Here is a 57331-nt window from a genome sequence, read left to right as displayed (position 1 = left end):
GCTTCAGGCTCGGGGCGCGACGCTCTTTCGGCGCGGACGCGGCGCGGGCCCGGCGAGCCTCGATGGTCGGGGCGGGCGGCGGCGGGGGAGCGGCCGGCTTGTGCACCTCGCAGTAGAAGCGGACGAAGCCGCCGTGGTGCTTGGGGTGGCGGTGCTTGACCGCCCACAGCTCGGTGCGCTCGTACAGCGGACCGTCGGTGCCGCAGGCGACGCAGCGGGTGGCTTCGCCCGGAACGACCTCGGACACGAGCACGGGAGCATCGAAGCGGATGGCATCTCGCCAGTCCTGCGACGAAACGATCTTCATGGGGGACCCTTCTGGGGCGGTTCGGGCCGCCCACCTTCAACGGTACGCTCCTGGCCGCCCCGAAGGGGACGCAATCGTGCGCCGAGGGGGTGGACACCGCCCGAGGGCCCCCGGATAGGTTGGAAGGAATTCCCCCGTATCGCGGTCTGCGGTACCCGTCGAAGGAGAAGTATGGAACTCGCCGCTCTCGGAGCCGTCGGCGTCATCGCCGCCATCGCCGTGGTGATCGCGATCGTCGTGGTGATCGTGCTCAGCCTGATCATCCGCGGGTGGTACCGCGTCGCGAAGGCCGACGAAGCGCTGGTCATCGTCGGAAAGCGGCAGAAGAGCGCCGATGGCGAATCGTCCCGCATCACGGTGATCACCGGGGGCGGAGCGATCGTCAACCCGCTCACCCAGCGCGGAGAGATGATCTCGCTGCGCGCTCGCCAGATCAAGATGGAGCCGACCGCGCAGTCGTCGAACGGCGTGACCGTGAACGTCAGCGGTGTCGCGCTGGTGAAGATCGGATCCGATCCCGAATCGGTGCGCCGAGCGGCCGAGCGCTTCGCCTCGCAGGACAAGGCGATCGAGCAGTTCACCACCGAGCAGCTCGAGGGTGCGCTGCGCGGTGTCGTCGCGACGCTGACGGTCGAGGAGCTCATGCGCGACCGCCAGCGCCTGTCGGACCAGATCGCCGAGGGCATCAAGGCCGACCTGTCGTCGCAGGGCCTCATCCTCGACTCGTTCCAGATCCAGGGCGTCACCGACACCAACGGCTACATCTCCGCTCTGGGCGCCACCGAGGTGGAGCGCGTCAAGCGCGAGGCCGAGGTCGCCCGCATCAACGCCGTTCGCGAGATCCGCGCCCGCCAGATCGCCACCGACGAGGCGAACCTGATCGAGCAGACGAAGCTCGACAAGAACAGCGCCGCGGCCAAGGCCGAGGTCGGTCGCGCCAACGCCGAGGCCGAGCAGGCCGAGGCTCTGACCCGCGCCGAGCGTCGCCAGGCCGTTCTGCAGCAGGAGGCGCAGAACACGCAGGCGCGCCTGGAGTCCGAGGTCTCGCGCGTCGCCGACGCCGACCTGTATCAGCGTCAGAAGGACGCCGATGCCGAGGCCTACGCGCAGATCAAGGCGGCCCAGGCCCGTGCCGAGATCGCCGAGCAGGAAGCCGCTGCCGTGCGCGTGCGCGCCGAGGCCGACGCGCAGGCCGTGCGCCTGGCCGGTGAGGCCCGCGCCGAGGCGATCCGCGCCGAGGCCGAGGCCCTGTCGCACAACCAGGAGGCGCTGCTCGCGCAGCGCGCGCTCGAGGCGCTCGTGCCGATGATGGCCGAGTTCGCCAAGGGCTACGACCGCGTCGGCAACATCACGGTGCTCGGCGGCGAGGGCGCGAGCGGTCACCTCGCGGCGGAGTCGGCCACGGGCCTGCGCTCGTCGTTCGAGGCCGTGCGTGCGGCGACCGGCATCGACCTGACCCAGATCATCCAGGGACGTGTCGTGGCCGACGCCTTCGCCGGCGCCCAACAGTCGGGCGAGGCCGCGTCGACCCGCTCGTACGCGGCGCCGACCACGCCCCCGGCGGCGACCACGCCCCCGGCGTCGGCTACGCCCCCGGCGTCGACGGAGTCCTGAGAGCGGTGGCCCGTGCCTGAGGCACCCGAGGTCGAGGCGCTCGCGCTGTTCCTGCGCGAGTGCCTCATCGGTCGCGAGGTCACAGGCGTCGAGCTCGTCGAGGGGCGGGCGCTCAAGACCCGCACGCGTCCGCTCGACGAGATCGTGGGCCGGACGGTGACGGCCGTCACGCGCTACGGCAAGCACATCGACGTCGACCTCGAGGGCGTGCACCTGGGTCTCGGCTTCGGCCGGGCGGGGTGGGCGACGTGGGACGCCCCGACCACGGACGACGACGCCTCCCCGGGTGCGGCCGTGATCGCGCGGATCGCGTTCGAGCAGGGCATCCTGGGCATCACCGATGCCGGCGAATGGCTCTCGGTGCAGCTGCACGTCGTCGATGCGGCCGACGAGGTGCCCGCGGTTGCGAAACTGGGCCCGGATGCCGCCGACCCCGGCTACTCGCGCGAGATGCTCGCCGAGGCGCTCGGGCGTCGGCGCAAGCAGCTGAAGGCGTTGCTGCAAGAGCAGGAGACCCTCGCGGGGATCGGGAACGCGTACTCGGACGAGATCCTCTTCGCCGCGCGCCTGTCGCCGATGGCGCACGCGGCGGCGCTGAGCGACGACGACGTCACGCGCCTCCACCACGCGCTGCACGACACCCTGACGGCCGCGGTGATCGCGCGGCGCGGCGTGCCGATCGCGGAGCAGAAGGCGGCGAAGGTCGCATCGATGCGCGTGCACGGACGCACGGGGGAGCCGTGCCCCGACTGCCGCGGCGTGATCGAGGACATCCCCGGCACGAAGGGCGGCGGGCAGTGGTGCCCGTCGTGCCAGACGCTGCCCGGCGCCCAACCCGCGTGAGGGGTCGAAAAGTGTCGCCTACGTCGGCGCTCGGCGACACCTTTCGACCCCTCACGCACCGGGGACGACGAAAGGGCCCCGCACCGGAGTGCGGGGCCCCATCGTGAGGAACGCTCAGGCGGTCTGACCGGAGTGCTTTCCCTCGGCGACCTCTTCGATGAGCTTGGCGTTGAACGCGGGCAGATCGTCGGGGTTGCGGCTCGAAACGAGGCCCTGGTCGACGTGCACCTCTTCGTCGACCCACGTCGCACCCGCGTTGCGCAGGTCGGTCTGCAGCGTCGGGTAGCTGGTGAGGGTGCGGCCCTTCAGCACGTCGGCCTCGGTGAGGATCCATCCGCCGTGGCAGATGACGGCGACCGGCTTGTGCTGGTCGAAGAAGTCGCGGGCGAACGACACGGCGTCCTTGACGATGCGGATGTCGTCGGCGTTCTGGACGCCGCCGGGGAGCACGAGGGCGTCGAAGTCGCCCGCCGAGGCGCTCGAGACGGAGAGGTCGACCTTCTGCTCGTGACCCTTCTCGCCGGTGATGCTGCCGTCGCTCGGCGAGACCAGAACGGCCTCGGCGCCGGCGGAGGTCACGGCATCCCACGGGCTGGTGAGCTCGGAGTCCTCGAAGCCGTCGGTGAGCAGGAATGCGATGCGCTTGCCGCTGAGATCGGTCATGGAAAGCCCTTCTTTCTCGATCGGGGTGTTTCCACGCTAGGAAGGCGCAGCGACCGCGGGACGGGGGTTGCGGATACCGCGGCACGGCGTTAGCGAGGGTGCCGGCCCTCGCGCTCGCGCGCAGGCGTAGCATGGAGCGCATGTCCGGTGACACCACGTCTGACACGACCCCCGCGTCCAAGCCGCTGATCGCGCTGCTCGACGCCCCCGCTGTCGAGAACGAGAACGACCAGAAGCCGTCCGCGTCGCAGTGCTGCGGCGGCGGTTCCTGCTCCCTCTGATTCACGCCGTCGCCCGTCTGCGCGCGGCGCCGCAGGTGACGCAGAGGTGTCGAAGCCGCCGTGACGCCTGCTCACCCCTCCGGGGTCGGAGCCGCCGTCGCCCGCAGAACCGGCGAGCGGCAGCCCCGCCCGGGACGGCGGTCAGTGCGCGACGGCGGGCAGGTCGGCCTCTTCGGTCTCGGCCGGCTTACGGACGAAGCACGCGAGCACGACCGCTGCGGTGGCGATGACCGCTCCGACCAGGAACGACGCGTGCACGCCTGACGCGACGGCGGCGGTCTGATCGGCACCGCCGGCCAGAGCAGCGCTGGAGAACACGGTCATGATCGCCACGAAACCGGCCGTGCCCGCTGCGCCGGCCACCTGCTGGGCGGTGCCCACCACCGCACTGCCGTGCGAGTACAACCGGCGGGGGAGCGAGCCGAGCGCGGAGGTCATCAGCGGCGTGAAGACGAGACCCAGCCCGAGGTTGAGGGCGAGGTAAACCGTCACGATCCACCAGATGGGCGTGTCCTGACCGAAGGTCAGCGCCATCGTCCACAGCACCGCGGCCGCGATGAGCATCCCGGGGATGACGAGCGGGGTCGGTCCGAAGCGGTCGAAGAGGCGGCCGACGATCGGCGCCATGACGCCCATGAGCACGCCACCGGGAAGCAGCATGAGACCCACCGTGAGACTGCTCAGGCCGAGTGCCTGCTGAAGGAAGATCGGCAGCAGGATGAGCGAGCCGAAGAGCGCCGCCATCACGATCGCGACCATGGGCACCGCGAGACGGAACGACGAGCTCTGGAACACGCGGAGGTCGAGCAGGGCCGAGTCCGACCGCTGCAGACGGAGCTGACGGATGACGAACACGGTGACGAAGACCGCGCCGACCGCGAGAGGAATCCACACCGGAACGGAGGAGTGGCCGGATGCCGATTCGCCGATGGCGCTGAGGCCGTAGACGAGTCCGCCGAAGCCGATCGCCGACAGGACCACGGAGAGAACGTCGAATCGTGCGTCGGGGCGGGTCTGAGTGACGTTGCGGACCCAGCGCGCTCCGAGCGCGATGGCCACGAGCGCGATCGGCAGGATGAGCCAGAAGATGGCGTGCCAGGTGAGAGCCGACAGGATGAGGCCGGACACCGTCGGACCCACCGCGGGTGCGACGGCGATGACGATGGTGACGACGCCCATCACGCGGCCGCGCTTGTTGGCGGGGACGAGGTTCAACACGGTGGTGAACAACAGGGGCATCATCACGCCCGTGCCCATCGCCTGGATGATGCGACCCGCGAGCAGGACGCCGAAGAGGGGCGCGATCGCGGCCACGAGCGTGCCCACCGCGAACACCCCCATCGCGCTGAAGAACACGACGCGGATGGGGAAGCGCTCGAGCAGGAAGCCGGTCAGGGGGATCACGACGGCCATCGTCAACAGGAACGCCGAGGTGAGCCACTGTCCGGTGGCGGCGCTCACGCCGAAGTCGGCCATGATCGCCGGGAGCGCCACCGACATGGTGGTCTCGTTGAGGATGACGACGAACGCGGCGACGACGAGCAGGGCGATGACGGGGCCGGTGCGGGGCGACGACGCCGCGGGCGTGGAGGCGGTATGCGGTCGGGAGACGGGAACGGTGCCGGTGGCGGCCATGACGAGGTCCTTTTCGTGCGGGGGGCTTCGTGGCGCCACGGAGGGCGACTGCGTGGGTCGGAACGGAAATGCGGCCCGGGTTATTCCGAGGTGGGCGCCGCGGATCGTCGAGGATCCGCTCGCGACCCTATCGGGTGCCTCCGACATCGCCGGGGCGGGCGCCGGTGTCGGAGGTCGGACGTAGGCTGACGATCATGAGCATGGGTATGGGCGGAAGCATGTTCCGCGGCGTCGACGCGGACGTGCAGCGTCGCCGCAACGCCCAGGCCCCGCGCGTGCCGAACCTCGGACGCCGGGTCGTCGAGCTCTTCCGGCCCTACCGCGGTCGGATCGCCGTCACGGCGCTGCTGGTCGTCGTGGGCGCGGCCGTCGCGGTCATCCCGCCGCTGCTCGTGCAGCGCATCTTCGACGACGCGCTCTTCCCGGTCGACGGGTCGAGCCCCGACCTGCAGCTTCTCGCCCTCCTCGTGAGCGTGATGATCGGACTCTTCCTCGTCTCGGCGGCGCTCAATGTGGGCCAGACCTGGCTCACCGCCACCGTGGGCAATCGCGTGACGGGCGATTTGCGTACGCGCCTGTTCGACCACCTCCAGAACATGGAGCTGGGCTTCTTCACCCGCACGAAGACGGGCGTCATCCAGTCGCGTCTGCAGAACGACGTGGGCGGCGTCTCGGGAGTACTGACGAACACGGTCACGAGCATCCTCGGCAACGCCGTGACCGTGATCGCGTCGCTCGTGGCGATGATCCTCATCGACTGGCGGCTGACCCTGATCGCCGTCGCCCTCATGCCGTTCCTGCTCTTCGTGCAGCGGCGCGTGGGGCAGGTTCGCGCGCGGATCGCCGGCGAGACGCAGGAGTCTCTGTCGGAGCTGTCGGCGATCACGCAAGAGACGCTGAGCGTTTCCGGCATCCTGTTGTCGAAGTCGTTCAATCGCCAGCGCACCGAATCCGCGCGGTTCGATGCCGAGAACGACAACCAGGTCCACCTGCAGGTGCGCCGGGCCATGAGCGGTCAGGGTTTCTTCGCGGTCGTGCAGGTCATCATGTCGAGCGTGCCCGCTGTCATCTACTTCGTCGCCGGATACCTCATCGGCGGGGGCGCCGGGGCCATCACGGCCGGTACGATCGTGGCCTTCACGACGGTGCAGGCCCGGTTGCTCATGCCGCTGATGGGGCTCATGCGCGTGGCCCTCGACGTGCAGACCTCGTCGGCGCTGTTCGCGCGCATCTTCGAGTACCTCGACCTGCGTCCGGCGATCGTCGACGCACCGGACGCGCTGCCCGTCTCGGCCGCGCCGGGTCCGGTGGGACGGATCGAGTTCCGCGATGTCGAGTTCCGCTACCCCGACGCCCCCGAGCAGGCGCGGCCGACCCTCGACGGCGTCTCGTTCACCGTCGAGCCGGGCCAGCACGTGGCCTTCGTCGGTCCCTCGGGAGCGGGCAAGACGACGATCCTGTACCTCACCCCGCGCATGTACGAGGCGACCGGGGGTGCGGTGATGTTCTCGGGCGCCGACGTGCGCACCCTCGAGCGCGCCTCGATCATCGACGAGATCGGGATCGTCTCTCAAGAGACGTACCTCTTCCACGCGACGGTGCGCGAGAACCTGCGGTACGCCCGGCCCGATGCCACCGACGACGAGATCGAGGCCGCGTGCCGCGCGGCGAACATCCATCACGTCATCGCCTCGTTCGAGGCGGGGTACGACACGGTCGTGGGTGAGCGCGGGTACCGACTGTCGGGCGGTGAGAAGCAGCGCATCGCGATCGCGCGCGTGCTGCTGAAAGACCCGCCGGTCCTGCTGCTCGACGAGGCGACGAGCGCCCTCGACACCGTGTCGGAGCGCATCGTGCAAGAAGCCCTCGAGACCGCCTCGCACGGACGCACGACCCTCTCGATCGCGCACCGCCTGTCGACGGTCATCGGCGCGGATCGGATTCACGTGGTGGATGCCGGCCGCATCGTCGAATCCGGAACCCACAGCGAACTGCTCGCCGCGGGTGGCCTGTACTCCAGCCTCGCCGCCGAGCAGCTCGCCGCCTCGTTCGTCCTGGCCGAGGAGCAGCACGACGCCGCGGGCCTCGCGCGCGCCGCGCTGCCCGCCCGCCGCGCCGACGAGGCGCCCGCCTGACGAGCGCTCACCCCGCGTCGCGGGGTCCGGGCCCGGGGGCATGCCCGTGTCGCGCCGCGCCCCGCGCCCCGTGTCGCGTCGCGCCCCGTGCAACGCAGAGCCGTCCCGTGCCATCCCGCGCCGCGGCCCGGCGACGGCTCAGCCGGGCAGCGACTCGACGAACGCGTCCAGCGCGATGCGGTACGCGGGGTCGGGGTGCGTCTCGGCGATGCGCAGCAACGGCGGCAGGTCGAGCGTGCGGATCAACGCACCCCGCTCGCGTACGGCGGCGTCGGCCCCTGCCTCGCGTAGCACCGCGATCCCCTCACCGAGGGCCTCGAGGTAGTCGCGCAGCACGCCCAGCTCGCCGAGCCGCTGGGTGATCGACCCGCCCTCGCGGCGCTGCCGCCACTCGACGATCACGTCGGGGATCACATCGAACGCCGTCGCGGCTGTGTACATGCGCTGCGTGAGCACCTGGTCTTCGTAGTACCGCCCCTCCGGGAAGCGCAGGCCATGCGCGTCCCAGAAGGCCGCGCGGCTCATCTTCGACCACGCCACGATGTTCCCCGAGGCCGCGGGATGCTCCGCGATCGTGGTCCTTTCCCGAGCGGGGGACGTGGATGCCAGGACCCAGGGCTGCACCTCTCCCGCGGTGTAGCGGGGGGTGTCGGCATCCGGTCGCAGGCGAACGTACGCGCCGACGGCGAAGTCGCTGCCGGTGCGATCGAGGGTGTCGGCCAGGCGCGAGAGGGCGTCGGGGCGGAAACGGTCGTCGGCGTCGAGGAACGCGATGTACGGGGTGTCGACGAGCGACAGTCCGGTGTTTCGGGCGGCCCCCAGGCCGCGCTGCGCGGTGTGGCGCTCGAGCCGGAAACGGGGGTCGGCGGAGGCGGCGTCGGCGAAGATCCGGGCGGTGTCGTCGCTGGAGGCGTCGTCGACGAGGACGGCGGTCCATCGCTGGTGCGTCTGCGCGCGGAGCGAATCGAGGGCCTCTTCCGCGAAGGCGGCGACGTCGAATCCGGGGACGATGACGGTGACGGGGGTGGAGCTCACCCGCGCGAGCCTACGGCGCTGACGGCGTCGGCGACGGCATCTGCGACGGCGTCGAGGGAATGACGCAGCCCGTGGGGGAGGGTGAAGCGCACGGCGGTGCGGGCGTCGTCGTGCGCGAGCCCCACGGTCAGCAGGACGTGGGAGGCCTCGTCGCTCCCGGCGGCGCACGCGGAGCCGCTCGACGACACGATGCCCCGGCGCTCCAGCTCGAGCAGGACGGTCTCGCCGTTGGTTCCGGGGAAGACGAAGCTCGCGGTGCCCGGCAGGCGCCGGTGCGGGTGACCGGTGAGGCGGGCACCGGGCACCACGGCGAGCACGCGCGCGATGAACGCATCGCGCAGGGCCGCGACGCGGGCGGCGTCTTCGGCCCGCTCGGTCTCGGCGATCGTCAACGCCGTGGCGATCCCCACGGCCCCCGCGACGTCGGGCGTTCCCGAGCGGCGCCCGCGCTCCTGCCCGCCCCCGTGCAGCAGGGGCTCGAACGGCAGGCGCCCGCGTACGGCCAGGATTCCCGTACCCTTCGGGGCGCCGAGCTTGTGTCCGGCGATGGTCACGGCATCCGCCCCCGTCCCCGAAAGCGGCAGCCACCCCGCCGCCTGCACGGCGTCGAGGTGCAGGGGCACTCCGCGAGCGTGCGCGACGGCGGCGAGAGCGGCGGCATCCTGGACCGTTCCGATCTCGTTGTTGGCGTAGCCGACCGACACCAGGGCCGTGTCGTCGCGCAGCACCGCGGCGAGGGCGTCGGGCGTCAGCGTGCCGGTGTCGTCGACGGGCGCGTGGGTGACCTCGGCGCCGTGCAGGCGGTGTAGGTAGTCGGCCGAGGCGAGCACCGACTCGTGCTCGATCGCGGTGGTGACGAGGTGCTTCCGCCCCGACCCGAGAACGATCCCCTTGATCGCGGCGTTGTTCGACTCGGTGCCGCCCGAGGTGAACAGCACGTCTCCGGGGCGCATGCCCAGCACGGCGGCGACGCGACGACGGGCGTCGTCGAGAGCGGATGCCGCGGCCTCACCCACCTCGTGGTGGCTCGACGGGTTGCCGAAGACGCGCGTGAGGTACGGCGTCATCGCCTCGAGCACCTCGGGGCGCACGGGGGTGGTGGCGGCGTTGTCGAGGTAGAGGCTCACGCCGTCTCGATGCGGATGTCGAGCCCGAGGTCGAGGGCGGATGCCGAGTGCGTGAGCGCTCCGACCGAGATGACGTCGACGCCGGTCTCGGCGATCGCGCGGACGGTCTCAAGAGTCACGCCGCCGGACGCCTCGACCTGCGCGGCGCCGGCGATGCGGGCGACACCGGTGCGCAGGTCGTCGAGCGAGAAATTGTCGAGCATGATCGTGCCGACCCCCGCCGCGAGCACCGCGTCGATCTGGTCGAGCCGGTCGACCTCGACCTCGACGTGCGTCGTGTGCGGGAGTCGCGCGATCGCGCTCTCGAGTGCCTGGGTCACCGACAGACCCTGCGCGGTCAGCACGGCGAGGTGGTTGTCCTTGGCCATAACGGCATCCGACAGCGAGAACCGGTGGTTGTGTCCGCCGCCGTCGCGCACGGCCTGCCGCTCGATCGCGCGCAGGCCGGGCGTGGTCTTGCGCGTGTCGACGATGCGCGCCCCGGTGTGGGCGACCTCGGCGACGTAGCGGGCGGTGAGGGTCGCGATGCCCGACATGCGCTGCACGAAGTTCAGGCCGATGCGCTCGGCGGTCAGCACCGCGCGTGCGGGGCCGGTGACCACGGCGAGCGTGTCTCCGGGGGAGAACCGCTCGCCGTCGGCAACCCGCTGCTCGACCGTGATCGAGGGATCGGTCAGGGTGAAGGCCGCGGCGAACACCGCAGCCCCGCTGAACACCCCGTCGACCCGCGCGACCAGCTCGGCGCGCGCGACCGCGGTCTCGGGGATGAGTGTCTCGCTCGTGAGATCGCCCCACGGGGCGTCTTCTTCGAGAGCGGCGGAGACGACACGGTCGATGGCGGAGCGGGTCAGCATGCGAGCACCTTCGAAGAGGGGGAGGAAGGGACGGATGCCGCGGCGGCGGGCACGCGGGCGGGTGCGGCGACGCGCGGGTCGGCGTCGGTCGCGGCGGCATCGACCGCAACGACGGAGGCGGGGACGCGAGTGTCGGCGCCGGCCGCCGGGGCAGTGACCGAACCGATCTCCGCATCGGAGCGGAAGTGCGCGCCGACGGATGCCGTGCGCCGCAGCGCCGAATCGACCACGTGCGACGCGACGAGCAGGAGATTGGCGTCCTCCACCGACTGGGGATCGGGGTCCGCGCGCCATGCGGCGAGGACCCCGGCCGCCCGGGTGAGGCCCGACGCGTCGCGCATGAGCCCCGCGTCGGCCCACATCAGCTCCTGCAGCGCGGCGCGCGTGAAGCGCGGGGCCGTGGCATCCGGAACCTCCGCGAGAGCGGCACACACACCGGCGGCGACGGGCCAGACCGTGTCGCGGGCGACGGCGTCACCCGCGCGCGCCCCGAAGACCGCGCCCTCGAGGAGGGAGTTGGATGCCAGACGGTTGGCGCCGTGCACGCCCGTGCGGGCGGTCTCGCCCACCGCGTACAGCCCGGGAATCGTCGTGCGTCCGTCGAGATCGGTGACGACCCCGCCCATCAGGTAGTGCGCCGCGGGGGTCACCGGGATCGGCTCGCGGCCCCAGTCGAGACCCCGTTCCCGCACGGCGGCGTCGATCGTGGGGAAACGCTGCGCGAGGCGCTCGCCGCCGATCGCGGTGGCGTCGAGGCGCACGGGGTGACCGCCCTGCGCGGCCATCGCGCGGGCGTTCGCGCGGGCCACGACGTCGCGCGGGGCGAGATCACCGTCGGGGTGGGCGTCGAAGACGAAGCGGCGGCCGGTGTCGTCGATGAGGGTCGCGCCCTCTCCACGCACCGCTTCCGACACGAGGAACGGCGCTCCCACGGCGAGGGCGGTCGGGTGGAACTGCACGAACTCCAGATCGGCCACGGCGGCGCCCGCGCGGATCGCCGCGGCAATGCCGTCTGCGGTCGCGCCCCGCGGGTTCGTGGTGTGGGCGTAGAGCTGCCCCGCCCCGCCCGTGGCCAGGATCACGGCATCGGCCATCAGGCGCTCGCCGCCGTCGAGCTCGACCCCAATGACCCGGCCGTCCGTGAGCACCAGATCGCGCAGCAGCGCGTGCTCGCGCACCCCGATGCCCGCGGCGCGGACGGCGGCGCCGAGAGCAGCCTGGATCGCCGCCCCCGTCGCATCCCCGCCGGCGTGCAGCACGCGCGCCACGGCGTGGGCCGCCTCGAGCCCGCGCGAGAAGTCGCCGTCGGCGGCACGGTCGAACGCCACCCCCCGCTCGACGAGCTCGGCGATGCGGGCCGGGCCCTCGCCGACGAGCACGTCCACGGCATCCGGATCATTCAGGCCCGCGCCGGCGGTCAGCGTGTCGGCGGCGTGCGAGGCGACGGTGTCGGCGGCGGAGGTCACCGCGGCGATCCCACCCTGCGCCCACCGCGTGTTCGTCTGGTCGAGGGACCCCTTCGTGACGACGATCACCCGGCATCCGGAATCCGTCGCGTGCAGCGCCGCCGTGAGACCGGCGATGCCGCTGCCCACCACGACGACGGTGGTCACTTCACCGCGCCGTTCGGCTTGGCCGCGAGCATGCGCTCGAGAGCGACGGTCGCGGGCTCGGCGACGTCGGCCGGGACCGTGATGCGGTTGACGACCTCGCCCGCGACGAGCGACTCGAGCACCCAGGCGAGGTAGCCGGGGTGGATGCGGTACATCGTCGAGCAGGGGCAGACGACCGGGTCGAGGCAGAAGATCTCGTGCTGCGGGTACTGGGCGGCCAGGCGCTGCACGAGGTTGATCTCGGTGCCGATCGCGAAGGTCGTGGGCTCGGTCGCGGCGGCGATCGCCTTGCGGATGATGTCGGTCGAGCCCGCCTCGTCGGCGGCGTCGACCACGTCCATCGGGCACTCGGGGTGCACGATCACGCGGACGCCCGGGTGCTCGGCGCGGGCCTTGTCGATCTGCTCGACGGTGAAGCGGCGGTGCACCGAACAGAAGCCGTGCCAGAGGATCACGCGGCTGTCTTCGAGCTGTTCCGCCGTCGAGCCGCCGAGCGCCTTGCGCGGGTTCCACATCGGCATCTGCTCGAGCGGCACGCCCATCGCCTTCGCCGTGTTGCGGCCCAGGTGCTGGTCGGGGAAGAACAGCACGCGGCGGCCGCGCGCGAACGCCCACTCGAGCACCGTGCGGGCGTTCGACGAGGTGCAGACGATGCCGCCGTGACGGCCGACGAAGCCCTTGATGGCCGCGCTGGAGTTCATGTACGTCACCGGGATCACGGGGACCAGGCCCTCGGCATCCGGGGTCTCGAGGTCTCCGAGCACGTCTTCGAGCTGCTCCCAGCACTCCTCGACCTGGTCGATGTCGGCCATGTCGGCCATCGAGCAGCCCGCCGCGAGGTTCGGCAGGATCACGGCCTGGTCGGGGCGAGAGAGCAGGTCGGCGGTCTCGGCCATGAAGTGCACGCCGCAGAACACGATCGCCTCGGCCTCGGGGCGTTCCTTCGCGGCGTTCGCGAGCTGGAACGAGTCGCCCACGTAGTCGGCGTGACGCACGACCTCTTCGCGCTGGTAGAAGTGCCCGAGCACGACGACCCGGTCGCCGAGGGTCTCTTTCGCGGCGCGGATGCGCGCGTCGAGCTCGTCGTCGGAGGCGTCGCGGTACTCCTGCGGCAGCTGGCCCTGGCGCGGCGCGCCGGTGGGGATGACGTCGCCCATCGACGAGCCAGGGCCGTAACCGGGGCGCGTGTCGAAGTCCCAGGGGCCGACGGCGAGGTCGGTGGTGCAGGTCGCATCGGTCGAGGCGCCCGACACGATCGCCTGGATCGCGTGGTCGACACTGGGGTCGATCGCGGGGCGGGGCTGCAGGGTGAGGGGTGTGGCGGACATGGGCGTTCCGATCAGTGACGGGACGGGAGCGGGCCGCGGTCGGCGAGCTCCACATCGCGGTTGTAGCGGTACAGGCGGGCGGGGCGGTGGCTTCCGGTGCGGAAGCGCTCGGTCGGGATGAGGGTGTCGCTCGTGTCGACCTGGCGGCGGAAGTTCGCGGGGTCGAGGCGCTTGCCGAGGATCGTCTCGTTCACCTCACGGAGGTCCGCGAGCGTGAACTCGTCGGGCAGCAGGCCGTGCGCGATGCGGCTGTAGCCGACCTTGTTGCGCAGGCGCCACAGCGTGTACTCGACGATGTCGTTGTGGTCGAAGGCCAGGGCCGGCAGGTCGGTCGCGTCGAACCACTCGACGTTCTCGGGGGCGTCGCCCTCGCGGGCATGAGCGGCGACCTGCGCGTCGACCTCGTCGGAGCGCAGCAGCGCCCAGTACACGATCGACACCACGCGAGTGGGGGAGCGGTCCACGGCTCCGAACGCGTACAGCTGCTCGAGGTAGCTGGGGGTGAGGCCGGTCGTTTCGGCGAGGGTTCGGGATGCCGCGGCATCCAGGCCCTCGCTCGCGTCGAGCCACCCGCCGGGGAGCGCCCACCGCCCGTCGAAGGGGTCGCGCGTGCGGCGAACCAGGGGGAGCGAGAGGACGGGTTCGTCGTCGGCGTCGCGGCGCACGCTGAAGATCACGGTCGACACCGCGACGCGCACGTCGGCGTCGCGGGGCTCGGGTTCAGGGGTTCGTGTCATGGTGACCATATCTCCGGGACCGATCTTAGTGTCATTCCGACTCGAAGGGCGAATCCGCGGTGGCGGTTGCGGGGTGGGCGCGCGGCGTGGCCCTGGGGCCACGTTGGACGCCCCGGGGCCATGGATGGCCGGGCCCGCGGACGGCCCCGCGCGTAGAAAGCGTTCTCCCAGACGCGCGGCCTAGCCTCGATGCGAACACAGGAGGTCGGATGCCGATCGTCGACATCGCCCTGATCGCCCTTCTGGCGATCGCTCTCGCCGTGGGCCTCTCGCGGGGCTTCCTCGCCACCATCGGCTTCTTCGCGGGCCTCGCACTCGGCGCCGTCGCCGCCTATTGGGCGGTTCCGTTCGTGGGCCAGTGGGTCACGGACCCCTCGTGGCGCGGCGCCGCGATGATCGGCGCGGGCGTCCTGCTGCTGCTGATCGGTTCGGGACTCGGCAGCGCCGTGGGCGGGTTCTTCCGTCGCGGCGCCGATCGCATCAAGCTGCGCATCCCCGAGCGCCTCCTCGGCGGGGTCGTGAACGTCGCGGCCGCCGCCCTCACGATCTCCTTCGTCGCCGGTTCCCTCACTCCGGTGGGCGTGCCCGTCGTCTCCGCGGCCCTCGGTTCATCGAGCGTCGTCCGCACGATCGACGAGCTGACCCCGGCACCCGTGCGCGGGGCGCTCGCCGACCTGCGCGGAACGATCTTCGCCGACGGCATCCCTCGTCTGGGTGAACTCATCCAGATCGGCCCGGTCCCCACCACTCCGAACATCGCCCTCGACGACCCCGCGCTGACCCAGGCCGCGCAGTCGGTGGCGCGCATCTCGGGCACCGCGTACGCGTGCGGCATCACCTCGAGCGGATCGGGCTTCGTCGCCGCCGACGACCGTGTCGTCACCAATGCGCACGTCGTGGCCGGTGTCGACACGCCGCTCGTCGAGCTGCCCGGGCAACCGGCGCGTGAGGGCCGGGTGGTCTACTTCGACCCGATCGACGACATCGCCGTGGTCTCGGTCGACCAGCTCGACGCGCGGACCCTGCCGATCGTGTCGACCCTTGCGGTCGGCTCGCCGGCGGTGGTGCAGGGCTACCCCGGAGGCGGACCGTTCACCTCTGGAAGCGCGCAGATCATCTCCGAGGGCACGGTCCCCGTGCCCGACATCTACGACGACAGTTCCGCCCCGCGCGACATCTACGCGATCGCCGGGATCGTGCGCCCTGGCAACTCCGGGGGCCCGCTGCTCACCACCGACGGCCAGGTCGCGGGCATCGTGTTCGCCCGCTCCGACACCGACGACAATGTCGGCTACGCCATGACTCCCGCCGAGCTCGAGCCGGTGATGGCGCAGATGGGATCGTTGTCGGCACCCGTGGCATCCGGGAGCTGCACGCGAGGTTGACAGGCCGCACGCGGCGAGGACCGAGGGCCCGCGTCCCGGCTGGCGACCCGCGGGTGGTGCGAGATCACGCGATCGCGGCGGCGGTGACGACCTCGCGGAGCTCGTCGCGACCGCTCACCCCGAGCTTGCGGTAGACGGCCGCGAGGTGGTTTTCGACCGTCCGGTGCGACAGGCCCAGGCTCTCGGCGATCTCGCGGTTGCGTGCCCGCGTTGCGGCGGCGCTCGCCACGGCCCATTCACGCGCGGTGAGCAGGTCGGCGATGCCCGAACGCGCCGTCGGCGAGGGCGACAGAACGGCACCGACGCGCGTGACGATGACGCGAGCGCGACGGGCGGCGGACGCCGCGTCGGGGTGGGCGCCGAGAGCCAGGGCCTGGCGGGCGGCGTCGTAGGCGGCGGCGAGGTATCCGGCCGTCTCGAGCCCCTGGGCCGCGGCGACGAGCGCGGCGGGATCCCCCTGCTCGAGCGCGTCGCCGTAGGCGAGGAACAGGCGCACCGACGCGCCGGAGTGGTGGGCCGGAAGCCGTCGCAGCACCGCGCAGACCGCGGACGGCTGCCCCATGCGGATCGCGCTGAGCGCGGCGAGCGCGAGCCACCAGTCGTGGTGACGCCCCTCGGCGGCCTCGACCGCACGCTCGACGGACGCGGCCGGAGACGGCTCACCCGCGCGGAAAGCGAGCCACGATTCGGCTTGAGCCGCCTCGAGGTCGGTGATGACCAGGGCGCGCATGCCCGGGGTGAGCCGGGCCAGGCACTCCTGGGCCTCGTCAGGACGGCCGAGCCAGGCGGCGACCGTCGCGCGCGTGCCGATCGCGAGACCCTCGAAGGCGAGGAGATCCCTCCACGCCAGCTCGTGCGTCGCTTCGCGTGCCAGGGTGAGGGCGCCGTCGGCATCCCCCTGCATGAACGCACTCCACGCGGCGCCGAGCGTCCAGATGCCCACGGCTTCGCTGCTGAACATCTCACGGCGCCCGCCCAAGCTCCGCTAGGCTGACCCCACAAGTCCACACCGGCCCCATGATCGATGCGGGAGAGCTCCGGCGAACGCAGCCGGACACCGAAGGAGCAAGCCTCCCCGCCAATCTCTCAGGTACGCGTACCGCGTCGATCGGGCCACTCTGGAAAGAGGCTCGGGATGCCACGTCCCCGAGCCCGCCGACGGTGAAAGCCGCGCGAGCCGCGCGGTGAAACTCTCAGGCCCATGACAGAGGGGGAGTTCTTCAGGCGCCGCCCGGCGTCTGTCCGTCATCGCGAACGGCAGAACTCATGACCGAAACCCCCGCTCCACCGCGCACGTCCCCGCTGAACGATCGGCACGAAGCCCTCGGCGCTTCGTTCACCGACTTCGGCGGCTGGAACATGCCCGTGCGCTACACCTCCGACCTCGCCGAGCACCGCGCCGTGCGCGAGGCCGCCGGCCTCTTCGACATCTCGCACATGGCGGAGTTCCAGGTCGAGGGTCAGGCCGCGGCCGCCTTCCTCGACTACGTGCTCGCTGGGCGCCTGTCGACCATGAAGATCGGCAAGGCGAAGTACTCGCTCGTGCTCGCCGAGAGTGGCGGCATCGTCGATGACGTCATCGTCTACCGCACGGGGGAGCAGAGCTTCCTCGTCATCTCGAACGCCGGGAATCGGGATGCCGTGGCCGCGGCGTTCGACCTGGCTCGGCGCACGTGGGTGCCCGCGCCGGACGGAGAGTCCGAAACCCCTTCGGTCGTCGATGTCACCGACGACTACGCCCTCATCGCTCTGCAGGGCCCCGAGGCCCGCGGCATCCTGAGCTCCATCCCGGGTGTCGAGATCACGGGCACCGCCCTCGACGAGCTCGGCTACTACGCCTGGACCGAGGGCACCTTCGGCGGCGCGCCGCTGTTCGTCGCCCGCACCGGGTACACCGGCGAAGACGGCTACGAGCTCATGATCCCCACCGCGCAGGCCGCTGCCCTGTGGGATGCCGCTCTCGCGGCGGGCGCCGACCGGGGCCTCGTGCCGTGTGGTCTGGCCGCCCGTGACACCCTGCGCCTCGAGGCCGGCATGCCGCTGTACGGTCACGAGCTCTCGCGCGACATCGTCCCTGCGCAGGCGGGTCTCGGCCGCGTCGTCGCCGTCGACAAAGAGGCGTTCGTCGGCAAGGACGGCCTGTCGTCCGGTCCCGCCGACGCCCCCGTGCTGGTGGGTCTCGTGTCGGAGGGCCGCCGCGCGGGCCGCGCCGGCTACGCCGTGTTGCACGGAGACGACACTGTGGGCGAAATCACCAGCGGCGCCCTCAGCCCCACCCTCGGCCACCCCGTGGCCATGGCATTCGTCGCCCCCGCGGCATCCGCCATCGGAACCGAACTGTCCCTCGACGTGCGCGGAACCCGTATCCCCGCGACCGTCACCGCCCTTCCCTTCTATCGGAGAAACGCATGACCGACCTCACCTCCCTCAGCTACACCTCCGAGCACGAGTGGATCGCCCTCGAGGGCGACATCGCCACCGTCGGGATCACCGACTTCGCCGCCGACAAGCTCGGCGACGTCGTCTTCGTCGAGCTGCCCGGCGCCGACTCGGCCGTCTCCGCCGGTGACGTCTGCGGCGAGATCGAGTCGACCAAGTCGGTCGGCGAGCTCTACGCGCCCCTGAGCGGCACGGTCGTCGAGGTCAACGACGCCGTCGTCGACGACCCCTCCCTGGTCAACGCCGAGCCCTTCGCCGGCGGATGGCTCATCAAGATCCGGGTCGAGGGCGACCTCCCCGCCGACCTGCTCGACCGCGCCGCTTACGAGGACCTCACCGCATGAGCACTCTCCTTCCTCCCCGCACGGCTGCGGGCACCCCGGCAGCCTTCACCGATCGCCATATCGGTATCGGCGCCGACGCGCAGGCGCACATGCTCGAGGTCGTCGGCTACGACAGCGTCGACGCGCTCGTCGAGACCGCGGTCCCGGCCTCCATCCATGTGCAGCCCCGCGCGACCAGTTCGATCCCGCCCGCGGCAAGCGAGGCCGAGGCCCTCGCGGAACTGCGGGAGCTGGCATCCGCCAACCGCTCCGCCCGCCCGATGATCGGTCTCGGCTACTACGACACCTTCACCCCGTCGGTGATCGCGCGCAACGTCCTCGAGAACCCGTCGTGGTACACCGCGTACACCCCCTACCAGCCCGAGATCTCGCAGGGCCGGCTCGAGGCGCTCATCAACTTCCAGACGATGGTGACCGACCTCACCGGGCTTGCAACGGCGAACGCGTCGATGCTCGACGAGTCCACCGCCGTCGTCGAAGGCATGCTTGTCGCCCGCCGGGCCTCGAAGGCGAAGACCGATGTCTTCCTCGTCGACGTCGACGCCCTTCCGCAGACCAAGGCGCTGCTGCACCACCGCGCCGCGGCCGTCGGCATCCGGATCATCGAGACCTCGTACGAGGGTGATCTGCCCGAGGCGTTCGGCGCGTTCGTGCAGTACCCGGGCGCGACCGGCCGCATATGGGATTTCTCGACCGTGGCCGAGACGGTGCACGCCACCGGCGGTCTCGTCGTGGCCGCCGCCGACCTGCTCGCCCTGACCCTGCTGCGTTCGCCCGGCTCGCTCGGCGCGGATGTCGCGGTGGGCACCACCCAGCGTTTCGGCGTGCCGCTCGGCTTCGGCGGACCCCACGCGGGTTACATGGCGGTGCGCGCGGGCCTCGAGCGTCAGCTGCCCGGCCGCCTCGTCGGAGTGTCTCAGGATGCCGTCGGCGCCCCCGCCTACCGCCTGTCGCTGCAGACGCGTGAGCAGCACATCCGCCGCGAGAAGGCGACGTCGAACATCTGCACCGCTCAGGTGCTGCTGGCCGTGATGGCCGCGATGTACGCGGTCTACCACGGGCCCGACGGGCTTCGCGCGATCGCGACGCGGACCGCGCGCAAGGCCGACGCCCTGGCATCCGCTCTCCGCTCTTTCGATCTGACCCTCGCGAGCGACGCCTTCTTCGACACCGTGCGCGTGCACGTTCCGGGGCGAGCCCAGGACGTGGTCGACCGCGCCCGCGAGCGCGGCTACCAGCTGCTCTGGGTCGATGACGCGACCGTGGGCGTCTCGGTCGATGAGACGACGACGGATGCCGATGTCTCGGCCATCCTCGAGGCGTTCGGTCTCGCAATCGAAGCGCTGCCCGAGGGTCAGGCGCTGCGCGGGATCGATGCGGCCCTGCACCGCGACGACGAGTTCCTCACGCACCCCGTCTTCCACGCGCACCGCAGCGAGACGGCGATGATGCGCTACCTCAAGACGCTCGCCGAACGCGACTACGCGCTCGATCGCGGCATGATCCCGCTCGGGTCGTGCACGATGAAGCTCAATGCGGCCACGGAGATGGCGGCGGTGTCGTGGCCGGAGTTCTCGCGCGTGCACCCGTTCGCGCCCGAGGCCGACGTGCATGGCTACCTCGAGATGATCGACCAGCTCGAGCGGTGGCTCGCCGAGGTGACCGGCTACGACGCGGTGTCTCTGCAGCCGAACGCCGGGTCGCAGGGCGAGCTCGCGGGCCTGCTCGCGATCCGCGGCTACCACCTCGCAGGCGGCGACACCGAGCGCACGGTGTGCCTCATCCCGTCGTCGGCGCACGGCACCAACGCCGCGTCGGCGATCCTCGCCGGGATGAAGGTCGTCGTCGTCGCGTGCGACGAGGCCGGCAACGTCGACCTCGGCGACCTGCGCGCGAAGATCGCGCAGCACGCGGCGGAGCTCTCGGCCCTCATGATCACGTACCCCTCGACCCACGGGGTGTACGAGCACGACGTGCTCGAGATCACGCAGGCCGTGCACGACGCCGGCGGACAGGTCTACGTCGACGGCGCCAACCTCAACGCGCTGCTGGGCTTCGCCCGCTTCGGCGACCTGGGCGGCGACGTGTCGCACCTCAACCTGCACAAGACGTTCGCGATCCCGCACGGCGGCGGCGGACCCGGCGTCGGTCCGGTCGCGGCGAAGGCGCACCTGGCCCCGTACCTGCCCTCGCACCCGTTCTCGCAGCGCGCCGACCACGCCGGCGGCACGTTCGACGGCGGACCGGTCTCGGCCGCGCCGCACGGGTCCGCCGGCATCCTGCCGATCTCGTGGGCGTACGTGCGCATGATGGGCGCCGAGGGGCTGCGCCAGGCGACGGCCGCGGCGGTGCTCTCGGCCAACTACATCGCCACGCGCCTGCGCGAGCACTACCCGGTGCTGTACGCGGGTGAGGGCGGGCTCGTCGCTCACGAGTGCATCCTCGACCTGCGCCCCCTCAAGGAGCAGACCGGCGTCACCGTCGACGATGTCGCCAAGCGCCTCATCGACTACGGCTTCCACGCCCCGACGATGTCGTTCCCGGTCGCCGGCACCCTGATGGTCGAGCCGACCGAGAGCGAAGACCTCGCCGAGCTGGATCGCTTCGTGAATGCCATGATCGCCATCAAGCACGAGGCCCTCGCGGTCGCCGCAGGGGAGTGGCCCGCCGACGACAACCCGCTGGTCAACGCCCCGCACACCGCCGAGACGGTCGTGGTGGGGGAGTGGGAGCACCCGTACTCGCGCGAGACCGCCGTGTACCCCGTGCGCTCGCTCATCCGTGGCAAGTACTGGCCCCCGGTGCGCCGCATCGACCAGGCCTACGGCGACCGCAACCTCGTCTGCTCGTGCCCGCCCCCGGAGGCGTTCGCCTGACCCCGGTCCGGCCCTCGACGAGACGGCCTCCCGCCGACACCCTTTCCGCACGTCGCGGTCGGGCTGAGCGGGGGTGCCGTCTCGTCGTGTCCAGCAGCGCGCGGCAGACCGGGAGATCCTCAGGGGGCGTTTAGTAAAGTTCCCCTGTGCACCACGGGCTGAACGATGTTCCTCGACCGACTCGACGCCGTGGCGGCCCCGGACGGGTGATCGCCCTCCTCGTGGCCGCCGGTCTCGCTCTGGCCGGTTGTTCGGCGGCCGACCCCGCGCCCGAGCCCGCCAAGGAGCAGCGGACCAGCCTCACCGTCGGCGTCGTCGGCTCGCTCACCAGCTTCAACGCCGCCAGCGCCACGGGAGATACCGCCGCCAACCGGGCGGTGTCGGCCCTGCTCGACGAAAAGCTCGGCTCCCTCGACGGCAACCTGCAGGTCGTGCCCAACAACGGACTCGGTCGCATCACGCGCGTCGAGGGCGACCCCCTCACCGTGAGCTACGAGCTGTTCTCCGACCGCGTCTGGTCGGACGGCACCCCGGTCACCCTCGACGACCTGCTCTTCGGCTGGGCCGTCACGTCGCACTTCTTCGACGACGCCACCTACGACGCCAACGGGCAGGTGGTCTCGGGCACGCGCTACTTCGACACCGCCCTCCCCGCCGACCCCAACGCCCGCACGACGCGTCCGCGCCTCGACCGGGCCAACGACACGCTGATGCTCACCTACGACCAGCCGTTCGCGGACTGGAACCGTCAGTGGTTGCTCGACCGCCCGGTCCACGTCGTCGCTCAGCGCGCCGGCGTGAGCGTCAAAGACCTCCTCACCGCCATCCTCACGGCGCCCGAGGGCGATCCGCAGGCACCGGTGGCCCCGAACCCCGTGCTCGCCGCCGCGGCCCAGGCGTGGAACACCGGTTTCGCCGTCTCAGCGGACACCGACCCCGCCGGTGTCGTCTCGTCGGGCCCCTGGACGGTCTCCGAGATCACGGCCGACACCCTGCAGCTCGCTCGTCGCGACAGCTACCAGGGGGCGCACTATCCGGGGCTCGAGGGGCTCACGGTCCGGTTCTTCCCCGATCGCGCGGCGCAGCTGTCCGCGCTCGAAGCGGGGACGGTGGATGTGGCCAACGTCGGCGACCTCGACGTCGCCGAGCAGAAGACGCTGACCGATGCGGGCTACAGCGTGCAGGTCGGCCCGACGTCCGAGACCCTTCAGCTCCGCTTCGCCACCTCCACGGCATCCGATCTGCGTCAGGCGATGACGCTGTCGCTCGACCGCGCGTCGCTGGTGCAGGACGTCCTCGGCTCCGTGCGTCCCGACGCCCAGCCGCTCCAGTCGTTCCTGTCCTCGCCCGCCACCGGTCAGCTCTACAACGACCTCGTCTCGGGCAACGGGGCGCCGGGCACCGGTCCCGATGTGAACGGCGCCCGCTCGGCGCTGGGCGACGGCGCGGCCGTGTTGCGCGTGGCCTACGATTCGACCGACGCCACCTCGTCGCTGGTGTTCCCGCGCCTCGTGTCGATGGCGGCCAAGGCCGGGATCGCCGTGCGCGCGGCCACCGCGACGGAGACTCCGGATGCCACGCTCTCCTGGGTCGGAGAGGATGAGAGCCTCTACCGGTCGGCGCGTGACCGCATCGCCGAGGGTATCGACGGCGGTGACACCGAGGAGCTCTTCGACGACCTGACGACGCACACCGACCCGGTCGACGTGCTCGCCGAGGCGAAGCTCATCGATCGGTCGCTGTTCGCCGCATACGCGGGCGTGCCGTTGCTCGAGCGCACGGGCGCCGTGGTCAGCGCCGCGGGCGTCGGGGGAGTGACCTACACCTCCGAGCCCGACGGTCTGCCGCCGGCGTTCTGGACCTGGTCGCCGCCGCAGTCCTGACGCTCAGGAGGTCGGCGACGGTGCGGGGGTGGGGGCGAAGATCCCGGGCCACCAGGCTGCCGCGAGGGGGTACCCCACGAAGGCGACGATGTCGATGATCGTGTGCGCGATCACCAGGGGCATCACCCGACCCCACCGTTTGTAGCACCAGCCGAACACCAGGCCCATGACGACGTTGCCGAGTGCCGAGGGCCAGCCCTGGTAGAGGTGGTAGCTGCCGCGCAGCAGGGCCGTCGAGACGATGATCCACGTCCACGACCAGCCGAGACGCCGCAGACGGTCGAAGAGGAAGCCGAGGAAGATGACCTCCTCGGTGAGGCCGGCGCGCAACGCGGCGAGGATGAGCAGCGCGATAACCCACCACGACGAGTCCAGCGGAGCGGGGATGACCGCGATGCTCTGCCCGATGGCTCGGCCGATCGCGTAGACGCCGATGCCGGGGGCACCGATCAGGACCACGAGCAGGACGCCGCGGGTCAGGTCCGTCCCGAAGCGGCGGAAGTCGAGCCCGATCCGACGCAGCGCATTGTTCGCCGGCTCCCACAGCAGATAGACCGCCAGGGCCACGAGGGCGAGCGAGAAGAAGATGTCCAAGAACTGGTAGATCGCGTCCCACAGCGGTTCCGCGCTGCGCGACGGGTTGAGCTGCGTCTGCTGCTGCGAGATCGGTGCTCGGGTCGCCGCGCGCACGAACGAGACGACCGAATAGATCGCCGACTGGCCGACGCTGACCAGGAGCACGATCGCGATCTCCCAGCCGAGCCGCTTCCGGCGGTAGCCGTCGGAGCGCTCCAGCGTAGGAGGATACGTCCAGTCCGCGGAACGAGCGAAGTGCCCCCGCTTGTCAGATTGCTCCATCGAGACCCTCTAGAGTAAATGCTGTGTAACGTTTTTCAGAGAAGTTTGGGGCACCTGGGTAAACGTGCCTAGTGTGTTCTCATCCTGCCCGACGGATCTTTGACGTGCCTTGTGCTGCGTGAAAGCCCTGCGCGGGCGACGATCATCCCTTCCCTGGAGGAACTGTGAAGCGCAACAAGATTGCCCTCTCCGGTCTCGCCCTGCTGGGAGCTGTCGGGCTCATGCTCGCCGGCTGCTCGGGCGGCGGAGACAACGGCGGCGGCTCGTCATCGGGCGGCGACGCCACGGCGATCATTCGGACGAACGGCTCCGAGCCGCAGAACCCGCTGATCCCCACCAACACCAACGAGGTCGGCGGAGGAAAGATCCTCGACTCGATCTTCGCGGGTCTGGTCTACTACGACGGAACCGGCGCCCCGGTCAACGACATGGCCGAGTCCATCGTCACCAACGACCCCCAGAACCTCACGGTCACCCTGAAGAAGGGCCAGAAGTTCACGGACGGCACCGAGGTCAAGGCCGACAACTTCATCAAGGCGTGGAACTACGGCGCTCAGCTGTCGAACAACCAGCTGAACAGCTACTTCTTCGAGGACATCGTCGGTTTCAGCTACGACGCGGACTCCGAGCTGACCGGTCTGCAGAAGGTCGACGACTACACCTTCACGATCGCGCTGTCCAAGCCCGCCGCCGACTTCGCGCTGCGCCTGGGCTACTCGGCGTTCTTCCCGCTGCCCGACGCCGCGTTCAACGACATGGCTGCATTCGGTGAGAACCCGATCGGCAACGGCCCCTACAAGCTCGCCAGCGACGGTGCCTGGCAGCACAACGTGCAGATCGACCTCGTCAAGAACGACGACTACCAGGGCGGTCGCACGGTTCAGAACGGTGGCCTGTCCATCGTCTTCTACGCCACCCAGGATGCCGCGTACGCCGACCTCCTCGGCGGCAACGTCGACGTGATCGACGGCGTTCCCTCGTCGTCGCTGGCGACCTTCGAGTCCGACCTGGGCGACCGTGCGGTCAACCAGCCGGCCGCGGTCTTCCAGTCGTTCACGATTCCGGAGCGTCTCGCGCACTTCGGCGGCGAAGAGGGCAAGCTGCGTCGTCAGGCGCTCTCGATGGCCATCAACCGCGATGAGATCACCGAGACCATCTTCCAGGGCACCCGTACCCCGGCCAGCGACTTCACCTCGCCGGTCATCGCGGGCTGGTCGGACTCCCTCACGGGCGCCGACGTGCTGAAGTACGACGCTGACAAGGCGAAGGAGCTGTGGGCCCAGGCCGACGCCATCTCGCCCTGGAGCGGCACCTTCCAGATCGCCTACAACGCCGACGGTGGACACCAGTCCTGGGTCGACGCGGTGACGAACTCGGTCAAGAACACCCTCGGCATCGACGCGTCCGGCGCACCGTACCCGACGTTCAAGGAAGCGCGGTCGGCCATCACCAACCGCAGCATCCAGACCGCGTTCCGCACCGGTTGGCAGGCCGACTACCCCGGTCTGTACAACTTCCTCGGCCCGCTGTATGCGACCGACGCCTCGTCGAACGACGGTGACTACTCGAACCCCCAGTTCGACCAGCTGCTCACCGCCGGCATCGCCGAGACCGACCTGGAGGCGCAGAACGCCGACTTCCAGAAGGCTCAGGAGATCCTGCTGCAGGACCTCCCGGCCATCCCGCTCTGGTACTCCAACGTCACCGGCGGCTACGCCGAGGGCGTGAACAACGTCCAGTTCGGGTGGAACTCGGTTCCGCTGTACTACGAGATCACGAAGTAACCCTTCCGATCTCACCCGCGAGGCGGTGACGGATTCGTCACCGCCTCGCGGTCTGCCAGCCAGGCCTCATCACGACGTGTGATAAAACGGCACGGGTCCTTTTCGGGCCCACGCCCCCCAAGAAAACGTCGGATGAGGCGTTTCCCACGTTCGAAAAGAGAGCGGATGCTCGGCTACATCCTCAGACGTCTGCTGCAGGTCCTCCCCGTGTTCTTCGGGGCCACCCTGCTGATCTACTTCATGGTCTTCGCCATGCCGGGGGACCCGATCCTCGGCCTCTTCGGCGACAAGACCCCCGCGCCCCAGGTCGTCGAAGCCCTGCGCGCGCAGTACCACCTCGACCAGCCCTTCATCGTCCAGTACTTCCTGTACATCGGCGGGATCTTCCAGGGCGACCTCGGCACCACCTTCTCGGGCCAGTCCGTCAACGAGGTGCTCGCCCGCACGCTGCCCGTCACCGGGCGCCTCGCGGTCATGGCCCTCGCCATCGAGCTCGTCCTCGCCGTCGTCGTCGGCACGATCTCGGCGATCCGCAAGGGCAAGCTGTTCGACAACGTCGCGCTGATCATCGCGCTGCTGTTCGTCGCGCTGCCGATCTTCGTGGCGTGCTTCCTCGCCCAGTACTTCCTCGCGATCCAGCTCGGTTGGTTCCGGCCGACGGTGGGTGCCCAGAACAACTGGGGCGACCTGTGGCTGCCGGCCATCGTGCTCGGCTTCAGCCTCTTCGCCACGAGCATGCGCCTCATGCGCGGCTCGGTCATCGACACGCTGAACCAGGACTGGGTGCGCACCGCCTACAGCAAGGGCCTGTCGCGTCGCCGCGTCATCCCCGTGCACGTGCTGCGCAACTCGCTCATCCCGGTCATCACGAACTCCGCGACGAACTTCGGTGTGCTCCTGGTCGGCGCCACCGTCACCGAGGGCATCTTCAACATCCCCGGTGTCGGCAACACGCTGTACCAGGCCACCATCCGCGGCGAGGGCCCCACGGTCGTCTCGTTCGTGACCGTCTTCGTCATCATCTACGTGCTGGTCAACCTCGTCGTCGACCTCCTGTACGGCCTCCTGGACCCGAGGATCCGCTATGTCAAGTAGTCAGTTCCCGGCGCCGCACTACGTCGCGCCGATCAAGACCGAGACCATCTCGGTCGACGCCGTCCGCGTCGCCGCCCGCAAGAGCAACCTGTGGCTCGACGCGTGGCGCGACCTCCGCCGTCGCCCGACCTTCTGGATCGCGCTGGCCGTCATGGCCGTCGTCATCCTCATGGCCGTGTGGCCGACCCTGTTCACCCAGGTGCCGCCGAACAACGACTGCCAGCTGTCCAACAGCAACGGCGGTCCGACGTCGGGTCACCTCCTGGGCTTCACCTTCCAGGGCTGCGACACCTTCTCCCGCATCGTGTGGGGTGCGCGCACCTCGCTGTCGGTGGGTCTGCTCGCGACCGCGATCGGCACGATCATCGGCCTCATCATGGGGTCGCTCTCGGGCTTCTACGGCGGATGGATCGACGCGGTCATCTCGCGCGTCGGCGACATCTTCTTCTCGATCCCCTACATCCTCGCGGCCATCGTCGTGATGAGCGTGTTCTCGCAGTACCGCAACGTCGTCACCCTGGCGTTCGCGATCGGCGGGTTCGCCTGGGCGTCGACGGCGCGCGTCGTGCGCGCCGAGGTGCTGCGTGTGCGTCAGGCCGACTACGTCGCCGCGTCGCAGGCGCTCGGCCAGACGCGGTTCAAGACGCTTCTGACGCACGTCATCCCGAACGCCATCGCCCCGCTGCTCGTGGTCACCACGATCAGCCTCGCGGCGGCCATCGTCGCGGAGGCGACCCTGTCGTTCCTCGGCGTCGGCCTCGGCGGCGACACCATGTCGTGGGGTAACGACATCAGCCAGGCGCAGCAGTCGCTGCGTATCGCGCCCGCGGCGCTGATCTGGCCGTCGATCGCCCTGACCGTCACGGTGCTGGCCTTCATCCTGCTGGGCGAGCTCATCCGAGACGCCATCGACCCGAGAGCGAGGGCCCGCCGATGAGCGACGCCACTATGACGCCGCTGCTGTCCGTGCGCGACCTGAAGGTCGCGTTCGAGGGAGAGGGCGGAACGCGCGAGGTCCTCCACGGAGTCAGCCTCGACGTGTACCCCGGCCAGACCGTCGCCATCGTCGGCGAGTCGGGCTCGGGCAAGTCGACCACCGCATCGGCGGTCATCGGCCTGCTCCCCGGAACCGGTCACGTCACCGCCGGCAGCATCACGCTCGACGGGCGTGAGCTGACCGACCTCACCTCGACGCAGTTCGAGTCGGTGCGCGGCAAGGACATCGGCTACGTCCCGCAGGACCCGATGTCGAACCTCAACCCCGTGTGGAGCATCGGCTTCCAGGTCAAGGAGGCGATCCGTGCGAACGGCATCGCCACCGGCCGTAAAGAGATCGAGAAGCGCGCGATCGAGGTGCTCAAGCAGGCCGGTCTCGCCGACGCCGAGCGTCGTCTGCACCAGTACCCGCACCAGTTCTCGGGCGGTATGCGCCAGCGCGCGCTCATCGGCATCGGCCTCGCGGCCGACCCGAAGCTGCTCATCGCCGACGAGCCGACCTCGGCCCTCGACGTGACGGTGCAGCGCGTGATCCTCGACCACATGGCATCCCTCACCCGTGAGCGGGGGACGTCGGTGCTACTCATCACGCACGACCTGGGCCTGGCCGCCGAGCGTGCCGACACCATCGTCGTGATGAACCAGGGCGAGATCGTCGAGTCGGGACCGAGCCGCGAGATCCTCGAGAACCCGCAGCACCCGTACACGCAGCGACTCGTCGCGGCCGCGCCGAGCATCGCGTCGCAGCGCATCCAGGCGAAGGTCGAAGACCGCGGCATCCTGCGCGAATCCGACATCGACGCCCCGGCGACGGTCAAGGTCACCGACCTCGTCAAGGAGTACAAGATCCGCCAGGGCGGGTTCCGCAGCGAGCAGTTCCGCGCCGTCGACGGGGTCTCGTTCGAGATCCCGCGCGGCAAGACGCTCGCGCTGGTGGGCGAGTCGGGTTCCGGCAAGTCGACGATCGCCAAGATGGTGCTCAAGCTCGAAGAGCCCACCTCGGGCTCGATCGAGGTCGACGGCGTCAACACCGGCAAGCTGAGCGCGAAGGACACCTTCAACCTGCGCCGCCGCATGCAGCCGGTCTTCCAGGACCCGTACGGCTCGCTCGACCCGCTCCGCAGCATCGGCAACCTCATCGCCGAGCCGCTCAACATCCACAAGGTGGGCGACAACGCTTCGCGTCGCGCGCGTGTGGAAGAGCTGCTCGAGCAGGTCGCGCTGCCGCAGGAGCTGGCATCCCGCTATCCGAACGAGCTGTCCGGCGGACAGCGTCAGCGTGTCGCCATCGCGCGCGCGCTCGCGCTCAAGCCCGACATCCTCGTGCTCGACGAAGCCGTCTCGGCGCTCGACGTGCTGGTGCAGGCGCAGATCCTCCAGCTGCTGGCGGAGTTGCAGTCCGAGCTCGGCCTCACCTACCTGTTCATCACGCACGACCTCGCCGTCGTCCGCGTCGCCGCCGACCTGGTGTGCGTCATGGAGCGCGGCAAGCTCGTGGAGCAGGGGACCGTCGACGAGATCTTCGCCCAGCCGTCGCAGGAGTACACGCGTCGCCTGCTCGACGCCATCCCCGGCGCCTCCCTGTCGCTGGGCGGCGCGTGACGCGCGACGAGCGCTTCCGGGGCGCGGAGCATCCACGGGTGTTCCGCGCCCCGTCGTCGATCGTCGGGCTGATCGTCGCCGCGGTGCTCGCCGTCGTCTTGTTGGGGGATGCCGCGCTCCGCGCCGGCGTGGGCGAGATGCTCCTGCTCGCGCCCTGGGTGCTGTTGGCGCTGTGGGCCGTCTACGCCCTGCTCTTCGCCCCGCACGTGCGCATCGACGCCGACGGCATCCGCGTCCACAACCCGCTGCGTATCGTGGACATCGCCTGGGCGCGCATCAGCGACATCGACATGCGCTGGCAGCTCGAGGTACGCACCGACGAGCCGCGCGTGGTGAAGGCGTTCGGCGGCCCCGTCGCCGGTCGCCCCGGTCGCCCCGCGTTGCGTCGAGACGACGCCCGTGGTCGCCGCGAGCCCCCGGCCGTCCGCGACCTGCAGCTGATCCAGGAGGCGTGGGAGTCCGCTCGCGCGTCGGCTCCGAAGAGCGGCGTCGTCCGCCGCGCGTGGGACATCCCCTCGGTCATTTCCCTGCTGGTTCTCATCTGCTGGGTTATGATCGCTTTGTTCATCTCAGGCGGTCTTGGCTGAGCGCGATGTAGCTCTCGACGAAGTCCGCGGTGGCAAAGCGCCATGTAAGAGCTTTGTTACGGTCGTGAAAAGTGTGTTCCCCCGGCATGCGTTTCATGGATAGCCGACGTAGGGTCGCTGAAGATCCTTAGCCAGGCAAATGAATCGGCGGGGGTCTCGAAGGCGAGAGGACCACCATGATGCTCACCCCCGACGTGCTCCGGACGGGTTCGCGCACCTCATGACGCTGTACGTTCTGCGACGGTTTCTGAACTACGCCGTCCTGAGCCTGCTCGCGACGTGCCTCGCGTACGTGCTGGGCAGCGCGCTGCTGCGGCCCCAGGATCGCTTCTACGGCATGAATCCGCGTCCGCCGGAGGACTCGATCATCGCGAGCCTGAACGCGCTGGGTGCCAACCCCGACGTGCCGATCCTCGTGCGTCTGTGGAACTGGCTCGTGAACCTGTTCACGAAGTTCTCGCTCGGCACGACCATCGGCGGTCAGGACGTCATGACCGAGATCGCCACGCGCGCCGGCACGAGCCTGCGCCTGCTGCTGATCGGTTCGCTCATCGGAGCGGTCGTCGGCGTGCTGATCGGCGTGTGGGGCGCGGTGCGCCAGTACCGCGCCACCGACCAGGTGACGACGTACGCCTCGTACCTGGTCTTCGCCACCCCGACCTTCGTCATCGGCGTGCTGCTCATGATCGGTGCGACGAACCTCAACAACGCCGCCGGCACGCAGCTCATCCGGTTCACCGGCGAGTACACCGCCGGGGTCGAGGGCTTCTGGCCGATGATCGCCGACCGCGCGGTGCACCTGCTGCTGCCCACCCTCGCCCTGGTGCTCATCAGCGCCGCGTCGTACTCGCGCTATCAGCGCAGCATGATGCTCGACGTGCTGGGCGCCGACTACATCCGCACGGCACGCGCGAAGGGGCTGCCGCGCACGCAGGCGCTCTTCCGTCACGGCGTGCGCATCGCGCTGATCCCGATGTCGACGTTCTTCGCCTACAGCTTCGGAACGCTCATCGCCGGATCCACCATGCTCGAGATCGTCTTCTCGTGGCGGGGCATGGGGCAGTTCCAGCTCAACGCCGTGACCCAGCAGGACATCAATGCCGTCGCGGGTTCCACCCTCTTCGTCGCGGTGCTGGTGCTGCTGTCGTCGACCCTGTCCGAGGTGCTCTACGCCGCACTCGACCCGAGAGTGAGGAGCTGACATGACCATGCAGGAAGAGGCCCTGGACGGATCGCTCGTCGCCACGAGCCCCGTCACCCGCGACCGCAAGCCGCTGTCGCGCGGAGCGCTCGTGCGCTCGCGTCTGCGCAAGATGCCCCGCTTCTGGGTGGGGGCGAGCATCCTCGTCTTCATCGTGCTGTGGGCGTTCATCGGCCCACTGCTCTACCCCTACGACTCCACCCAGCGCGACTTCCTCAACGTCGGCCTCGGCCCCACCCAGCTGCACTGGTTCGGCACGAACGGCATCGGTCAGGACATCTACGCCCAGACCCTCGTGGGTCTGCAGAAGTCGCTCATCATCGGCGCCCTCGCCGGCATCGGTGCGACGTTGATCGCGGCGGCCGTGGGCTCGCTCGCCGGCTACCTCGGCGGCAAGATCGACGCGGTCATCGGGTGGCTGATCCACCTTCTGCTCGTCATCCCGTCCTTCTTCATCCTGGTGCTGCTGAGCCCGCTGACCCGCGGCCTGTCGTGGCTCGCGCTGACGTTCTTCCTCGCGGTGTTCAGCTGGATGATCCTCGCGCAGGTGGTCCGCAATCAGACCCGGTCGCTGCGCAACCGCGACTTCGTCCGCGCTGCGCGGTACATGGGCATGCCGACCCGGCAGATCCTCGGCCGCCACATCATCCCGAACATCGCGTCGCTGCTCATCATCGACGCGACCCTCGGCATCGTCTCGGCCATCATGGCCGAGACCTCGCTCAGCTACTTCGGCTTCGGCGTCCAGGCGCCCGACGTCTCGCTCGGCACGCTGCTCGCGTCGGGCACGTCGGCCGCGGTGACCCGCCCGTGGCTGTTCGTGTACCCCGCCGGCGTGCTGGTCGTGCTGCTCCTGGCCATCAGCCTCATCGGCGACGCCCTGCGCGACGCCATCGACCCCACCTCGGGAGCGAACCGTGACTGACACCCGATCCGCCACCCTGCTGTCCTCGACCGGCCGCTCGCCGCTGCTGTCGGTCCGCGACCTCAGCGTCACCTTCCCGCAGCGCGACGGGGCTCCCGTCCGCGCGGTCCGCGGAATCTCGTACGACGTGCACGAGGGCGAGTTCCTCGGCATCGTGGGCGAGTCCGGGTCGGGCAAGAGCGTGTCCTCCCTCGCGGTGATGGGCCTGCTGCCCTCGAACGCGCAGATCGAGGGCGACATCCTGTACGACGGGCGCTCGCTCCTCGGCATGAACGACGGCCAGCTGTCGAAGATCCGCGGAGCCGAGCTCGCGATGGTCTTCCAGGACCCGCTGTCGGCGCTGACCCCCGTCTACACGGTGGGCGACCAGATCTCCGAGGGTCTGCGGTTGCACGACCGCACGCTCAGCGCCCAAGCAGCGCACGCCCGCAGCGTCGAGCTGCTCAAGCTCGTCGGCATCCCGGATGCCGAGCGACGGGCCCGTGCGTACCCCCACGAGTTCTCGGGCGGGATGCGCCAGCGCGCCATGATCGCCATGGCGATCGCCAACGACCCGCGCGTGATCATCGCCGACGAGCCGACCACCGCCCTCGACGTCACGATCCAGGCGCAGATCCTCGAGGTGCTGCAGAAGGCGCGAGAGGTGACGGGTGCCGCCGTCGTGCTCATCACGCACGATCTGGGCGTCGTCGCCGGTCACGCCGACCGCGTCGCCGTCATGTACGCGGGCAAGCTCGTCGAACGCGGCACGGTCGACGAGATCTTCCACGACCCGCACATGCCGTACACGGTGGGACTGCTGCGCTCGGTGCCGAACATGCAGACGGCGGGCTCGCATCGACTCGTCCCGCTCGAGGGGCGTCCGCCGTCCCTCGCGGCGCTGCCGAAGGGGTGCCCGTTCGCGGCGCGCTGCCCGATCGCGATCGACGCGTGCCACGACGTCGAGCCCTCGCTCGAGGTGCACGGAACCGACCCCGACCACGTCGCGGCGTGCATCCGCTCCGGCGAGATCGCCTCGGGCGAACTCGAGCGACCCGCGATCTTCCCGCGGCCCGAGGCGCTGGGGGAGATCCCGCCGCTGCGTCCCGATGTGACCCCCGCCGTCGAGGTCACCGATCTCGTCAAGCACTTCCCGCTCATGAAGGGCGCCGTCTTCCCGCGTCGCGTCGGCACGGTCCGCGCCGTCGACGGGATCTCGTTCTCGATTCAGCCGGGTCGCACGATGGGCCTGGTGGGGGAGTCGGGCTGCGGCAAGACCACCACGATCCTCGAGATCATGGAGATGGTCGCTCCGCAGGGCGGCCGTATCCGCATCAACGGCACCGACGTCGCGACGGTGGGTCGCAAAGACAAGGCGGAGCTGCGCAAGGGCATCCAGATCGTCTTCCAGGACCCGATGGGCGCGATCGACCCGCGCCTCCCGGTCGGCGAGGTCATCACCGAGCCGCTGCTGGTTCAGGGTGTGCCGCGCGCGGAGCGCGACCGCAAGATGCGGGAGCTGCTCGACCTCGTCGGGCTGGACCCGAACATGTCCGACCGCTATCCGCACGAGTTCTCGGGCGGCCAGCGTCAGCGCATCGGCATCGCCCGAGCACTCGCGACCGACCCGGCGGTCGTCGTCCTCGACGAGCCGGTCTCGGCCCTCGACGTGTCGATCCAGGCCGGAGTCATCAACCTGCTCGAAGACCTGAAGGAGCGGCTCGGGCTCTCGTTCCTCTTCGTCGCGCACGACCTCGCCGTGGTCCGTCAGATCGCGGACGACGTCTCGGTGATGTACCTCGGACGCATCGTCGAGCAGGGCCCCGTCGACGAGGTGTTCGACGACCCACGGCATCCGTACACCAAGGCCCTCATCTCGGCGGCGCCCATTCCCGACCCGCGCATCGAGCGCGCACGCACGCGCATCCTGCTCGACGGCGACCTCCCGAGTCCCACGCAGGAGATCTCGGGATGCCGCTTCCGCACGCGGTGCCCGCTCTATCGCCTGCTGCCCGACGCCGACCGGCGCCGGTGCGACAACGACGACCCGGGCTTGCGCTCTCAAGCGCACTCCCAGGTGGCGTGCCACTACGCCGAACGGTCCGACCTCGTCCTCGAGACGGTGTCGGCCGGTTCCCCCCGAACGTCCCCGACCGACGGCACCATGTCGCCGGGGGCCCTCCCCGATCACCAACGAGAGGATTGATCACATGAGAATGCGTAAAGCGAAGGCTCTCAGCGCTCTCGCGCTGCTGAGCGCCGCCGCCCTGGCGATCGCCGGGTGCGCGCCGGGCAACACCGCGGCTCCCTCGGCCAACCCCGAGGACCAGAATTCGTTGCCCTCGACCGCGTGGGTGCGCGCCGATGCCGCCGACGTCAAGGACGGCGGCACGCTGACTCTCGCTGTCGACTCCATGCCCGTGAACTGGAACAACTTCCAGATCGACGGCAACGAGGCCAACACGAACAACATCGCCGCCGCGATGCAGGGTGGGCCCATCCGCATCGGCGAAGACGGCAAGCCGATCGTCGACCAGAACTACGCCTCGTCCGTCGAGCTGACCAGCACCGACCCGCAGAAGGTCGAGATCAAGCTCAACCCGGATGCCAAGTGGGAAGACGGCACGCCGATCACGGTCGCCGACTACCAGGCCACCTGGAAGGCCAACAACGGCAGCAACCCGGAGTACGTCGTCATCTCGACCACCGGGTGGGACCAGGTCTCCTCCGTCGAGCAGGGCACCGACCAGTTCGACGTCGTCATCACGTTCTCGTCGGTCTTCGCCGACTGGCAGAGCCTGTTCGGCCAGGTGCTCCCCGCGAGCGTCGCCAACGACCCGAACACCTTCAACACCGGGTACCTGACCAAGGCGCTTCCGTCCTCGGGCCCCTTCAAACTCGCGAGCTTCGATTCCACGGCCGGCGTCGCGACCCTCGAGCCGAACCCGAACTGGTGGGGCGCCAAGCCCAAGCTCGAGTCGGTCGTCTTCCGCGCCGTCAGCCAGAGCCAGCAGGGCACCTCGTTCAGCAACGGTGAGATCGACGCGCTCAACATCAGCTCGAACGCCGACCTGTACCAGACGGCTCAGAACGTCCCGGGCGCCGAGATCCAGGCCTCGAACGGTCTGACCTGGACGCACATCACGATGCGCGCATCGAGCGGACCGCTCGCCGACGTCAACGTCCGCAAGGCGATCGCCTCCATCGTCAACCGTGGACAGATCGCTCAGAACGCGAACTCGCCGGTCGGCGTCCCCGCCATCACGCAGGGCAGCTACATCTTCATGCCCGGCCAGGACGGTTACACCGACGACTCCCTGCCGTACGACGTCGACGCGGGCACCAAGTACCTCGAGGACGCCGGCTACACCAAGGACGGCGACTCCTGGACCAAGGACGGCACCGCGCTGTCGTTCAAGGTGACGGTCCCCGCCGACACCACGACGAACATCCAGCGCGCCGAGCAGATCCAGGCGGACCTGGCCGAGGTCGGCATCCCCGTCGAGCTCGTCTCGGTGCCCGTCGGAAGCTACTTCTCGGACTACATCATCAAGGGCGACTTCGAGATGGTGACGTTCTCGTGGCAGGGCACCGCCTACCCGATCTCGTCGAGCCGTTCGCTGTTCACGCCGGTCGACTCGGCGCAGAACTACACCGGCATCGCCGACCCGCGTCTGGACGCCCTGTGGGCCAAGGCCAACTCGGAGCTCGACCCCGACGCGCGTCTGCAGACCGCCCAGGAGATCGACAAGGTGCTCTGGGAGTCCGTGCCGATCATCCCGATCGCGCCGCTGCCGAATGTCTACGCCGTCAAGCAGGGTCTTGTGAACTGGGGCGCTACCCAGTTCGAGACCATCGACTGGACGATCGTCGGCTTCGCCAACAGCTGATCCGGCGACCATGAGGGGCGGGATCCTGCGGGATCCCGCCCCTTTTCCGTGCCCTGACGCTTCCTGAACGTCCCCTGCCCGGGAGTGTCGTGGGCGCCCGGTAGACTGGGTCAGCCCGATTCCGGGCACCACCCCGAATTTTCCTGGAGACCCTCCATGGCGCACGCCCTTCGTCCTGACCTCCGTAACGTCGCGATCGTCGCGCACGTCGACCACGGCAAGACGACTCTCGTCGACGCCATGCTCCGCCAGACCGGCTCGTTCGGCGACCACGCGCACGTCGAAGAGCGCGCGATGGACTCGAACGACCTCGAGCGCGAGAAGGGCATCACGATCCTCGCCAAGAACACGGCGATCACCTACAACGGCATCCACTCCGACGTGCCGGTGACGATCAACGTGATCGACACCCCCGGCCACGCCGACTTCGGTGGCGAGGTCGAGCGCGGCCTGTCGATGGTCGACGGCGTCGTGCTGCTGGTCGACGCGTCCGAGGGCCCGCTGCCCCAGACGCGTTTCGTGCTGCGCAAGGCCCTCGAGGCCAAGCTCCCCGTCATCCTGCTGGTCAACAAGACCGACCGCCCCGACGCGCGCATCGCCGAGGTCGAAGAAGAGGCGCACGACCTGCTGCTGGGCCTTGCGTCCGACCTCGTCGATGACGTGCCCGACCTCGACGTCGACGCGCTGCTCGACGTCCCCGTCGTCTACGCCTCGGGCCGTGCGGGAGCGGCATCCCTCACCCGTCCCGACAACGGTGCGCTGCCCGACAACGACGACCTCGAGCCGCTGTTCGGCGCGATCCTCGAGCACGTTCCGGCTCCCGCCTACGACGACGAGGCGCCCCTGCAGGCGTGGGTCACCAACCTCGACTCCTCGCCGTTCCTCGGCCGCCTCGCGCTACTGCGCATCTTCAACGGCACGTTGAAGAAGGGGCAGACCGTGGCATGGGTGCGTGCCGACGGCACCACCAGCAACGCCCGTGTCACCGAGCTGCTCAAGACCCGCGCTCTCGAGCGCTACCCGGCCGAGGACGCCGGCCCCGGTGACATCGTCGCCATCGCCGGTTTCCCCGACATCACGATCGGCGAGACGATCGCCGACCCCGAAGACGTGCGCCCGCTCAAGGCGATCACCGTCGACGACCCGGCCATCTCGATGACCATCGGCACCAACACCTCGCCCCTCATGGGCAAGGTCAAGGGCCACAAGCTCACCGCGCGCATGGTCAAGGACCGCCTCGACCGCGAGCTCATCGGTAACGTCTCGCTCAAGGTCGTCGACATCGGACGCCCCGACGCGTGGGAGGTTCAGGGCCGCGGTGAGCTGGCTCTCGCCATCCTCGTCGAGAACATGCGCCGCGAGGGCTTCGAGCTCACCGTCGGCAAGCCCCAGGTGGTCACCAAGCGCGGCGAAGACGGCAAGCTCAAGGAGCCCTTCGAGCACCTCACGATCGACGCCCCCGAGGAGCACCTCGGCGCCATCACGCAGCTCATGGCCGCCCGCAAGGGCCGCATGGACAACATGACGAACCACGGCACCGGCTGGGTGCGCATGGAGTTCGTCGTGCCCTCGCGCGGCCTCATCGGCTTCCGCAGCGAGTTCCTCACGATCACGCGCGGTACCGGTATCGCCAACGCGATCTCGCACGGTTACGACGACTGGGCGGGCTCGATCACGACCCGTCAGAACGGCTCGATCGTCGCCGACCGCATGGGTGTCGTCACCCCGTTCGCCATGATCGCCCTGCAGGAGCGCATGAGCTTCTTCGTGCAGCCCACCGAAGAGGTCTACGAGGGCATGGTCATCGGCGAGAACTCGCGCGCCGACGACATGGACGTCAACATCACCAAGGAGAAGAAGCTCACGAACATGCGTTCGTCGACCTCCGACTCTTTCGAGTCGATGACGCCCCCGCGCGTGCTCACGCTCGAGGAGTCGCTCGAGTTCGCCCGCGACGACGAATGCGTCGAGGTCACGCCCGAGAAGGTCCGCATCCGCAAGGTCGTGCTCGACGCGACCGAGCGCGGCCGCGCCGCCTCGCGCCTGAAGCGTCAGGATGCCAACGCGTAAGCGTTCCGCGTCTCGAACGGCCCCGTCCAGCTTTCGTGCTGGGCGGGGCCGTTCGCTGTGCGTGAGGGCTCGAGCCGGGGTTCCCGGGGTCGGGGCGTGGCGTCCGGTCCGCGTGGGGTGTGCACAACGGCGGGGGCTCTCGCCGACACGCCGGGGTGCGGCCGGGGTGTGCGGCGTGTCGGGAAGGTTCTCCGCGCTTGCGCGCGCGGGGTGCGGAAGGGGCCTCAGTCGCGGCTCGGCACGCCCTCGCGCATGACCTTCTCGAGCGCCTTGCCTTTCGCCAGCTCGTCGACGACCTTGTCGAGCAGCCGGATGCGGTACATCAACGGATCCTCTATCTGCTCGACCCGCACTCCGCACACGATGCCCGTGATCTCAGAGGCCTGAGCGGTGAGCCGGGCCTCGTCGAAGAACTCGCGGAACGTGGTCGTCCCCTGGGCGTGACGCTCGAGCTCGGGCTGGTCCAACCCGGTCAACCAGCGGATCACCGTGTCGAGCTCGCCCTGGGTGCGTCCCTTCCGCTCGACCTTCGCCACGTAGAGCGGGTAGACCGACGAGAAGGGCATGTCGAAGACGCGGGACATGTCTGCACGTTAGTCCCGCGTCCTCGTCGTGTCGACGCCGGTCCCGCGGCGCCGGGGTGCACGACTCTCGCGGATTCTGAGCGTCGTGCCGCGCGGGTCGGCGCCCCGGCGGACACAACGCAGGATTTCGGCGACCGCCGCGCCGCCCGGACCCGTCGTCGAGGCACGCCGCGGGCGCCGTTCCTGCGTTGTGTCGGCAGGGGCGGCCGGTGTCGGAACGCGCAGGCCGGCGTCAGCACACGGCGGCAGGCGGCGGCACACGGCGGCCGGCGGCGGCGCACGGCGGGCCGGGCGGGCGCGCGCGGCACGCCCCACCGATACGCCTCAGCGCGACTCCACGACGCAGACCGCGCTCATGCCGGGCGTCAGCGCCTCGAACACGTGCGGGGCGTCGCCGGCGTACGACAGGTAGTCGCCGGGGGAGAGCTCGTAGGGGTCGTCGGCCGGACCGACGAGCCCGCGCCCCGACACCATGACGAGGTGTTCGATGGTGCCGCGCGGGTGCGGATCCGATCGACGCGGTGTGCCGGGCTCGGCCGACAGCAGGTAGATGTCGCGGCGGGCGTGGGGCGGGCTCGCCGACAGCAGGACGGCGATGTAGGCGGATGCCGAGGACGCCACCGCCGTGCCCGCCTCGCCGGCCCGGATCAGGGTGGGGGAGTGCGCGCCCTCGTCGACGAAGTCGGCGAAGGGGATCTCGAGCGCCGAAGCCAGCGCCCACAGCGTCTCGACGCTCGGGTTGCCGCCGCCGTTCTCGAGCTGCGACACGGTCGCCTTCGCCACGCCGGCTCGCCGCGCGAGCTCGCTGACGCTCAGGTCACGCCTCTCCCGTTCGCGCCGGAGGGTCGTCGCGATGCGGTCGCCGAGCTCGGTCATGCGTTCATTATGCTCACCGCTCGTTCAACTTGACGAACGGCCGTCCGGTCGTTCACGATGATGTCCATGCGTTCGATACACCGAACACCCGAGGGGGTGGCTGCCCGGCAGGGGCTCGCCGTCGCCCTCGCCACGAGTGCGTACGGCGTCTCGTTCGGCGCCGTGTCGGTGGCATCCGGGCTCGACGTCTGGCAGACCTGCGTGCTCAGCCTGCTCATGTTCACCGGCGGCTCGCAGTTCGCGTTCGTCGGCGTCATCGCGGCGGGCGGCCTCGCCGCCGCACCCGCGGCCATCGCGTCGTCGGTGCTTCTCGGCGTCCGAAACGCCGCGTACGCGATGCGCTTGGCGCCGATCGTCGGCGGGGGAGGGTGGCGCAAGGCCGCCGCGACCCAGTTCACGATCGACGAGTCGACGGCGGTCGCTCTCGCTCAGGGCGAGCCGCGGGCGCGTCAGACCGGGTTCTGGGTCACCGGCGTTGCGATCTGGGTGGGGTGGAACCTCTCGACGCTGCTCGGAGCCCTGCTGGGTGATGTCCTGGGTGACCCGCGCACGTACGGTCTCGATGCGGCAGCGGCTGCGGCTTTCCTCGCCCTGCTCTGGCCCCGCCTGAAGGGCCGCCAACCCCTGGCCGTCGCCGCCGGAGCCGCCGCCGTGGCGGCGCTGCTCACCCCGTGGCTCATGCCCGGCATCCCGGTGATCGCCGCGGCCGGAGTCGCGATCGCGGTCGGCCTGTTCGACCCCCGACCGGTGCAGACGACGACGACAGAGGAGCGGATGCCATGACCCTGTGGACCGCGGTGCTCACGGCATCCGTCATCTGCGTCGCACTCAAAGCGACCGGCTACCTCCTGCCCGCGCACTGGCTCGACAAGCCCCGTCCCGCGCGCATCGCGGATCTGCTGACGGTCGCGCTGCTCTCGGCGCTCGTGGTGGTGCAGACGCTCGGGGCGGGGCAGTCGATCGCGGTCGACGCGCGGCTGCCGGCCGTGGGGGTGGCGGCCCTGCTTCTCTGGGCGCGGGCGCCGTTCCTCGTGGTGGTCGTGGGCGCCGCCGTCACCGCGGCGATGCTGCGGCTGTGGGGCTGGGCGAGCTGACCCGCCACGGCCCACCCATAGCCGTCCCGCCTAGACTCGGCCGGTGACTTCCACGATTCTTCGCGTCGTCGGCTGGGTGGTGGCTCTGCTGGTCGGAGCCTTTTACGGAGCCGCGGGTACCGTCGGCCAGGCGTTCCTGGTGGGGCCCGTGCCGGTCGGCCTGATCCTCGCGACGGTCGGCAGCGCCGCGTTGCTCATCGCGCTGCGTACCCTCACGGGCGATCGCGTGAACGCGCTGGCGGGCGGACTCGGTCTCACCGGGGCGACCTACCTGTTCTCGCAGGTGGGCCCCGGGGGCTCGGCCATCGTCGCCGCTCCCACCGCGGGCACCGAGTGGATCCCGCTCGTGTGGACGGTCGTCGGCCCCGCGCTGATGGTGCTGGTGGCGCTGTGGCCCGACTTCTCGAAGCTGCAGGCGCCCGCGCGTCCGGCCGAATCCTAACCCCGCGGGCTCGGCGGCGGAGTCGGTCGCCCCAGCGCGATTAGACTGGGCGAGTGACTTACGTGATCGCCCTCCCGTGTGTCGATGTCAAAGACCGCGCCTGCATCGATGAGTGTCCCGTCGACTGCATCTACGAGGGTGAACGATCGCTCTACATCCACCCCGACGAGTGCGTCGACTGCGGTGCGTGCGAGCCGGTCTGCCCTGTCGAGGCCATCTACTACGAGGACGACCTCCCCGAGGAGTGGTCCGACTACTACAAGGCCAACGTCGAGTTCTTCGACGACATCGGCTCGCCCGGTGGCGCGGCCAAGGTCGGCGTGATCGCCAAGGACCACCCCGTCATCACCGCTCTGCCCCCGCAGAGCCACTGAGCCGTGGGCGTCGCCGACCTCGCCGACTACCCGTGGGATGCCGTCGCCCCCTACGCGGAGCGCGCGCGGCGACACCCTGACGGCATCGTCGACCTGTCGATCGGTTCGCCCGTCGACCAGACGCCCGCCGTCATCGCCGAGGCCCTCGCCGACGCGACCGACGCGCACGCCTACCCGCAGACCGCCGGCACCCCGGCCCTGCGCGAAGCCATCGCCGAGTGGTACCACCGCCGTCGCGGTGTCCCCGGGTTGAGTGCGGCGAACGTGCTCCCCACCGTGGGCTCGAAAGAGCTGGTGGCCCTGCTGCCGTTGCTGCTCGGCCTCGGCCCGGGCGACGCCGTGGTCCACCCTCGCGCCGCCTACCCCACCTACGAGGTCGGAGCGCGTCTCGTGGGCGCCGAGGCCGTGGCATCCGACGATTCCTCCTCCTGGCCCGAACACGCGCGCCTGGTCTGGATCAACTCGCCGGGCAACCCCGACGGCCGCGTCCTCTCGACGGACGAGCTTCGGGATGCCGTGACCCGAGCCCGCGAGATCGGAGCCGTCCTGGCCTCCGACGAGTGCTACGCCGAGCTGGGCTGGGAGGCTCCGTGGGATGCGCGGCCCGTCCCGAGCGTCCTCGACCCGGCCGTCGTGGACGGCGACGTCACGGGCGTGCTCTCGGTCTACTCCCTGAGCAAGCAGTCGAACCTCGCGGGATATCGCGCCGCGTTCCTCGCGGGTGACCCGGCCCTCGTCTCGCGGCTGCTGACCGGCCGCAAGCACCTGGGCCTCATGCCGCCGGCTCCCGTCCAGCGGGCGATGACCGTCGCCCTGGGCGACGACGCGCACGTCGCCGAGCAGCGCGAGAGGTACGCGCGCCGCCGCGCCGTGCTCAAGCCCGCGATCGAGGCTGCCGGGTTCACGATCGATCACAGCGAGGGCGGGCTGTACCTCTGGGCGACCGAGGGGCGCGATGCCTGGGAGAGTGTCGACCGCCTCGCCGATGTCGGCATCCTGGTGGGTCCCGGCCACTTCTACGGCACCCACTTCCCGAACCACGTGCGCTTCTCGCTCACCGCGACCGACGAGCGCATCGCGGCCGCGGCGGAGCGCCTGGGACGCTGAACGTCTGCGCTCGACCCGCAACACACCCGCGCGGACCGGGCACCCGACCGAGGCATTCGGTCGGCTGATCAGGAGGATCCCTCCATTCGATGGGGGCAACCTTTAGCGGTGTCATCTGTACGCCGGAGTGCCTACTAGGCTGTAAAGGCACAGCGTTCGGTTCATCCTTCGCGCGCCGTGCCGACCCGGATGCCATACCCGTGGCATCCATCGGTCGAGAAGACCGCGGGTGCCCCCGCTTCCGCGATCTACCACACGGGCGACCAGAAATCGCAAGGAGGCGCGGTGAGCGACGCGGGCACGCAGCAGGACAAGGCCACTCTCACGGTAGGGGGCACCACCGCCGAATTCCCGGTCCTGCGAGGCACCGACGGCGTTCCGAGCATCGACATCGCGTCGCTGACGAGGCAGACGGGTCACACCACGCTCGACTACGGATTCGTCAACACGGCGTCCACGAAGTCGGACATCACCTACATCGACGGCGACCAGGGCATCCTGCGCTACCGCGGGTATCCGATCGAGCAGCTGGCGAAGAACAGCACCTACCTCGAGGTGGCGTGGCTGCTCATCTACGGCGAGCTGCCCTCGGCATCCGAACTGGCCTCCTTCGACGAGCGCATCCGCCGTCACACGCTGCTGCATGAAGACCTCAAGAGCCTCTTCTCGGCCCTGCCCCCGACCGCGCACCCCATGTCGGTGCTGTCGGCGGCGACCGCAGCACTTTCGACCTACTACGAGGCCGAGTCCGACCCGCACAACCCCGAGCACGTCGAGCTCAACACGGTCCGCATGCTCGCGAAGCTCCCCGTGATCGCCGCGTACGCGCACAAGAAGAGCATCGGCCAGGCCTTCCTGTACCCCGACAACTCGCTCGGCTTCGTCGACAACTTCCTCAAACTGAACTTCGGCGTGCACAGCGAGCCCTTCGAGGCCAACCCGGTCATGACGAAGGCCCTCGATCTGCTGCTCATGCTGCACGAGGACCACGAGCAGAACGCCTCGACCTCGACCGTGCGTCTGGTCGGCTCGACGGGTGCGAACCAGTTCGCGTCGATCTCGGCCGGCATCCAGGCGCTGTCCGGTCCGCTGCACGGCGGCGCCAACGAGGCCGTGCTGCAGATGCTCGCGCGCATCCGCGACTCGGGCGAGAGCGTCGAGCGCTTCGTCGAGCGGGTGAAGAACAAGGAGCAGGGCGTCAAGCTCATGGGCTTCGGTCACCGCGTGTACAAGAACTACGACCCGCGCGCCAAGCTCGTCAAGGAGTCCGCCGACGAGGTGCTCACCGCCCTCGGCGTCAGCGACCCGCTGCTCGACCTCGCGAAGGAGCTCGAGCAGATCGCGCTCGAAGACGACTACTTCCGCGAGCGTCGCCTGTACCCGAACGTCGACTTCTACACCGGCGTGATCTACAAGGCGATGGGGTTCCCGACGCGCATGTTCACGGTGCTGTTCGCCATCGGCCGCCTGCCCGGCTGGCTCGCCCAGTGGCGCGAGGCGATCACCGACCCGCAGACCAAGATCGGCCGCCCGCAGCAGCTCTACACGGGTGCCGCCGAGCGCAACTACCCCGGGGTCTGACCCCCGCCGAAGCGCCCCACTCCTCCGACGAGGGGCGGGGCGCTTCGCTGCAAAAGGGACACGGGGTGGCAGAACGGGAATGGATGCCACGACGCCCCGCCGCCGCCGATGACGCCACCCAGTAGGGTCGGGGCATGCCGCGCCTGATCGTCCGCCGCCCCTCGCCCCAGCTCGCCGACGGTGAGCTCACGCACCTCGACCGCGTCCCGGTCGACGCCGACCTGGCGCTCGCCCAGTGGAACGGATACGTCGATGCGTTCCGCTCCCGCGGATGGGAGATCGTCGAGATCGCCCCGGCCGACGATCAGCCCGACGGCGTCTTCGTCGAGGACGCCGTGGTGGTCTTCGGCGATCTCGCCGTGTTGTGCCGGGCGGGGGCGCCGTCGCGCCGCGGCGAGCTCGAGAGCGTTCGCGCCGGGGTGTCGGCATCCGGAATCGAAACCGCCGACATCGTCGAACCCGGAACCCTCGACGGGGGCGACGTCTTGAAGGTCGGCCGGACCGTCTACGTCGGGGCGTCGTCGCGGACGAACACGGAGGGCATCGCGCAGCTGCGGGCGCTGCTCGAGCCGCGGGGGTGGGAGGTGCGCGAGATCCCGGTCACGAAGGTGCTGCACCTGAAGTCGGGGGTCACGGCGCTCCCCGATGGCACGGTGGTCGGGTTCGAGCCGCTGGTCGACGACCCCTCGCTGTTCCCGGTGTTCGCGGGCGTGCCCGAGGAGCACGGCACGGCGGTGGTGGTACTCGACGAGGGGACGGTGCTGATGTCGTCGGACGCTCCGGCCACGGCGGAGGAGCACCGCTTCCGCGGGCTCGACGTGGTGACGGTCGACGTGAGCGAGTTCGAGAAGCTCGAGGGTTGCGTGACCTGCCTGTCGGTGCGGGTGCGCGACTGACGCGACCGCGCGGAGGCGGATACGCGACGAGAAACGCCCCCTGCACTGAGGAACGCGCGCCGAGGGCGTTTCCGAGTGCAGGGAGCGTTTATCGGGAGGGGAGGGGCGGCCTCAGGCGTGCAGCGCCTCGTTCAGCGTCACGCCGACGCCGGCGCGGGCGGAGGCCTCGACGGCGCCGGTGAGGGAGTTGCGGCGGAAGAGGATGCCATCGCGGCCCGACAGCTCGCCGGCCTTGACGGTGTCGTCTCCGACGCGGACCTTCGTGCCCGCGGTGACGTAGAGCCCCGCCTCAACGACGCAGTCGTCACCGAGCGAGATGCCGATCCCGGCGTTCGCGCCGAGCAGGGTGCGTGCTCCGATCGAGACGCGGTGGGTTCCGCCCCCCGAGAGGGTGCCCATGATCGAGGCGCCGCCGCCGATGTCGGTGCCGTCGCCGATCACGACGCCCTGCGAGACGCGGCCCTCGATCATCGAGGAGCCGAGGGTTCCGGCGTTGAAGTTGACGAAGCCCTCGTGCATGACGGTCGTGCCGGGGGAGAGGTGCGCACCCAAGCGCACGCGTGAGGCGTCGGCGATGCGCACGCCGGCGGGCAGCACGTAGTCGGTGAGGCGCGGGAACTTGTCGAGGCCCTGGAGCTCGATGCCGTGGCGCTTGAGCTGCGGCAGCAGGCGCGCGGCGTCGTCGGGGTGCACGGGACCGGCATTCGTCCAGGCGACGTTGGGGAGGTGGCCGAAGATCCCGTCGAGGTTGATCTCATTGGGGCGCACGAGCAGGTGCGACAGCGCGTGCAGGCGGAGGTAGGCGTCGACCGTCGAGGCGGGAGCCGCGTCGGCGTCGATCGTGAGCGACACCGTCTCGACGACGACTCCGCGCCGCTCGTCGGGACCGGTGGAGGATTTGAGCGCCGCCTTCTCGGCATCCAGGTCGCTCGAAGCGCCCAGGACCGGCTTCGGGAACCAGGCGTCGAGCACCGTCCCCCCGGTGGTCCGCGTCGAGAGGCCGGCAGCGCTGATGCGTCGTTCGTTGCTCACCGTCCCAGGGTAGTGGGGCACCGGCTGTGGGAAGATCGGGGCATGCCCGCGCTCGACCTCACCCAGTCCTCGGCCGCCCTGACGCGAGCCGTCTGCGACATCCACAGCGTCTCGGGAGACGAGACCCCTCTCGCGGATGCCATCGAGGCCGCCGTCTCCGCGTACGCCCACCTCGAGGTCATCCGCGATGGCGACACCATCGTCGCGCGCACCAACCTGGGCCGCGACCGCCGCGTCGTCATCGCCGGGCACATCGACACCGTGCCGATCAACCGCAACCTCCCCGTCGAAGACCGCACGGTCGACGGCGTCGAGGTCATCTGGGGCCGTGGGACGGTCGACATGAAGGCCGGCGTCGCCGTGCAGCTCAAGCTCGCCGCCGAGCTCACCGAGCCCCCGGTCGACATCACGTGGATGTGGTACGACCACGAAGAGGTCGACTCCGCCCTGAACGGCCTGGGCCGACTCTCGCGCAACCGGCCCGACCTGTTCGCGGGCGATTTCGCGATCCTCGGCGAGCCCAGCAACGGCGAGGTCGAGGGCGGGTGCAACGGCACGCTGCGCGCGATCGTGCGCACCGAGGGCGTCCGCGCCCACAGCGCCCGCTCGTGGATCGGCGAGAACGCGATCCACAAGGCCGCTCCGATCCTCGCGCGCCTGGCCGAGTACCGTGCCCGCGAGATCGAGGTCGAGGGGCTCGTCTACCGCGAGGGCCTCAACGCGGTGAGCATCACGGGCGGGGTGGCCGGCAACGTCATCCCCGACGCCTGCGCCGTCGAGGTCAACTACCGCTTCGCACCCAGCCGTGACGCCGCCGCGGCCACGCGCGTGGTCACCGACGTCTTCACCGGCTTCGACGTCGAGATCGTCGACGTCGCCGAGGGAGCACGCCCCGGCCTCGATGCGGCCCTGGCGAAGGAGTTCGTGGATGCCGTGGGCGCCACGCCCAAACCCAAGTACGGCTGGACCGATGTCGCGCGCTTCTCGGCCCTCGGCATCCCGGCCGTCAACTACGGCCCCGGTGACCCCCACCTCGCCCACCACGACGAGGAGCGCGTTCCTCTTGCGCAGATCGACGCCGTCGAGCGGGGTCTGCGGTCGTGGTTGAGCGGGTCGTGACCACCGCGGCCGCGGTGCGCACGCGCAGCGGGTGGTGGCAGCGACTGCCGGTATCGGCGCGCATCGCGATCGTCTATCTCGCCGCGCGCCTGGTCACGACCGGTTTCTTCCTGCTCGCCTCGGCGCTGTCGGGCCCGGGTTCGCGGTACGGTGTCGCCCCCTCGCTCGGCGAGCTGGCTCTCGGGTGGGATGCGCAGTGGTACTGGCTCGTCGCGGTGACCGGTTACCCCGCCGACCTGCCGATCGCCGCGGCCGGTCACGTCGCCGAGAACGCCTGGGCGTTCATGCCCTTGTACTCGTATCTCTCGGCCGGGGTCGGTTTCGTGCTCGGCTCGTGGGGAGCCGGCGCGGTCGCGATCTCGCTGGCCGCGGGCTACGGGGCCTGTCTCGTGCTGCACGCGATGATGCGCGAGCGCATCGGCCCCTCCGCGGCGATGTGGGCCGTGGTCTTCTTCGCGTGCGGGCCGTTGGCCGCCCTCTTCCAGGTGGGCTACGCCGAGGCGCTGTTCCTGTTCTTCCTGTTCCTGGCGATCCGCTGCGTCCGGCAGCGCCGGTGGGTCTGGCTGTACCTGCTCATACCCGCGATGGGCTTCACCCGGCCCGGCATCCTGGCCTTCGCGCTCTTCCTGGGGCTGTACGGCATCCACCGCTTCCTGCGGCGACGCACCGACCCCCTGCCGCTGCGCGAGATCGCGCACATCGTGGCGCTCGGCGGCCTCGCGGTCGTGGTGGGCTTCGCGTGGCAGGCGATCGCGGGGCTCGTCACCGGCGACCCGGGCGCCTACCTCGCCACCGAGCTGGCCTGGCGGCGCAACTGGCTCGGTGACTCGGACGGCGGGTTCGTGCCGCTCGACGGCTTCGTGAAGGCCGCCGGCTTCTGGTTCACCCAGTGGGGGCTGGGGGCGGTGTCGGGATACGTGTTCCTCGCGCTGCTCGTGCTGGGCGTGGCGGCCCTGCTGCTGTTCGCCCCGCAGGTGAAGCGCCTCGGCGTCGAGGTGCGGCTGTGGGCGGCGAGCTACCTCGTCTACCTGCTGCTGGTGTTCTTCCCCCAGTCGAGCATCTTCCGCCTGCTCGTGCCGGTGTCGCCGCTGTGGGGTGCGCTGGCCGTGCCGCGCTCGCGCGCGTGGCGAGTCGGCGTGCTCGCTCTCGCCCTGCTCGGCCAGTGGTGGTGGATCTACAACATGTACGGGCTGGCGAACACGTACTGGCAGATTCCCTGAGCCGGTTCGGCCTCGCCGAGCCCGCGGTACGACTCGCCACGCGGGATACCGGTAAACTTCTCAGGCAGACCAACGACGAAAAGGGGGCCGCGATGGCAGCCATGAAGCCGCGTACCGGCGACGGACCGATGGAGGCCGTGAAGGAGGGCCGGTTGATCATCGTGCGCGTGCCGCTCGAGGGTGGCGGGCGTCTCGTCGTCTCGGTGAACGACGCCGAGGCGAAGGAACTCTACGACGTGCTCGGTGGTGTCGTCATTGCCTGACGACCACCGAAGCAGAGAAGGCCGGTCCCCGAGGGGGCCGGCCTTCTACGTGTCCGGACCGACAGCGGCCGGGGCGGTTTGAAGAGAAGATTCCGGATGCCATGGCATCCGGAACCCTCAAGAGTCGCTGGGGCGCGTGGTGAGCTGCAGCAGGCCCTCGCCGGTGGTCGACAGCGCACCGATGACGGCGGGGGAGGACTGCACTTCCTGGATCAGCGAGCGGTAGGCCGTGGTCACCGGGTCGCGGCGCACGGGGTCGGCGGCGCCGTGCGAGAGCACGCGGGGGATGAGCACCGTTCCGCCGGCGCGGACGAGACGCAGACCGTGCTCGACGTACTCGATGACGCCCTCGGGGTCGGCGTCGATGAAGACGATGTCGTACGAGGCCTCGTTCATGCGCGGGAGGACATCCGATGCCCGACCCGTGATGAAGCGGGCGCGTGCGGCGGGGACGCGGGCGTCGAGGAACGCCGAACGCGCGGCTCCGAGGTGCTCGGGCTCGCTGTCGATCGTCGTGATCGTCGCGCGGGGGGAGCCGTGCAGCAGCCACAGGCCCGACACGCCGCCGCCGGTGCCGACCTCGACGATGTTGAGAGCGCGGGATGCCGCCGAGATCACGGCCGCTTGGGCTCCGACCGCGGGGCTGATGGGCGCCGCTCCGAGCTCGAGCGCGTGCGCCCGGGCACGGGCGATGTGCTCGGGCTCGACCGTCGACTCCTGCACGAACCGCTCGTTCGCCTCATGACCGCTCACGTGGACCTCCTCAGATCAGGCTAGACGGCCGATGGTCGCTCGACCCCTAGGCGAGGCCGGTAATCTGGACGCATGTTCTTCGGCCTCACGATCGAGAAGCTGATGCTGATCGGCGTGATCGCAGCGGTGCTCGTCGGTCCCGAGCGCCTGCCGCGCTACGCGGAGGCGCTGGCGAAATTCACCAAGCGTGCGAAAGAGACGCTGCAGGGTGCCCGCTCGCGCATGCGCGACGAGATGGGCCCCGAGTTCGACGACGTCGACTGGAAGAAGCTCGACCCCCGGCAGTACGACCCGCGCCGCATCATCCGCGAGGCGCTGCTCGACGACACCCCGACGGCGACCATGCGCGCCGCGGGCGCCGCCGCCCTCGCGGCGCGCGAGAAGCCGGCATCCACCCCCTTCGTGGCGGGCGAGCGTCCGCCGTTCGACGACGAGGCGACCTGACACGGGAGCCCGTCACCGGAACAGGGGACGCGACGAGAACAAGCTGATTCGGGCGGAAACGCCCTGTTCCCGGTGCAGCGTCCTGTTCTCGTGACGGGCGGCGGCCCGCGTCAGACGTTCAGGCGCAGCGGCTTGCCCGACAGACCGCGCGGGCGCACCGCCAGAGCCGCGGCGGCGGCGTCGATCGCCACGGCGGCCGGGTCGTCGGGCTGCGACAGCACCACGGGTCGTCCGTCGTCGCCCCCGGTGCGAAGGGCGGGGCTGAGCGGGACGGATGCCAACAGCGGCACGTCGCCGTCGCCGCTCGAGAGCGCGCGGGCCACCTCTTCGCCGCCGCCGGAGCCGAACAGGTCGAGCACGGTGCCGTCGGGGAGGGTCAGGGCGGCCATGTTCTCGATGACGCCGATCGGTCGCTGCCCGGTCTGGCGGGCGACGAGCCCGGAGCGCACGGCCACCTCGGCCGCCGCGGCCTGCGGGGTCGTGACGACGAGCACGTCGGCGTGGGGGAGCAGCTGCCCGACCGAGATCGCGACGTCGCCCGTTCCCGGCGGCATGTCGAGCAGCAGCACGTCGAGGTCGCCGAAGAACACGTCGGTGAGGAACTGCTGTACGGTGCGGTGCAGCATCGGTCCGCGCCAAGCGACCGCGCCCGCCGCGTCTTCACCGGGACGCCGCAGGAACATGCCGATCGAGATGACCTTCACCCCGTAGGCCACGGGCGGCAGGATCAGGTCATCGAGCTTGGTGGGAGCGGGCGGTAGGCCGTCGTCGTCGACGAGGCCGAGCAAGCCCGGGATCGAGAAGCCGTGCACGTCGGCGTCGATGAGGCCGACGCGCAGCCCCTTCGCGGCCAGGGCGACGGCGAGGTTCGCGGTGACGGTGGACTTGCCCACGCCGCCCTTACCGCTGGTCACGGCGATGACGCGCGTGAGCGAGTCAGGGCCGAACGGCATCTCGCGCTTGGCCCGACCCCCGCGGAGCTTCTCGGTCAGGGCCCTGCGCTCGTTGGGCGACATCACCCCGACGCGCACGTCGACCGCGTCGATCCCGGCGACCGAGGCCGCGGCATCCCGCACATCCCTCTCGATGCGATCCGCGGCGGGGCAGCCGACGATCGTCAGGGCGATGCCGACCTCGGCGGTCGTGCCCGCCACGGTGATCTCGCGCACCATGTCGAGCTCGCCGAGCGGCCGCCGCAGTTCGGGATCGGTGACGGCGGCGACCGCGTCGCGAACGCGTGCGGCGAGGGCGTCGGTCACGAGGCGGGCTCGGCGTGCGTGCTGCGGCGCAGGTCGCCGCGCGTGGCATCCGGGCGTCCGGATTCGGGCCGGGGTGCGTCGGCGTGCTCGTCGAGGCGCTCGAGGGCGGCCTTGAGCTCGGCGCGCAGCGTGTCTTTCGTGATGACCTCGTCGGTCAGGTCGCGCACGGCCATGCGCAGGGCGACGATCTCGCGGGCGAGGTACTCGGTGTCGGCCAGGTTGCGCTCGGCGCGCTGGCGGTCCTGCTCGATCTGCACGCGGTCGCGGTCGTCCTGCCGGTTCTGCGCGAGCAGGATCAGCGGGGCGGCGTACGAGGCCTGCAGCGAGAGCACGAGCGTCAGCGCGGTGAAGCCGATCGCGGCGGAGTCGAAGCGCAGCTCGTCGGGGGCGATCGAGTTCCACCCCATCCACAGCACGCAGAAGAGCGTGAGCATGAGCAGGAACGTCGGGGTGCCCATCGCGCGGGCGACCCACTCGGTGAAGCGGCCGAAGCGGTCGCGCGAGGGCTGTGGAGCGCGCGGGGCGAGGACGCCGGTGCGGCCGCGCGGGGCATCGAGGGCGGGCTTGCGGGTGTTGCGTGCCATCAGCGCCTCCTCGGGGTCTGGGGGATCTGGGTCGGGATGCTCGACGTGTGCGTGGGTCTGATCGTCGCCTTGGGTTTCGGATCGTCGCTGTCGTGCGTGCGCCAGTCGTCGGGCAGCAGGTAATCGAGCACGTCGTCGACGCTCACGCAGCCGACGAGGCGGTGCGCTTGATCGACCACGGGCAGCGAGACGAGGTTGTAGCTGGCGAGCAGGCGCGCGACCTCGGCGGCGGTGGCGTCGGCGGGAACCGGCTCGAGCGTGTCGTCGATGATCGCGCCGAGGCGCTCGTGCGGCGGGTAGCGCAGCATGCGCTGGAAGTGCACCGTGCCCAGCAGGCGCCCGGTGGGCGTCTCATAGGGCGGAAGGGTGATGAACACGGATGCCGCGAGGGCGGGGTGCAGCTCGTGCCGGCGGATGAGGGCCAGGGCCTCGGCCACCGTCGCGTCGGCCGAGAGCACGATCGGCTCGGGCGTCATCAGACCACCGGCGGTGTCGGGGCCGTACTGCAGCAGGGCGCGGACGTCGTCGGCTTCCTCGGGCTCCATCAGGTCGAGCAGCTGCTCGGAGCGCGACTCGGGAAGCTGACCGAGGAGGTCGGCTGCGTCGTCGGGCTCCATGGCATCCAGGATGTCGGCGGCGCGCTCGTCGCCCAGCTGCTCGAGGATGTGGACCTGCTCGTCTTCGGGCATCTCCTCGAGGGCATCGGCCAGGCGGTCGTCGCTCAGCTCTTCGGCCACCTCGATGAGGCGCTCTTCCGGCAGGTCGAGCAGGGTGTTGGCGAGGTCGGCGGGCTTGAGTTCGGAGTACGTCGCCACCAGCTGCTCGGCGGACTGCGCCTCGCCGGGCGTCTGGTTCTCGCGCACCTCGCCCCACGCGGCGAAGGTCGTCGCGCCCTTGGCGAAGGGCGAAGCGCTCGTGCGGGGGCGGCGCAGGAAGAGCTGCCCCACGTCCCACTCGCCGAGGCGGTTGCGCTCGATCGCGACGTCTTCGATGACCGCGGTGCCCGAGCCGTCGACCAGGCTCACGCGGCGACCGAGCATCTCGGCCATGACGCGCACCTCACCACCGCGCTGCTGGAATCGGCGCACGTTGATGAGGCCGGTCGTGATGACCTGACCGGCCTGTATCGAGGTGACGCGTCCGATGGACACGAACACATGTCGTCGTCCGGGAATCTCGACGACGAGCCCCACGACGCGCGGCGCCGCCGACGCGCGGTAGATCACCACGACGTCGCGCACCTTGCCCAGACGGTCTCCCGCCGGGTCGAACACCGTGCAGCCCGCCAAGCGGGCGACGAAAACCCTTTGCGTGCTCACCGGTACAGCGTAGTCCGCACCTCCTCTGCAACACCTCGGGAACGGTCAGGCGCGCGTGACAGGATGGTGAAATGAGTATGTTCGCGCAGCGTCCGGGAGCCGGTCGCGACGAGGTCGGCGAGAAGATCGCCTCGTTCCCGACCTACGAGCAGGCGCAGAAGGCGGTCTCGTCGCTGATCGCCGGAGAAGTGCCCGCGCGCGACATCGCGATCGTGGGCTCGGGTCTGCGCTCGATCGAGCGCATCACCGGCAAGCTCGGCTACGCCACCGCCGCCCGCTCGGGTGCGCTGAACGGCCTCATGCTCGGCCTGCTGTTCGCCTTCATCTTCGTGCTCGGGATGCCGACCGTGCAGATCTCCGCCTTCATCGGCGTCCTGCTGGTCGGTATGGCGCTCGGCATGATCCTGAGCATCGGCACGTATTCGATCGTGCGTCGCCGCCGCGACTTCGCGTCGGTCATGCAGGTCGCCGCCGACCACTACGACGTGTGCGTGGCGGCCCCGAGCGTGCACAAGGCGCGCGGGATCGTCGGGCCCGCCGGAGCCGGTCGGACCGTGGTTTCGCGCCCGGCGGCGACGGATACCGCGCCTCCGCAGTACGGCGAGCGGATCGCGCCCGGTGCGGGTGCACCGCACGGCGCGCCGCCCCGGCCCCCGGCGCCGACGCCCGGCCCGCGGGATGACGAGCCCCCGCGTTACGGGGAGCGGATCGCGCCGCAGGCTCCGGTGACTGAGCCGGGGTCGGGTTCGGACGTGGGCTCGGGGTCGGGTTCGGACGCGGCTTCAGGTTCGGGCTCGAGCTCGGGCTCGCGGGGTGCTGGGGCGCCGGGCGTTGCGGAGCCGAGTGCCGGTGAGCCAGGCGCTGAGGCGCCGGGCGAGCGACAGGACCCCGCTGCCGCGCCCGGGACGGGCGGCTCCACCCCGACCGACCCCCCTCACCCCACCGAGCGGTGAGCTCCGGGCCCGCCCCGGTCGCCGAGCCGGTCCGCATCCCGGTCGCCCTGCCCACCGGGGCGTCGGAGGTGTCGGGCCTGTGGTCCGTGGCATCCGGAACCGAAACCGTCGTCGCGCTGGCCCACGGTGCCGGCGCGGGCATGGACCACCCGTTCCTCGCCGGCCTCGCCGAGGCTCTCGCGGTGGCGGGGGTGTCGGTGCTGCGGTTCGTGTTCCCCTACGTCGAGGCGGGTCGGCGCATGCCCGGGCCCGCTGCCCACGCGGTCGCGACCTGGGCGGGGGTGCAGGCGTGGCTCGGATCCGCCGCCCCCGGCCCCTACGTCGCCGCCGGGAAGTCGTACGGCGGGCGCATGGCATCCGTCGCCGCCTCCGAGGGCGTGATCGCGCCCGCGCGACTGGTGTACCTGGGGTATCCGCTGCATCCGCCGGGCCGGCCCGAGAAGGTCCGCCGGGAGCACCTGCCCGCGATCGCGGTGCCGCAGCTCTTCGTCGAGGGCGAGAACGACCCGTTCATCGACCCGCGGGAGCAGTTCGACGAGGTCGTCGCCTCGTGCCAAGACGCGCGGGTGCACTGGATCGCCGGCGCCAACCACTCGTTCGAGGTGAAGGGCGCCCGGCACCCGGCCGACGAGATCGGCGCGGGTCTGGCCCCGGTGGTCGCGGAGTTCGCGCGGGAGGTATGAGCGCGGGCGGGGTGCCGCGGCTGTCGGTTCCGGCCCGGCCGTGGCACAACGCAGGAGTTTCCACGCCGGCCCGGTGCACAACTCCTGCAATATCGGGTCGCCGGAGGTGTGAAGGCCCGAAACCGACGGTTTTTCCTGAGTTGTGTCGCGGGGCGGAGCCGCGGCCGCCCCGTTCCGGCCCGGGCACGGCGGCGGCGGGCCCCGGCGCGGGTGGGGCACAACGCAGGAGGCTCGGCGGGGCGGGGTGCACAACTCCTGCAACACCGCGCCGCCGGCGGCCTCGACGCCCGGAACCGACGGGTTTTCCTGCGTTGTGTCCGGGGGGGGGGGGGGGGGGGGGGGGGGACCCGGCCCGCCCCTGCGCGTCAGCGCCCCGCCGCGTAACCCTGGGCCCCGCGGGGGTTCGCCGCGGCCCACAGCACGCCGTCGGCCCCGCGCCCCACGGCGGTGACCCGGCCGAGAGCCCAGTCGCCCGCCCGGCGCACGAGATGCCCGCGCTGCTCGAGCGCCGCGATCACCTCGTCGCCCAGTCTGTCTTCCACAGCCGCCCCCGCCGGCACCCACGTCCGCGGCCAGAACGAGTCGATGAGTGCGGTGGTGTTGAGGTTCGGCGCGTCGATCGCCTGCTGCGCGGAGTAGCCGCCGACCAACATGCGCAGCAGCACGGTCAGCTGCCACTGGTCCTGCTGGTCGCCGCCGGGGGAGCCGATCGCGATCACCTCGTCGCCGCGCGAGACCAGGGTCGGCGTCAGTGTGGTGCGCGGGCGCCGTCCCGGCGTGAGCGAGGCGGGGTGGCCGGGCACGAGCCACGTCGCCTGCAGGCGCGTCCCCAGGCAGAACCCCAGCGACGGCACGGTCGGCGACGACTGCAGCCAGCCGCCCGAGGGGGTCGCCGAGATGACGTTGCCCCACCGGTCGATCACGTCGAGGTGACAGGTGTCGCCGCGCGTCTGCCCGGAACGGTCGACCGTGGGCTCTCCGGTGGAGCCGTCGGTGCTCGCGTGATCCGTCCGCAGCGGCGGGAGCACGGGCTCGCGGCCCTCGGGTGATCCCGGATGCCACTGCGCCGAGGCCGCGGGCTCGATCAACGCCCGGCGGGAGGCGACGTAGTCGTCCGCGAGGAAGGCGTCGATGTCGACGGCCCCACCCGCGTCGCCGAACCACGCGTCGCGGTCGGCGTACGCGAGTTTCTGCGCCTCGAGCAACAGGTGCGCGCCCTCCGCCGACGCGGGGTCGAGGTCGTCGGCGTCTTCGATCAGCCGTAGCGTGTGCAGCAGCGCGGGTCCCTGCGTCCAGGTTCCGGCCTTGAACACGTCCCACCCGCGGAACCTCGCGGTCACGGCCGGCTCGAACGACGCGCGCCATGTCGCGAGGTCGTCGGCGTCCAGGATGCCGGGATGATCGGCGCCGTCGGCGTGCCGGTGCGGCTGCGCGATGAAGGCGGCGGCCTCGGGCAGCACCGCGGTCATCCAGCGCTCGCGGGCGGCGTCGATGCGCGCCGCGCGGTCGTCGCGCGGCGCGCGGTCGCGAGACGCGTGGGCCGCCAGCGCGTCGTCCGCCGGCGCCTGGGCGCGCTGCGCGTCGTCCGCCGGCGGGTGGGCACCTCGCGCGGGGCCGACGCCCGCCCCCGCCGCGACGAGTCCGTCGAGCACGTCGGCGTACGCCGGGTTGCGCACGAGCGTGTCGGTGGCGGGTGGCGTGCCTTCTGGCATCCATTGGTCTGCCGATGTCGGCCAGTGGTCGCGGAAGAGTTCCGCGACGCGCGCGATCGTCGCCGCCGCCCCCGCCACGAGCGGGTGCCCGTCGCGGGCGTATCCGATGGCGTAGGCGAGCACGTCGGCGAGCTCCCACGTGCCGTGGTCGCGCAGCAGCAGGAGCCACGCGTCGACCGCGCCGGGGACGGCGGCGGCGAGCCCTCCGGCCCCGGGCACCAGGTCGAGGCCGCGCCCGCGGAAATGCTCGATCGTCGCGCGGGCGGGAGCGGGCCCCTGGCCCATGAGCACGACGGGCTCGGCCTCACCCGCAGGCCGGACGAGGGCGACCAGGTCGCCGCCCGGACCGTTCAGGTGCGGCTCGACGACGTGCAGCACGAAGGCCGCGGCGACCGCCGCGTCGAACGCGTTGCCCCCGCGCTCGAGCACCGATTGCGCGGTGGCGGTGGCCGTCCAGTGCGTCGACGCCGACATCCCGAAGGTGCCCCGCAGCGTCGGACGGGAGGTGTGGGATGCCGGCGGCGTGAACGTCATCGCGAGAGCCGGGCGATCCACTCCTCGACCTCGTCCGCCGTGCGGGGGATGCCCGCCGACAGGTTCACCGGGCCGTCGGCCGTCATGACGATGTCGTCCTCGATGCGTGCGCCGATGCCGCGGTACTCCTCGGGGACGGTCAGGTCGTCGATCTGGAAGTACAGGCCGGGCTCGATCGTGAACGCCATACCGGGCTCGAGCAGGCCGTCGTAGTACATGTCGCGACGGGCCTGCGCGCAGTCGTGGACGTCGATACCGAGGTGGTGGCTCGTGCCGTGCACCATGTAGCGGCGGTGCTGGCCGCCCTTGTCGGCGTCGAGCGCCTCTTCGGCCGTGACGGGGAGCAGGCCCCACTCCGCGACGCGCGCGGCGATGACCTCCATCGCGGCCTCGTGCAGGCGGCGGAAGGGCACCCC

The 57331-nt window shown here is 70.6% G+C and carries 52 protein-coding genes and 1 riboswitch (2 of these 53 running past the window's edge); of the genes, 32 read left to right on the top strand and 20 right to left on the bottom strand.

Going from position 1 to position 57331, the window contains the following annotated elements; all coding sequences use genetic code 11:
* Positions 1-307: the 5' portion of a glucose-6-phosphate dehydrogenase gene (locus F9B98_RS12000; protein WP_150957664.1), read on the bottom strand. The gene continues 104 nt to the left of window position 1, outside the view; only the first 307 of its 411 coding nucleotides appear in the window; it begins with the start codon at positions 305-307; the stop codon falls past the left edge of the window.
* A gap of 171 nt (positions 308-478) precedes the next feature.
* Here F9B98_RS12000 and F9B98_RS11995 point away from each other — a divergent pair, with 171 nt between their 5' ends.
* A complete protein-coding gene (locus F9B98_RS11995) occupies positions 479-1921 on the top strand; it encodes a flotillin family protein (protein WP_150957662.1) in 1443 nt (480 codons plus the stop codon).
* A gap of 12 nt (positions 1922-1933) precedes the next feature.
* Positions 1934-2764 (top strand): DNA-formamidopyrimidine glycosylase family protein, encoded by an 831-nt coding sequence (locus F9B98_RS11990; RefSeq protein WP_150957660.1) that lies wholly within the window; start codon positions 1934-1936, stop codon positions 2762-2764.
* 114 nt (positions 2765-2878) lie between these two features.
* Here F9B98_RS11990 and F9B98_RS11985 read toward each other — a convergent pair whose 3' ends face one another.
* The gene (locus tag F9B98_RS11985) at positions 2879-3427 is read right to left on the bottom strand and encodes a type 1 glutamine amidotransferase domain-containing protein (protein ID WP_150957658.1); all 549 of its coding nucleotides are present in this window, start codon (positions 3425-3427) and stop codon (positions 2879-2881) included.
* Between the two features lie 140 nt (positions 3428-3567).
* On the opposite strand from F9B98_RS11985, the gene F9B98_RS15960 reads away from it, so the two are divergent.
* Positions 3568-3708, top strand: coding sequence for a hypothetical protein (locus F9B98_RS15960; protein ID WP_191966809.1), 141 nt, complete (start codon positions 3568-3570; stop codon positions 3706-3708).
* A gap of 141 nt (positions 3709-3849) precedes the next feature.
* Here F9B98_RS15960 and F9B98_RS11980 read toward each other — a convergent pair whose 3' ends face one another.
* Positions 3850-5343 carry an MDR family MFS transporter gene (locus F9B98_RS11980; protein ID WP_150957656.1) on the bottom strand — a complete coding sequence of 498 codons (1494 nt, stop codon included), beginning with the start codon at positions 5341-5343 and terminating at the stop codon, positions 3850-3852.
* 194 nt (positions 5344-5537) lie between these two features.
* Between F9B98_RS11980 and F9B98_RS11975 the strand changes: the two genes are divergently transcribed.
* Positions 5538-7478 (top strand): ABC transporter ATP-binding protein, encoded by a 1941-nt coding sequence (locus F9B98_RS11975; protein WP_225310320.1) that lies wholly within the window; start codon positions 5538-5540, stop codon positions 7476-7478.
* A 138-nt stretch (positions 7479-7616) separates the two neighbouring features.
* Here the strand turns inward: F9B98_RS11975 and F9B98_RS11970 are convergent, their stop codons facing one another.
* Genes F9B98_RS11970 through F9B98_RS11945 form a run of 6 tightly spaced genes read right to left on the bottom strand, consistent with a single transcriptional unit; the run spans position 7617 to position 14172 of the window.
* Complete coding sequence (locus F9B98_RS11970; protein ID WP_150957654.1) at positions 7617-8513, bottom strand: glycosyltransferase family 2 protein; 897 nt, start codon at positions 8511-8513, stop codon at positions 7617-7619.
* Entirely contained in the window at positions 8510-9640 is a 1131-nt protein-coding gene (locus tag F9B98_RS11965; RefSeq protein ID WP_150957652.1) for a cysteine desulfurase family protein, read from the bottom strand. Before F9B98_RS11965 ends, F9B98_RS11970 begins: the two co-directional genes overlap by 4 nt.
* Positions 9637-10494, bottom strand: a complete 858-nt coding sequence (gene nadC / locus F9B98_RS11960; RefSeq protein WP_150957650.1) for a carboxylating nicotinate-nucleotide diphosphorylase — start codon at positions 10492-10494, stop codon at positions 9637-9639. The genes F9B98_RS11965 and nadC overlap by 4 nt, the downstream gene beginning before the upstream one ends.
* Positions 10488-12107 (bottom strand): L-aspartate oxidase, encoded by a 1620-nt coding sequence (gene nadB / locus F9B98_RS11955; protein WP_150957648.1) that lies wholly within the window; start codon positions 12105-12107, stop codon positions 10488-10490. The genes nadC and nadB overlap by 7 nt, the downstream gene beginning before the upstream one ends.
* On the bottom strand, positions 12104-13435 hold the full coding sequence (gene nadA / locus F9B98_RS11950; RefSeq protein WP_150957646.1) for a quinolinate synthase NadA: 1332 nt from the start codon (positions 13433-13435) through the stop codon (positions 12104-12106). The genes nadB and nadA overlap by 4 nt, the downstream gene beginning before the upstream one ends.
* 11 nt (positions 13436-13446) lie before the next feature.
* Positions 13447-14172, bottom strand: coding sequence for an NUDIX hydrolase (locus F9B98_RS11945; protein ID WP_412177038.1), 726 nt, complete (start codon positions 14170-14172; stop codon positions 13447-13449).
* Positions 14173-14381: 209 nt separating this feature from the next.
* On the opposite strand from F9B98_RS11945, the gene F9B98_RS11940 reads away from it, so the two are divergent.
* Positions 14382-15557 (top strand): MarP family serine protease, encoded by a 1176-nt coding sequence (locus F9B98_RS11940; protein WP_150957643.1) that lies wholly within the window; start codon positions 14382-14384, stop codon positions 15555-15557.
* A 64-nt stretch (positions 15558-15621) separates the two neighbouring features.
* Here F9B98_RS11940 and F9B98_RS11935 read toward each other — a convergent pair whose 3' ends face one another.
* The gene (locus tag F9B98_RS11935; RefSeq protein ID WP_150957641.1) at positions 15622-16518 is read right to left on the bottom strand and encodes a helix-turn-helix transcriptional regulator; all 897 of its coding nucleotides are present in this window, start codon (positions 16516-16518) and stop codon (positions 15622-15624) included.
* 56 nt (positions 16519-16574) lie between these two features.
* Positions 16575-16669: riboswitch (glycine riboswitch) on the top strand.
* 154 nt (positions 16670-16823) lie between these two features.
* On the opposite strand from F9B98_RS11935, the gene gcvT reads away from it, so the two are divergent.
* From gcvT to F9B98_RS11915, 4 genes are all read left to right on the top strand, one after another.
* Positions 16824-17969, top strand: coding sequence for a glycine cleavage system aminomethyltransferase GcvT (gene gcvT / locus F9B98_RS11930; RefSeq protein ID WP_150957639.1), 1146 nt, complete (start codon positions 16824-16826; stop codon positions 17967-17969).
* Positions 17966-18340, top strand: a complete 375-nt coding sequence (gcvH, locus tag F9B98_RS11925) for a glycine cleavage system protein GcvH (RefSeq protein WP_150957637.1) — start codon at positions 17966-17968, stop codon at positions 18338-18340. Before gcvT ends, gcvH begins: the two co-directional genes overlap by 4 nt.
* Positions 18337-21216: an aminomethyl-transferring glycine dehydrogenase gene (gene gcvP, locus F9B98_RS11920; RefSeq protein WP_150957635.1), complete on the top strand. Its 2880-nt coding sequence runs from the start codon at positions 18337-18339 to the stop codon at positions 21214-21216. The genes gcvH and gcvP overlap by 4 nt, the downstream gene beginning before the upstream one ends.
* Positions 21217-21362: 146 nt before the next feature.
* Positions 21363-23099 (top strand): ABC transporter substrate-binding protein, encoded by a 1737-nt coding sequence (locus F9B98_RS11915; RefSeq protein ID WP_150957633.1) that lies wholly within the window; start codon positions 21363-21365, stop codon positions 23097-23099.
* Between the two features lie 3 nt (positions 23100-23102).
* On the opposite strand, the gene F9B98_RS11910 is transcribed toward F9B98_RS11915, so the two are convergent.
* Positions 23103-23957, bottom strand: coding sequence for a CPBP family intramembrane glutamic endopeptidase (locus F9B98_RS11910; protein ID WP_150957631.1), 855 nt, complete (start codon positions 23955-23957; stop codon positions 23103-23105).
* Positions 23958-24121: 164 nt separating this feature from the next.
* Between F9B98_RS11910 and F9B98_RS11905 the strand changes: the two genes are divergently transcribed.
* The 10 genes from F9B98_RS11905 to typA all read left to right on the top strand — a co-directional run bounded on the left by F9B98_RS11905 (position 24122) and on the right by typA (position 38086).
* Complete coding sequence (locus tag F9B98_RS11905; RefSeq protein WP_225310319.1) at positions 24122-25741, top strand: peptide ABC transporter substrate-binding protein; 1620 nt, start codon at positions 24122-24124, stop codon at positions 25739-25741.
* Positions 25742-25906: 165 nt separating this feature from the next.
* Complete coding sequence (locus tag F9B98_RS11900; RefSeq protein ID WP_150957629.1) at positions 25907-26836, top strand: ABC transporter permease; 930 nt, start codon at positions 25907-25909, stop codon at positions 26834-26836.
* Entirely contained in the window at positions 26826-27773 is a 948-nt protein-coding gene (locus F9B98_RS11895; RefSeq protein ID WP_150957627.1) for an ABC transporter permease, read from the top strand. Before F9B98_RS11900 ends, F9B98_RS11895 begins: the two co-directional genes overlap by 11 nt.
* Complete coding sequence (locus F9B98_RS11890) at positions 27770-29434, top strand: ABC transporter ATP-binding protein (RefSeq protein WP_150957625.1); 1665 nt, start codon at positions 27770-27772, stop codon at positions 29432-29434. Before F9B98_RS11895 ends, F9B98_RS11890 begins: the two co-directional genes overlap by 4 nt.
* 38 nt (positions 29435-29472) lie before the next feature.
* Positions 29473-30021: a PH domain-containing protein gene (locus F9B98_RS11885; RefSeq protein ID WP_225310318.1), complete on the top strand. Its 549-nt coding sequence runs from the start codon at positions 29473-29475 to the stop codon at positions 30019-30021.
* 220 nt (positions 30022-30241) lie between these two features.
* On the top strand, positions 30242-31222 hold the full coding sequence (locus F9B98_RS11880; RefSeq protein WP_150957620.1) for an ABC transporter permease: 981 nt from the start codon (positions 30242-30244) through the stop codon (positions 31220-31222).
* 1 nt (position 31223) lies between these two features.
* A complete protein-coding gene (locus F9B98_RS11875; RefSeq protein WP_150957618.1) occupies positions 31224-32147 on the top strand; it encodes an ABC transporter permease in 924 nt (307 codons plus the stop codon).
* Complete coding sequence (locus tag F9B98_RS11870; protein ID WP_191966803.1) at positions 32140-34332, top strand: ABC transporter ATP-binding protein; 2193 nt, start codon at positions 32140-32142, stop codon at positions 34330-34332. The genes F9B98_RS11875 and F9B98_RS11870 overlap by 8 nt, the downstream gene beginning before the upstream one ends.
* 4 nt (positions 34333-34336) lie before the next feature.
* On the top strand, positions 34337-36016 hold the full coding sequence (locus tag F9B98_RS11865; RefSeq protein WP_191966801.1) for an ABC transporter family substrate-binding protein: 1680 nt from the start codon (positions 34337-34339) through the stop codon (positions 36014-36016).
* Between the two features lie 156 nt (positions 36017-36172).
* Positions 36173-38086 (top strand): translational GTPase TypA, encoded by a 1914-nt coding sequence (gene typA / locus F9B98_RS11860; RefSeq protein WP_150957615.1) that lies wholly within the window; start codon positions 36173-36175, stop codon positions 38084-38086.
* Between the two features lie 224 nt (positions 38087-38310).
* Here typA and F9B98_RS11855 read toward each other — a convergent pair whose 3' ends face one another.
* Both F9B98_RS11855 and F9B98_RS11850 read right to left on the bottom strand, forming a co-directional pair.
* Positions 38311-38670 carry a DUF2200 domain-containing protein gene (locus F9B98_RS11855; protein WP_150957613.1) on the bottom strand — a complete coding sequence of 120 codons (360 nt, stop codon included), beginning with the start codon at positions 38668-38670 and terminating at the stop codon, positions 38311-38313.
* A 324-nt stretch (positions 38671-38994) separates the two neighbouring features.
* Positions 38995-39546 (bottom strand): helix-turn-helix domain-containing protein, encoded by a 552-nt coding sequence (locus F9B98_RS11850; RefSeq protein ID WP_150957611.1) that lies wholly within the window; start codon positions 39544-39546, stop codon positions 38995-38997.
* Between the two features lie 66 nt (positions 39547-39612).
* On the opposite strand from F9B98_RS11850, the gene F9B98_RS11845 reads away from it, so the two are divergent.
* The 7 genes from F9B98_RS11845 (at position 39613) to ddaH (ending at position 45040) form a co-directional block, all read left to right on the top strand.
* On the top strand, positions 39613-40329 hold the full coding sequence (locus F9B98_RS11845) for an AzlC family ABC transporter permease (RefSeq protein WP_150957609.1): 717 nt from the start codon (positions 39613-39615) through the stop codon (positions 40327-40329).
* Entirely contained in the window at positions 40326-40640 is a 315-nt protein-coding gene (locus tag F9B98_RS11840; protein ID WP_150957607.1) for an AzlD domain-containing protein, read from the top strand. The genes F9B98_RS11845 and F9B98_RS11840 overlap by 4 nt, the downstream gene beginning before the upstream one ends.
* A gap of 43 nt (positions 40641-40683) precedes the next feature.
* Entirely contained in the window at positions 40684-41082 is a 399-nt protein-coding gene (locus F9B98_RS11835; RefSeq protein WP_150957605.1) for a histidinol dehydrogenase, read from the top strand.
* Positions 41083-41135: 53 nt separating this feature from the next.
* Positions 41136-41456: a ferredoxin gene (gene fdxA, locus F9B98_RS11830; protein ID WP_013586172.1), complete on the top strand. Its 321-nt coding sequence runs from the start codon at positions 41136-41138 to the stop codon at positions 41454-41456.
* A gap of 3 nt (positions 41457-41459) precedes the next feature.
* Positions 41460-42563, top strand: a complete 1104-nt coding sequence (gene dapC / locus F9B98_RS11825; protein ID WP_150957602.1) for a succinyldiaminopimelate transaminase — start codon at positions 41460-41462, stop codon at positions 42561-42563.
* A gap of 285 nt (positions 42564-42848) precedes the next feature.
* Positions 42849-44144, top strand: a complete 1296-nt coding sequence (locus F9B98_RS11820; protein ID WP_150957600.1) for a citrate synthase — start codon at positions 42849-42851, stop codon at positions 44142-44144.
* 134 nt (positions 44145-44278) lie between these two features.
* Positions 44279-45040, top strand: coding sequence for a dimethylargininase (gene ddaH, locus F9B98_RS11815; RefSeq protein ID WP_150957598.1), 762 nt, complete (start codon positions 44279-44281; stop codon positions 45038-45040).
* 111 nt (positions 45041-45151) lie between these two features.
* Here the strand turns inward: ddaH and dapD are convergent, their stop codons facing one another.
* Positions 45152-46072, bottom strand: a complete 921-nt coding sequence (gene dapD / locus F9B98_RS11810) for a 2,3,4,5-tetrahydropyridine-2,6-dicarboxylate N-succinyltransferase (RefSeq protein WP_150957596.1) — start codon at positions 46070-46072, stop codon at positions 45152-45154.
* Positions 46073-46114: 42 nt separating this feature from the next.
* Here dapD and dapE point away from each other — a divergent pair, with 42 nt between their 5' ends.
* From dapE to F9B98_RS11795, 3 genes are all read left to right on the top strand, one after another.
* Complete coding sequence (gene dapE / locus F9B98_RS11805; protein ID WP_150957594.1) at positions 46115-47191, top strand: succinyl-diaminopimelate desuccinylase; 1077 nt, start codon at positions 46115-46117, stop codon at positions 47189-47191.
* The gene (locus F9B98_RS11800) at positions 47188-48411 is read left to right on the top strand and encodes a hypothetical protein (RefSeq protein WP_225310317.1); all 1224 of its coding nucleotides are present in this window, start codon (positions 47188-47190) and stop codon (positions 48409-48411) included. The genes dapE and F9B98_RS11800 overlap by 4 nt, the downstream gene beginning before the upstream one ends.
* 92 nt (positions 48412-48503) lie before the next feature.
* On the top strand, positions 48504-48674 hold the full coding sequence (locus tag F9B98_RS11795) for a DUF3117 domain-containing protein (protein ID WP_150957591.1): 171 nt from the start codon (positions 48504-48506) through the stop codon (positions 48672-48674).
* A gap of 117 nt (positions 48675-48791) precedes the next feature.
* Here F9B98_RS11795 and F9B98_RS11790 read toward each other — a convergent pair whose 3' ends face one another.
* Positions 48792-49427, bottom strand: coding sequence for an O-methyltransferase (locus F9B98_RS11790; RefSeq protein WP_150957589.1), 636 nt, complete (start codon positions 49425-49427; stop codon positions 48792-48794).
* A gap of 72 nt (positions 49428-49499) precedes the next feature.
* Here F9B98_RS11790 and F9B98_RS11785 point away from each other — a divergent pair, with 72 nt between their 5' ends.
* Positions 49500-49871: a Sec-independent protein translocase TatB gene (locus F9B98_RS11785; protein WP_150957587.1), complete on the top strand. Its 372-nt coding sequence runs from the start codon at positions 49500-49502 to the stop codon at positions 49869-49871.
* Positions 49872-49981: 110 nt separating this feature from the next.
* Here F9B98_RS11785 and F9B98_RS11780 read toward each other — a convergent pair whose 3' ends face one another.
* Genes F9B98_RS11780 through F9B98_RS11770 form a run of 3 tightly spaced genes read right to left on the bottom strand, consistent with a single transcriptional unit; the run spans position 49982 to position 53033 of the window.
* Entirely contained in the window at positions 49982-51130 is a 1149-nt protein-coding gene (locus F9B98_RS11780; protein WP_150957585.1) for an Mrp/NBP35 family ATP-binding protein, read from the bottom strand.
* A complete protein-coding gene (locus F9B98_RS11775) occupies positions 51127-51714 on the bottom strand; it encodes a DUF1003 domain-containing protein (RefSeq protein ID WP_150957583.1) in 588 nt (195 codons plus the stop codon). The genes F9B98_RS11780 and F9B98_RS11775 overlap by 4 nt, the downstream gene beginning before the upstream one ends.
* On the bottom strand, positions 51714-53033 hold the full coding sequence (locus F9B98_RS11770) for a magnesium transporter (RefSeq protein ID WP_150957581.1): 1320 nt from the start codon (positions 53031-53033) through the stop codon (positions 51714-51716). The genes F9B98_RS11775 and F9B98_RS11770 overlap by 1 nt, the downstream gene beginning before the upstream one ends.
* 71 nt (positions 53034-53104) lie before the next feature.
* Here F9B98_RS11770 and F9B98_RS11765 point away from each other — a divergent pair, with 71 nt between their 5' ends.
* Positions 53105-53986 (top strand): general stress protein, encoded by an 882-nt coding sequence (locus F9B98_RS11765; protein WP_225310316.1) that lies wholly within the window; start codon positions 53105-53107, stop codon positions 53984-53986.
* The gene (locus F9B98_RS11760) at positions 53983-54669 is read left to right on the top strand and encodes an alpha/beta family hydrolase (RefSeq protein WP_225310315.1); all 687 of its coding nucleotides are present in this window, start codon (positions 53983-53985) and stop codon (positions 54667-54669) included. The genes F9B98_RS11765 and F9B98_RS11760 overlap by 4 nt, the downstream gene beginning before the upstream one ends.
* 365 nt (positions 54670-55034) lie before the next feature.
* Here the strand turns inward: F9B98_RS11760 and F9B98_RS11755 are convergent, their stop codons facing one another.
* Both F9B98_RS11755 and F9B98_RS11750 read right to left on the bottom strand, forming a co-directional pair.
* Positions 55035-56915, bottom strand: coding sequence for a gamma-glutamyltransferase family protein (locus F9B98_RS11755; RefSeq protein ID WP_150957579.1), 1881 nt, complete (start codon positions 56913-56915; stop codon positions 55035-55037).
* On the bottom strand, positions 56912-57331 hold the end of the coding sequence (locus F9B98_RS11750; RefSeq protein WP_150957577.1) for an aminopeptidase P family protein. 1074 nt of this gene lie beyond the right edge of the window; 420 of the gene's 1494 nt are visible here — the last part of the coding sequence; its start codon lies off the right edge, out of view — the gene reads right to left on this strand; the stop codon is at positions 56912-56914. Before F9B98_RS11750 ends, F9B98_RS11755 begins: the two co-directional genes overlap by 4 nt.

This window comes from Microbacterium testaceum StLB037 (genome assembly GCF_008763945.1).
GTDB classification, from domain to species: Bacteria; Actinomycetota; Actinomycetes; order Actinomycetales; family Microbacteriaceae; genus Microbacterium; species Microbacterium testaceum_G.
The sequence above is the reverse complement of the archived record's forward strand: the minus strand, read 5'-3'. Positions and strand labels throughout refer to the sequence as shown.

Coding starts and splice junctions, on each gene's coding strand:
- F9B98_RS11995 (WP_150957662.1), top strand. CDS start 479: ATGGAACTCGCCGCTCTCGGAGCCGTCGGCGTCATCGCCGCCATCGCC.
- F9B98_RS11985 (WP_150957658.1), bottom strand. CDS start 3,427: ATGACCGATCTCAGCGGCAAGCGCATCGCATTCCTGCTCACCGACGGC.
- F9B98_RS15960 (WP_191966809.1), top strand. CDS start 3,568: ATGTCCGGTGACACCACGTCTGACACGACCCCCGCGTCCAAGCCGCTG.
- F9B98_RS11980 (WP_150957656.1), bottom strand. CDS start 5,343: ATGGCCGCCACCGGCACCGTTCCCGTCTCCCGACCGCATACCGCCTCC.
- F9B98_RS11975 (WP_225310320.1), top strand. CDS start 5,538: ATGAGCATGGGTATGGGCGGAAGCATGTTCCGCGGCGTCGACGCGGAC.
- nadC (WP_150957650.1), bottom strand. CDS start 10,494: ATGCTGACCCGCTCCGCCATCGACCGTGTCGTCTCCGCCGCTCTCGAA.
- nadA (WP_150957646.1), bottom strand. CDS start 13,435: ATGTCCGCCACACCCCTCACCCTGCAGCCCCGCCCCGCGATCGACCCC.
- F9B98_RS11945 (WP_412177038.1), bottom strand. CDS start 14,172: ATGACACGAACCCCTGAACCCGAGCCCCGCGACGCCGACGTGCGCGTC.
- F9B98_RS11940 (WP_150957643.1), top strand. CDS start 14,382: ATGCCGATCGTCGACATCGCCCTGATCGCCCTTCTGGCGATCGCTCTC.
- F9B98_RS11935 (WP_150957641.1), bottom strand. CDS start 16,518: ATGTTCAGCAGCGAAGCCGTGGGCATCTGGACGCTCGGCGCCGCGTGG.
- gcvT (WP_150957639.1), top strand. CDS start 16,824: ATGACCGAAACCCCCGCTCCACCGCGCACGTCCCCGCTGAACGATCGG.
- gcvH (WP_150957637.1), top strand. CDS start 17,966: ATGACCGACCTCACCTCCCTCAGCTACACCTCCGAGCACGAGTGGATC.
- gcvP (WP_150957635.1), top strand. CDS start 18,337: ATGAGCACTCTCCTTCCTCCCCGCACGGCTGCGGGCACCCCGGCAGCC.
- F9B98_RS11910 (WP_150957631.1), bottom strand. CDS start 23,957: ATGGAGCAATCTGACAAGCGGGGGCACTTCGCTCGTTCCGCGGACTGG.
- F9B98_RS11900 (WP_150957629.1), top strand. CDS start 25,907: ATGCTCGGCTACATCCTCAGACGTCTGCTGCAGGTCCTCCCCGTGTTC.
- F9B98_RS11895 (WP_150957627.1), top strand. CDS start 26,826: ATGTCAAGTAGTCAGTTCCCGGCGCCGCACTACGTCGCGCCGATCAAG.
- F9B98_RS11890 (WP_150957625.1), top strand. CDS start 27,770: ATGAGCGACGCCACTATGACGCCGCTGCTGTCCGTGCGCGACCTGAAG.
- F9B98_RS11880 (WP_150957620.1), top strand. CDS start 30,242: ATGACGCTGTACGTTCTGCGACGGTTTCTGAACTACGCCGTCCTGAGC.
- F9B98_RS11875 (WP_150957618.1), top strand. CDS start 31,224: ATGACCATGCAGGAAGAGGCCCTGGACGGATCGCTCGTCGCCACGAGC.
- F9B98_RS11865 (WP_191966801.1), top strand. CDS start 34,337: ATGAGAATGCGTAAAGCGAAGGCTCTCAGCGCTCTCGCGCTGCTGAGC.
- typA (WP_150957615.1), top strand. CDS start 36,173: ATGGCGCACGCCCTTCGTCCTGACCTCCGTAACGTCGCGATCGTCGCG.
- F9B98_RS11855 (WP_150957613.1), bottom strand. CDS start 38,670: ATGTCCCGCGTCTTCGACATGCCCTTCTCGTCGGTCTACCCGCTCTAC.
- F9B98_RS11850 (WP_150957611.1), bottom strand. CDS start 39,546: ATGACCGAGCTCGGCGACCGCATCGCGACGACCCTCCGGCGCGAACGG.
- F9B98_RS11845 (WP_150957609.1), top strand. CDS start 39,613: ATGCGTTCGATACACCGAACACCCGAGGGGGTGGCTGCCCGGCAGGGG.
- F9B98_RS11840 (WP_150957607.1), top strand. CDS start 40,326: ATGACCCTGTGGACCGCGGTGCTCACGGCATCCGTCATCTGCGTCGCA.
- ddaH (WP_150957598.1), top strand. CDS start 44,279: ATGCCGCGCCTGATCGTCCGCCGCCCCTCGCCCCAGCTCGCCGACGGT.
- dapE (WP_150957594.1), top strand. CDS start 46,115: ATGCCCGCGCTCGACCTCACCCAGTCCTCGGCCGCCCTGACGCGAGCC.
- F9B98_RS11795 (WP_150957591.1), top strand. CDS start 48,504: ATGGCAGCCATGAAGCCGCGTACCGGCGACGGACCGATGGAGGCCGTG.
- F9B98_RS11785 (WP_150957587.1), top strand. CDS start 49,500: ATGTTCTTCGGCCTCACGATCGAGAAGCTGATGCTGATCGGCGTGATC.
- F9B98_RS11775 (WP_150957583.1), bottom strand. CDS start 51,714: ATGGCACGCAACACCCGCAAGCCCGCCCTCGATGCCCCGCGCGGCCGC.
- F9B98_RS11765 (WP_225310316.1), top strand. CDS start 53,105: ATGAGTATGTTCGCGCAGCGTCCGGGAGCCGGTCGCGACGAGGTCGGC.
- F9B98_RS11755 (WP_150957579.1), bottom strand. CDS start 56,915: ATGACGTTCACGCCGCCGGCATCCCACACCTCCCGTCCGACGCTGCGG.